The organism is Paragemmobacter amnigenus, from assembly GCF_009908265.2.
GTDB lineage: Bacteria > Pseudomonadota > Alphaproteobacteria > Rhodobacterales > Rhodobacteraceae > Paragemmobacter > Paragemmobacter amnigenus.
Genome location: NZ_JAAATX020000003.1, coordinates 281,657 through 337,620 on the forward strand (window position 1 = coordinate 281,657; position 55,964 = coordinate 337,620).

Genomic DNA, 55,964 nt, shown 5'->3' on the forward strand with positions numbered 1-55,964 from the left:
GATCCGAACGCGATTGCCCGTTCCGAAGGCAAGGCGAAGCGGGTGGTGGACAACCGCCCCAAAGGCTGACCGTCCGGTCGGTGACAAATTCGCCTGTTTGCGCTAAAGGGGGCAGCAATGCCCCCTTTTCGCGGGGCACCCAACGGGAAGAATGCCATGGCTCGGACACGGGCAGCAGATTTCGAAGAAAAGCAGCGCGTCATCCTCGACCACGCCGCACAGGTCTTTGCCGATCAGGGGATGGAGAAGGCCTCCATGTCCCAGATCGCGACCGTGGCGCAGGTGTCCAAGGCGCTGCTCTACCACTACTACCCCAGCAAGGACGCGCTGATCTTCGCGATCATCATGAGCCATCTGGACGAACTCGACGCGGCCATCGAAGCCGCCGACGACCCCGACCTGCCACCCGAAAAGCGGCTTCGCAAGCTGGTCGGCACGGTGCTGGAAAACTACCGCGGTGCCGACAACCAGCACAAGGTCCAGCTCAACGCCACCGCCGCGCTGTCCGACGATCAGAAGGCCGAGATCACGGCGATGGAACGCCGCATCGTGCGCCGCTTCTCTGCCGTGCTCGACCAGATCAACCCCGACCTGAACACGAAGGACCGCCCGCTGCTGATGCCCGTCACCATGTCGCTCTTCGGCATGATGAACTGGGTCTACATGTGGTTCCGCGACGGTGGCCGCATCAGCCGCGAGGATTACGCCGATGTGGCAACGACCCTGATCCTCGAAGGGATCAAGGCGGTCAGGTGACGGCGGCACGGCGGCCAATGGGCGCGGCCCGGACAGGACCGCCAAACCCTCACCCGCCAAACCCTCACCCGTCGGACCGCGCCAGCCCCGCCAGCACCTTGGGATCATAATCCGGCGCGACCGCCCGCCTGCGGTCCGGCTCCACCGCCGCCAGCGGCTCCACCGCGCGCAGCTTCCCCCGCGCCTCCAGCGCCAGCCGCTGGTAGACCGCCGTGCCCCGCGATTTCCACGCGATCTCCTCCGCCGACAGTTCCCGCAGCACCCGCGCGGGCGATCCTACGGCCAGCGAACCGGCGGGGATCACCGCCCCCGCCTTCACGAAGGCCAGCGCGCCGATGATGCTGTCCTCGCCCACCACCGCCTCGTCCATCACCACGGCATTCATGCCGACCATGGCATTGCGCCCGATCCGGCAGCCATGCAGCACCGCGCCGTGGCCCACATGCCCCGCCTCCGCGATCACCACGTCACGGCCCGGAAAGGCATGGACCACGCAGGTCTCCTGAAGGTTCGACCCCGTCTCCATCACGATCCGCCCGAAATCCCCGCGCAGAACCGCACCGGGGCCGACGTAACAGGCAGGCCCGATGATCACGTCCCCGATCACCACCGCGTCGGGATGGACAAAGGCCCGCGGATCGACCACCGGCACGATGCCATCCCACGCATAGATGCGGCTCATTCCGCCGCCACCGCCGCCGCCGGCGGCCAGACCTTTGCCACCATGGTCAGCACGTCATATTGCGCCACGACCGCGCCCGTCTGCTTGGTCACCTGGCAATCCCAGCGCACCTCGCCATGCTCGGCATTGGCGCGCGGGTTGATCTCCTTGCAGGTCAGCCGCACCTGCAGACTGTCCCCGAAATAGACCGGCGTCAGGAAGCGCAGGTTGTCGACGCCGTAATTCGCCAGCACCGGACCCGGCGCGGGGTCCACGAACAGCCCCGCCGCGAAAGAGGCGATCAGATAGCCATGCGCCACGCGGTCGTCGAAGAACGGGTTGGCCTTGGCCGCCGCACTGTCCATATGGGCATAGAAGGTATCGCCTGTGAAATGGGCGAAATGCTCCACATCGGCCTCGGTCACCTGCCGCGTGGCGGTCACCAGCTGGTCCCCGATCCGCAACTCGGCCAGCGACTTGCGGAAGGGATGCACACCCCCCTGCGCCGCGGCCCCCTCGATCCACCGCCCCGTCACCGCAGACAGCAGGCGCGGGCTGCCCTGCACGGCGGTGCGCTGCATGTAATGCTTCACCCCGCGCATGCCCCCCATCTCCTCGCCGCCGCCCGCACGGCCCGGCCCGCCATGCACCAGCGGCGCAAGGGGCGACCCGTGGCCGGTGGACGACTTCGCCGTCTCGCGATTGCCCAACAGCACCCGCCCGTGATGCGGCGCAAGCCCCGTCACCACGGCCGCCGCCACCGCCGGATCGTCCGTAAAGACCGACGCCACCAGCGATCCCTTGCCCTTCGCGGCCAGCACCACCGCCTCCTCGACATCGTCATAGGGCATCACGGTCGACACCGGACCGAAGGCTTCCACGTCATGCACCGCACCCGCCGCGAAAGGCCGGTCGCAATACATCAGCACGGGGTTCAGGAAGGCCCCCGCCGCCGCATCGCCCGACACGACGCGCACCGCATCGGGATCGCCCGCCACAATCTCGGCATCGGCCTGCAACTCGCGGATGCGCGCCCGCACCTCGTCACGCTGGTCAAGGCTCGCCAGCGGACCCATCCGCACCGCCTCGTCCCCCGGCAGGCCCAGCGGCACCTTGCCCAGCCGCTCGCCCAGCGCGGCGACCACCGCCTGCACCTGCGCGCGGGGGACAAAGACCCGCCGGATCGCGGTGCATTTCTGCCCCGCCTTCGCCGTCATCTCGCGCGCGACCTCGCGCACGAACAGATCGAACTCCGCCGTCCCCGCCACCGCATCGGGGCCAAGGACCGACGCGTTCAGACTGTCCGCCTCCATCGTGAAACGGGTGGAATTCTCCACCACCGCCGGATGCGATTTCAGCTTCCGCCCTGTCCATGCCGACCCCGTGAAGGTCACCGCATCCTGTCCCGTCACATGGTCCAGCAGATCCCCCACCGACCCCGACACCAGTTGCAGCGCCCCCTCGGGCAGGATGCCGGTCTCCACGATCCGCCGCACCACCAGTTCGGTCAGATAGGCCGTCTGGCTGGCGGGTTTCACGATACAGGGCACCCCCGCGATCAGCGTGGGCGCGATCTTCTCCAGCATCCCCCAGACCGGAAAGTTGAAGGCGTTGATATGCACCGCCACCCCTTGCAGGGGCGAGAAGACATGCTGCGCCACGAAGGACCCGTCCTTGGACAGCACCTCCACCTCGCCATCGGTCAGCACGCGCGTATTGGGCAATTCCCGCCGCGCCTTGGACGCGAAGGTCAGCATCGTGCCGATGCCCCCCTCGATGTCGATCCAGCCATCCGCCCGCGTCGCGCCCGTATGCAGGCTCTCGGCGTAGAACTCTTCCTTCATCTCCATCAGGCGCAGGCCCAGCGCCTTCAGCATCCCCGCACGGTCATGGAAGGACATGGCGCGCAGCCGCGTCCCCCCCACCTCGCGCCCGTAGGCCAGCGCACCGGCAAAATCGACGCCGGTCGAATCGATCGTTGCCACCACCTGACCGGTGGCAGCATCGCAAAGCGGCTGGCCGTCGCGGGCGCCGGGCGTCCAGCGGCCGGAGACAAAGCTTTCCAGACGGCGCGGGGTGCGGGCCGGGGTGGTCATGGGCATCATCCTTGGATTCGTTCGCGCAAGTGACAGGCGGGGCACGACCGCGCCCCGCCCCGTGATCTCAGTTCAGTCCGGCAGGACCCAGCGTTTCGGCCACCATGGCCTGCCACCGCGCCAGCAATTCCGCATTGGTGGCATGGCGCAGGCCGAAGCGGGCCAGCATCCCGTGCCGCGCCGATCCCGCAACCCCGAAGGTCGCGGCGACGCGGGGCCGCCAATAGGCCACGGCCGCCACCGCCGCGGCACGCCCCGCCTGATCCGCGACCAGACGCTCCAGCCCCTCGACACCCAGCGCGGCATGGCGCGCCTCGCGCGGGGCGATCCCGCGGAAAACCTCGGCCAGCGGCGCATAGGACAGCCGCGTCAGCTCGGTCATCTGCACACCCGTCGCCAGCCCCATCAGCACGTTCATCACCACCGCATCGGCCCAGCCGTCGATCGGGTAATGGAACACCGACAGGCGCATGTCCCCGCCCGTCCGCACCGCGCCCAGATCGGCATCGCGGGCCACACGCGCGGCCCAGTCATGCTGGCGCTGGTAGCGCGCCGTATCCGTGCCGAACTCGGCCATCACGGCCAGCACGCGTTCCGCGTGATCGGCCTTCTCCAGCGTGATCCGGCTGGCCGCGATCCGCTCCTTGATCCCCGGCGCGAAATTGATCGACGCCGCAAACCCCGCCGATGCCGCCAGCTCGCTGTCCACAAAGGACGCCATCAGCCGCAACAGCTCGCCCCGATAGCGCGCCGGCACATTGGCGGGCGAGGTCAGGACGCCCCCCTGCGCCAGATAATCCTCGATATCCATCGCTCCGGCCAAGGCCCCCTCACTCATCGAAGGTCACCACAACCTTGTCGGTCAGCGGGAAGCTCTGGCAGGACAGGACATAGCCCGCGCGCACCTCGTAATCCTCCAGCGCGTGGTTGGTCAGCATCTCCACCTCGCCCTCGATCACCTTGCAGCGGCAGGTCGAACAGACGCCCGCCTTGCAGGAATAGGGCGCGTCCAGCGCATTGCCGATCACGGCATCAAGGATGCTCTGCCCCTGACGCGGCATGGCAAAGCTGCGGGTCGTCCCGTCCAGCGTCACCGTCGCCGTGGTGGCATCGCCCGCCGCCAGATCGGCCTTCGACACCGGCTTGGCCTTGGCCCGCCCGGGCTGGCCACTTGCAAACAGCTCGAACTTGATCTGCCCCTCGGACAGCCCGTGCTCGCGCAAGCTCGCGGCAATGGCCAGCATCATCGGCTCGGGCCCGCAGATAAAGGCGGTATCCACCGACTTGGGATCGATCCAGCCCGCAAACAGCGCCTTCATCTTCGCCGCATCCACCCGCCCCGTGAACAGGTCGATCTCCTGCGCCTCGGTCTCCAGCACATGGATGACCGAAAACCGGCCCAGATAGGTATTCTTCAGATCCTCCAGCTCCTCGCGGAACATGATCGTGCCCACCGCGCGGTTGGCATAGACCAGCGTGAAGCGCGAGGCAGGCTCGTCCGCCAGAACGGTCTTGATGATCGACAGCACCGGCGTGATCCCCGACCCGCCCGCAAAGCCAAGGTAATGCTTCTCGGCCGCCGGATCGACGGGGGTGAAGAACTTGCCCATCGGCGGCATCGCCTCGATCTCGTCGCCGGGCGCAAGGTTCTCGTTCGCCCAGGTGGAAAAGGCCCCGCCCTCCACCCGCTTGATCCCGACCTTCAGCACGCCCTCGTGCCGGCCCGCGCAGATCGAATAGGACCGGCGCAACTCCTCGCCGTCAAAGGCGCGGCGGAAGGTCAGGTACTGGCCCTGCATGAAATCGAACAGCGCGCGGTCCTCCTCGCGCGGGGCCAGCGTCACCACCACGGCGTCGCGGGTTTCGCGGCGGACCTCGGTGACCTTCAGCGGATGAAAGCGAGACATGGGTTCCTCCCGGATATTCTGTCCATCGGGCGCATCCTCAGATGCATTTGAAATAGTCGAAGGGTTCCAGACAGTCGGTGCAGCGGTAGCTGGCCTTGCAGGGGGTCGATCCGAACTGGCTCACCTTTTCGGTTGCCGCCGATCCGCAGCGCGGGCAGGCGATCACCAGATTGGACGTCCCCGCCAGCCGCGAGATGCGCCCCGCCAGCCGCCCGTCGGCGGCGGTGCCGTCCACGGGGGGCGCGATGCCATAGGCGCGCAGCTTCGCGCGCCCCTCGGCGCTGATCCAGTCGGTGGTCCATGGCGGCGACAGACGGCGCTCCAGCCGGACCTTCGCCACCCCCCGCGCGCGCAGGGCGGTCTCGATGTCCAGATTGATCACCCCTGTCGCGGGGCAGCCCGAATAGGTGGGCGTCACCGTCACGACCAGCGTGTCATCCTGCCATGCGACATCGCGGACGATGCCCAGATCGGTCAGGCTGATCACCGGAATCTCCGGATCGGGCACAAGGCTCAGCCAGTGCCACACCGTGTCCGGATCGGGACGCACCACCCCGTCCATGGCTTACCACACACCGCCCGGATAGGCGCGCTGCAGGAACTGCATGTCGGCAAGGATGAAGCCCAGCGCCTCGGTATGCCGCCCCGCCTTGCCGCCCTTGTGCTGGAAGGGCGCGGTCGGAACCGTCAGCGTCGCCTCGGCCATCACCTCGGCCACCAGCGTGGTCCAGCCCGCCTTCAGGCTGGCCGGATCGGGGGCGATCCCCGCCGCCGCCACGGCCTGATCGACCGCATCGCCCATGAACAGCTCGCCCGTATAGGGCCAGAGCAGGTCCAGCGCCTTCTGCATCCGGCGGTGGCTTTCCTCGGTCCCGTCGCCCAGACGGATCACCAGATCGGCCGACCGTTCCAGATGGTAGGCCACCTCTTTCGCCGCCTTCGCCGCGATCTCGGCCACCCGCGCATCGCTCGATCCCTGCAACGCGCGCAGCATCTCCATATGCCATGCGTCGAACAGGAACTGCCGCATCAGCGTATTGCCGAAATCGCCGTTCGGCCGCTCCACCAGCAGCACGTTGCGGAATTGCGCCGCGTCACGGTGATAGGCCAGACGGTCCGCATCGCGCCCCGCCCCCTCGACCTCGCCCGCCAGACCCAGCCACAGCTGCGTCTGCCCGATCAGGTCCAGCGCCGTGTTCGCCAGCGCGATATCCTCTTCCAGCACGGGGCTGTGCCCGCACCATTCCGACACGCGATGGCCAAGGATCAGGCAGTTGTCGCCCATCCGGCACAGCCAGTCGAACAGCGCCTTCTGCTCCACGCCCGACATCACATATGCCCCACTTCGGCGGGGATGTCGAAGAAGGTCGGGTGACGGTAGACCTTGGAATTCGACGGCTCGAACAGCGGGCCCTTTTCCGACGGGGCCGAGGCGGTGATGTCATTCGACTTCACGACCCAGATCGACACGCCCTCGTTGCGGCGGGTATAGACGTCGCGCGCATTGCAGATCGCCATTTCGGCATCCGGCGCGTGCAGGCTGCCGACATGGCGGTGGTTCAGGCCATGCTGGCCGCGGATGAAGACTTCCCACAGGGGCCATTCGCTGGACATCGGTATTTCCTCCCGTCTCGGGTCAAAGGGAAAGGGCGGGCGCGGCGGCCCGCCCGGTGTTTCACTCGGCCGCCATGCGCGCGCTGGCGCGGCGGGCTTCCTGCTTCTTCGCATGGGCCATCAGCCCGTCGCGGAACCACGCGCCGTCCTCCCATGCGGTGACACGCGCCTCCATGCGCTCGGCATTGCAGGGGCCGTTGCCGTTGATCACCTCGAAGAACTCGTCCCAGTCCGGCTCGCTGAAATCGTAGCCGCCCTTCTCCTCGTTCCACTTCAGGTTCGCATCGGGGATCGTCAGGCCAAGATATTCCGCCTGCGGCACCGTCTGGTCGACGAATTTCTGCCGCAGCTCGTCATTGGTGTTGATCTTGATCTTCCACTGCATCGACTGCGCGGAATGGACGCTGTCCTTGTCAGACGGCCCGAACATCATCAGCGCGGGATACCAGAAGCGGTTCATGGCATCCTGTGCCATCTCCTTCTGCTCGGCCGTCCCCTGCAGGCACATCTTCAGAAGTATGTCGTAGCCCTGCCGCTGGTGGAAGCTTTCCTCCTTGCAGATGCGGATCATCGCGCGGCTGTAGGGCCCGTAGGACGTCTTCTGCAACTGCACCTGGTTCATGATGGCCGCACCATCGACCAGCCAGCCCACGGTGCCGATATCGGCCCAGTTCAGCGTGGGATAGTTGAAGATCGAGGAATACTTCATCTTGCCGTTGTGCAGCAGCTCCAGCAGCTCGTCGCGGCTGACGCCCAGCGTCTCGGCGGCGGAATAGAGGTAAAGGCCATGCCCCGCCTCGTCCTGCACCTTGGCCAGCAGGATCGCCTTGCGCTCCAGCGTCGGCGCGCGGGTGATCCAGTTGCCCTCGGGCAATTGCCCCACGATTTCCGAATGGGCGTGCTGCCCGATCTGGCGGATCAGCGTCTTGCGATAGCCCTCGGGCATCCATTCCTTCGGCTCGATCTTCTCGCCACGGTCGATACGGTCCTGAAAGGCACGCTCCTGCTCGGACATCTCCTCGCGGGACTTGGCGCCCTCGGCCTTCACCAGCTGTGCATACATGGATCGATCCTCCCTCAGACTTTCTCGATGATGATGGCGATGCCCTGCCCCACGCCGATGCACATGGTGCACAGCGCATAGCGCCCGCCCGTGCGGTGCAGCTGGTACATGGCCGTGGTGACCAGACGCGCCCCCGACATGCCCAGCGGATGGCCAAGCGCGATGGCCCCCCCGTTCGGGTTCACATGCGGCGCGTCATCCGGCAGCCCCAGATCGCGCAGCGTGGCCAGCGCCTGCGAGGCGAAGGCCTCGTTCAGCTCGATCACATCCATCTGCCCGATGGTCAGCCCCGCCCGCGCCAGCACCTTCTTGGCCGCCGGAGCAGGCCCGATCCCCATGATCCGCGGCTCCACACCCGCCGCCGCCATGGCCACGATCCGCGCGCGCGGGATCAGCCCCTGCGCCGCCGCCGCCTGTTCCGACAGGATCGCCAGCGCCGCCGCCCCGTCATTCACGCCCGAGGCATTGCCCGCCGTGACCGAAAGCTCCGGCCCGTTCACACCCTTCAGCTTCGCCAGCTGCTCGACCGTCGTGCCGGGGCGCGGATGCTCGTCCGTATCCACGACCAGCGCGTCGCCCTTCTTCTGCGGGATGGTCACCGCCGCGATCTCGTCGCGGAACAGCCCCGCCGCCTGCGCCGCGGCCCAGCGCGCCTGCGAGCGTGCGGCAAAGGCATCCTGATCCGCGCGGCTGATGCCGAAATCCGCCGCCACGTTATCCGCCGTCTGCGGCATGGAATCGACGCCGAAGGCCGCCTTCATCTTCGGGTTCACGAAACGCCAGCCGATCGTCGTGTCATAGACCGCATTGGCCCGCGAAAAGGCGCTTTCCGCCTTGGGCATGACAAAGGGGGCGCGGCTCATGCTTTCCACCCCGCCCGCGATGACGAAATCGCAGTCACCGGCCTTGATCGACCGCGCCGCCAGCCCGACCGCATCCATCCCCGACCCGCACAGCCGGTTGACCGTCGTGCCCGGCACGCCCACGGGCATCCCCGCCAGCAGCACCGCCATACGGCCCACGTTTCGGTTGTCCTCGCCCGCCTGATTGGCGCAGCCATAGATCAGATCGTCGACCGCCGACCAATCCACACCCGGATTGCGCGCCATCAGCGCCTTCAGCGGTTCCGCCGCCAGATCGTCGGCCCGCACCTGCGCCAAGGCCCCGCCATAGCGCCCCACCGGCGTCCTGACCGCATCGCATATGAAGGCGTCGCGCATCCTTCCCCCTCGCTCTGTCCGTGGATGGAGACCGGCGATTCCCTATTCGCCGACCGCTCGGTCAATCTTATACACCGCGAAACATCACACGAAAAGTGGGAATTTTGATTCTTCTGTGATGTTTTGTGCCGTGCGGAAATACTCAAATTCAGTCAGAGACTTACTCCGTCAGGAATTCCCCAGAAGCCCCGCGCGCCGCGCCTCGGTCGCTGCCGTTTCGGCGGGCAGCAGACCGTCCACCCCCTCGCAACAGGCCGCCACATGGCGATGCGCGGCGGGCGTCAGCGCCTCGTAAAGCCGCCGGAACAGCGCCCGCGCCTCGGCCCCGTTCCAGTCCGGCGGCAGATGCTCCTCGGGCAGGCGCGGGTCGCGCAGCAGCACGAAACGATAGGCATGGACCAGAAGCAGCCGCGCCACCAAAGCCTCGGCATCGCCCATCCCGCGCGCATCCACCCCGCGGAACAGCGACAGGAACCGCTCATACCCCTCCTGCAAGGCGCGCAGGTCCCAGAACCCCGCGACAGACCCCGCCGAACTGACCCGCCCGGCATGGAACACCGTCGCCCCCTCGGGCGCGGGCTGGCCACGGTCGGGACGGATGAACACCGGCCCGCCCATATGCCCGATCCGCCGCCGCCGCGCCTCGTCCGGCCGCAGCGTCGCATCATGGATGATCTGCCAGCCCTGTGCCGGACGGTCGGTCCCGTAAAGCAGGTCCGCCGCTTCCAGAAAGGCCGCCTGCGCGCTTTGCCGCAACCGGTAATAGCTGCGCCGCCCGATCCGCTCGCCAGCCAGCTGCTCGGCCGCGACCAGCCGCGACACGGCGGTCCGGACCAGCGACTCGTTGATCCCCACCTCGGCGCAAAGCGCGATCAGCGTGCCGGTCCACAGGATCCCCCCGCGCGGCACCACCACATCGCCATAGATCGTGACGATGAACGCAGCCGCATTCAGCCGCAGCTCGCGCAGCGTCTCATCCCTCCACGAAGGCGATTGTCCGACCAAGTCCCATCCCCTGCGCCACCGGCGAAGCAAGGCCATTAGCGCAAGCCGCGAAACCTGTCACCCCTCACGACCGCGCGCAACAGACCGCCCCGGTCCCGAGCGCGTCAAACCGTCAGATGAAGGAAGATGGTGGCGAGGGGGGGACTCGAACCCCCGACCCTGCGATTATGAGTCGCATGCTCTAACCAACTGAGCTACCTAGCCACTGGCGCGCTGCCTACAGACTCCCCCCGATGGCGTCAAGACACGATAAGCAGCGATCGTGATCAGGAATGCGCCACCCTCGGCCGCCCCGAAGCCGTGGCGCTGACCGTGGCCTCGATGAACATGGCGCGCCCCTCCACCTCGGCCTCGCGGATGTCGCGCGCCACGCGGACCTGCACCTCCTCGGCCCCTGCCGCGCGGGCCCGCGCGTCCGCCTCGGCCACCAGCGCGGCCTCCAGCGCCGCCAGCGCCGCGTCGCGGTCGGCAAAGGTGCTGACGCCCCCCGCCAGATGCACCACGAACCGCCCCTCGGCGGGCGAGGTCACGGTCCCCGTCACCCTCTGGCTGACCTGACCCACCACCGCGCCGATGGCATTGGCCACGCCCGCATGCTCGGGCAGCACCATGCGGCAGCCCAGCCGTTCGCCCACCGCCCCGTAATAGGACGGCGCGCTTGCCCCCAGACCGATCACCGGCACGCCCAGCCGCGCCGTGATCTCCACGATCCCGCGATGCCCCGACAGCCCCGCCGCCACCAGCGGATGCCGCGCCAGCGCCTCGGGCACCTCGCCCGCGAAACCGCCATCCTCGGCAAAGGCGGCCTCCAGCAGGCAATCCACCGTCTGCCGCGTCAACTGGTCCACGATCGCCTGCGCCAGCGTCTCGGCATCCGGCGCGAACCGCTCACCCCGCCCGTTGCGCCGCCGCGCCAGCAGCCGCACCGCCTTTTCCGCAGCCAGCCCGTCCCATGCGGACAGCCGCCCCAGAACATGGCTCGCATCCGATGGCGTGACGCCCGCCACCATCACCAGCCCCCGCGCCACCAGCCGCTCCAGCGCCGCCACCTCGAGACGCGATGTCAGCGCCGCCCCCACCGGCATCGGCTCCGTCACCCGCTCCAGCACCGCCCGGTCGCGCGGGCCAAGCCCGCCCGCATTGCCGCCCATCGGGATGACGAAACGCCCGTCATGTTCGCCCACCGCATCGGCCGACAGCCAGCGGTCCAGCGCCGCATGCACCATCGCCGCATGCTTGCCGCCATGATCCGCCGCCAAGAGAGACACCGGCACCAGCCGCCGCGGACCCAGCCGCAACCCGCCCTCCAGCCCCTCGGTGACCAGATGCACCTCGCTGTCGCCGCCAAGGCCCGTGGTCCGCATCGCCACCGCCTCGACCATGGTGCGGAACCCGCCCACCCGCGCGCCCAGCGGGTCGATCTCGGGCAAACCGTCGCGCAAGAGCGCGACATCCGTCGTCGTCCCCCCGATGTCCGACACCAGCGCGTCCTTCTCGCCCGTCAGCCAGCGCGCCCCCACGATACTTGCCGCAGGCCCGCTCAGGATCGTCTCGATCGGCCGCTCGCGCACCATCGCGGCGGAAATCAGCGCGCCATCCCCGCGCACCACCATCAGCGGCGCGTCGATCCCCACCGCGGCCAGATGCCGTTCACAGGCCGCGACCAGCCGGTCGATCATCCCGATCAGCCGCGCGTTCAGGACCGCCGTCAACGCCCGTTTCGGCCCGTTCAGATTGGCTGATAGCTCGTGCGAACAGGTCACCGGCCGCCCCGTCACCCGCCGGATCAGATCGCGCGCCGCCACCTCATGCGCGGGATTGCGCGTGGCAAAACTCGCCGCCACCGCGAAACCCATCACCTGATCGCCCAGCGCCGCCACCTCGGCCTCCAGCCGCGCAAGGTCCAGCGCCGCCACCTCGGTGCCCGCATGGCTATGCCCGCCCGCCAGCCGGATCACCGGATCGCCCTTCAGCGCCTCGACCAGCCCGCCCCGCTCCAGATCCGCCTCGGAAAATCCGATGAAGACCAGCGCCACGCGGCCCCCCTGCCCTTCGACCAGCGCATTGGTGGCCAGCGTGGTCGACAGCGACACCAGCGACACCTCGCGCGGCGCAACCCCCGCCTGCGCCAGCGCGGCATCCACCGCCCGCCCCACGCCCAGCGCCAGATCGCCCCGCGTGGTCAGCGACTTGGCGCTGCCGATCACCCGCGTCGCGGCCTCGTCCACGATCACCGCATCGGTATAGGTCCCGCCGGTGTCCACACCCAGAAAATACGCCATCACCCGCGCCCGTCGCTGTTTCCTGCCCCGCACCTAATGCGCCACGGCGAAAAGATCAGCCCCGAAGGCGACGTTTGCGCGTCGCCCGCCGCCGCCCGCCGCCTTTCCGCTGGATTGCCGCGCGGTTTCACGCCAGACTTCGGCCTGTAACAAGTGTTCCGGTTCCCCATGTCCATCCCGGCCCTGATCGCCCTTGCCTGTCTGGCCCTTGCCGCCCTCCTGCGCGGTCCGCTGCGGATCATCCCGCTCGTAGTGGCCGTGCCCCTCCTGCTGGCGCTCACGGGCAGTTTCCTGCGCACCGAATTCGGCCTGTCCATCGCGGCGGCGCTGCTCGGCTCGGCCCTGCTCCTGATGATCCTTCTCGGCCTGCCCGCGCTGGCGGTCCGCATCCTCCGCCGCAAGACCCGCGCCGCGACCGAGCAGCGCAACCGCCGCCTCGCCGCGATCCGCCGCTCACAGGGCTGACCGGCCCCGCGCCCCCGCCCCCTCGCGCGCCGGACCGCGCGACCGCCGCCTGTGGGCGGGCGGAATCCCCAGCATCGCGCGGTATTTCGCCACCGTGCGCCGCGCCACCACCACACCCTCGGCCCCAAGCGCCGCGACCAGCGCCTCGTCCGACAAGGGCCGCGCCCTGTCCTCGCGCGCCACCATCGCCGCCAGCCGCGCCCGCAATGCCGCCGCCGACGGCCCCTCCTCGCCCACCGCCCCCGAAAACAGCGCCCGCAGCCACAGCGTGCCATGCGGCGTGTCCACGCTCGTGCCCGCCACGATCCGGCTGACCGTGCTCTGGTGCAGGCCCACCGCCTCGGCCACCGACGCCATCGTCATCGGCACCAGCCGCGCCATGCCCCCTGCCAGCACCGCCTCCTGCCGCCGCAGCACCTCGCGCCCCACCTCCAGCAGGGTCGAATTCCGCGCCTCCACCAGCCGGATCAGCGCCCGCGCCGCCCCCTGCCCCTCGCCCCGCCCCGCGCGCACCGACAGCGACGGCAGCGCCGACCGGTTCAGCGACACCATCCACCCCGTCTCGCCCGGCCGCGCGATCAGGTCCGGCTCGCGCACGGGGGCGGCAAAGGCATCGAACTGCGCCCCGGGCTTGGGGTCCAGTCCGCGCAACTGCCGCACCGCCTCCTCAACCTCCGCCTCGGCCACGCCAAGCCGCCGCGCGATCCGCCCCGTCTCGCCCGCCGCCACCGCCGCCAGATCCCCGATCACGCCCAGCATCACCGGCCCCGCGATCCCCTCCGCCTCGGCCTGAAGCCGCAGACACTCTGCCAGCGACCGCGCGAACAGCCCCGCAGGTTCCAGCCGCTGCAACCGTGCCAGCACCGCCGCGACCGCCGCCTCCGTCGCCCCCGCCTCGGCCGCCACCGCCGCCACCGTCACCCCCAGCCAGCCCGACGGCTCCAGCCCCTCGACCAACCGCTCCGCGATCCGCGCCTCGGCAGGCGCCAGCCGCAGCGCCGCGATCCGCTCGGCCAGATGCGCCATCAGGCTCGGCCCCGCGCCCGCCACCCGTTCCGCCACGCCCCCGTCGCGCAGCACCCCGTCCCAGCGCGGCAGCCAATCCCCCACAGGCGGCGGCCCCAGTTGCAGCGCCGGATTCTCCGCCGCCTGCTCCTCCAGATAGCGCGTCAGCCCCACCGCATCCGCCTTCAGCACGCGGATCGACGCCTGCAAGGCCAGCGTCAGGTTCAGACGCTGCGTGGTGGTGACATTGATCCTCTGGCGCGACGGCATGGCCGGACCCTAGGCCCGCTGCCGCCACCGACGCAACAGGCGACATCCCGCCCCCTCGCCATTCCCCGCGCCAGCGCCTAGTGTCCGGCGCGGAAACAGGACAGACGCAGGCCATGCAAGACCCCCTTCCCCTCGTGCAGGACATCGTCCTCGTCGGCGGCGGCCACGCCCACGCCCTCGTCCTGCGTATGTGGGCGATGGACCCGCTGCCCGGCATCCGCCTGACCGTCATCAACCCCGCCCCCGCCGCCCCCTATACCGGCATGCTCCCCGGCCTGATCGCAGGGCATTACCGGCAGGACGAGATCATGATCGACCTCGTCCGCCTCGCCCGTTTCGCAGGGGCCCGCGTAATCCTCGACTGCGCCACCGGCCTCGATCCGGCCGCGAAACGCATCCACCTCGCGCAGCGCCCGCCCCTGCGCTACGACCTCGCCTCCATCGACATCGGCATCGGCTCGGGCCTTCCCGACATCGCGGGCTTCTCCGCCCACGCCACGGCGGCGAAACCGCTGGGCGACTATGCCCGCCGGTGGGAGAGCTTCCTCGCCACCGCCCCGCAAGCGCCCCGCATCACCATCATCGGCGCAGGCATCGGCGGGGTGGAACTCGCCCTCGCCTCGGCCCACCGCCTGCGCGCCACGGGACGCGACCCGCAGGTCACGCTGCTCGACCTTGCCCCCGAAGCCCTGCCCAATATCGGCCCCCGCGCCCGCGCCACCCTGCTGGACCGCCTCGCCCGCGACGGCATCCGCCTGCTCACCGGCACCACGGCGACAGCGATCGGCGCGACCGACATCACCCTCTCCGACGGCACCACCCTGCCCTCCGACTTCACCCTCTCCACCGCCGGCACCCGCCCGCAGACATGGCTCGCGGAAACCGGTCTCGCGCTCCATGACGGCTTCCTCGCCGTCACCGAAGCGCTGCAAACCTCCGACCCCGCCATCTTCGCCGCGGGCGACTGCGCCCACCTCACCCACGCCCCCCGCCCCAAGGCCGGCGTCTACGCCGTCCGCGCCGCGCCGGTCCTGCTGCACAACCTGCGCGCCGCCGCCACCGGCCGCCCCCTGCAACCCTTCCACCCCCAGCGCGACTACCTCAAACTCGTCTCGCTGGGCCGGCGCGAAGCCGTGGCCGACAAGTTCGGCCTCCGCTCCGGCGGTGCATGGCTCTGGCGGCTGAAGGACCGGATCGACCGCAAGTTCATGGCGAAGTTCGAAGACTACCCCGCCATGCCCCGCCCCCTCCCCTCCCCCGCCCCCACCGGACTGGCCGAGGCGCTGGGCACCAAACCCCTCTGCGGCGGCTGCGGTGCCAAGGTCGGCCCCGCCGCCCTGTCACAGGCGCTGGGCACCCTCACCCGCCCCGCCCGACCCGATGTCATCGCAGGCGCGGGCGACGACGCCGCCATCCTGTGCCACGGTCAGGGCCTGCAGGTCATCACCACCGACCACCTGCGCGCCACCTGCGCCGACCCGCGCCTCATGTCCCGCATCACCGCCATCCACGCGCTGGGCGACATCTGGGCCATGGGCGCCGCCCCGCAGGCGGCTCTGGCCCAGATCACCCTCCCCCGCCTCTCGCCCGCCCTGCAATCCGACATGCTGGCCGAGATCATGGAGGAAGCCGCCGCCATCTTCCGCGCCGAAGGGGCCGATATCGTGGGCGGCCACACCACCATGGGCGCCGAACTCACCATCGGCTTCACCCTCACCGGCCTGACCGACCGCGCCATCACCAAGGCGGGCGCCCGCGCGGGCGACGCCCTGATCCTGACCAAACCGCTCGGCTCCGGCACGATCATGGCCGCCGACATGGCACTTGCCCGCCCGCCCGAAGGGCTGCTCGGCGACCACGTCGCCGCCGCCTATGCCAGCATGTCCCGCCCGCAGGGCAACGCCGCCCGCCTCCTCGCCCGCCACGCCACGGCCATGACGGATGTCACGGGCTTCGGCCTCGCAGGCCACCTGCTCGAAATGCTCGAAGCCTCCGGCTGCGCCGCCACCCTCGACCTTTCCGCCCTCCCCCTCCTCCCGGGGGCCGAGGCTCTGGCGCGCATGGGCATCGCCTCCTCCATCGCCCCCGCCAACCGCGCCGCGGTGGACTGGCGCCTCACCGCCCCCGCCACCCCGCGCGCGGCCCTCCTCTTCGACCCCCAGACCGCAGGCCCCCTTCTGGCCGCGATCCCCGCAGATCAGGCCGAAAAGACCCTCGCCGCCCTCCATGCCACGGGCGAACCCGCCACGATCATCGGCCACGTCACCGCAGGCCCCCCGCACCTGACCGCGCGCTGATCCCCGCCGCCAGCGGGGGCCAGCCCCCGCACCCCCGGGATATTTGGGAACGGATGAAATCAGGGCGCGACAAAGCCCGCTCCTTCACCTGTTCCGAAATATCCCACGGGGGCGCGGGGGTGTGAAACCCCCGCCGCCGAGCCAAGCGGCAATCCGCCGCGCAGGCGAGACGAAAGAAACGCGCCGCGCCTGCGCGGCGCTCCGCTTCACTGACCGGAAACCAGCCCCGCGATCCGGTCGGCCAGCGCGCCCAGATCGTCCAGCCCCTCGACCGCCACCTCGGTAAAGGGCACCTCCATCCGCGCGCGGTGCTTGCCATAGCGCGGGTCGTAATGGTGCTCCATCAACCCGTCGGCCAGCGCGGCGAACTCCCCCGCCGCGGCCATCGCGCGCCACTCCGCGATCCGCTCGCGCGGATGGGCCAGCGCAAGCTGCGCCACGACCGCATCCAGCCGCGCCACATCCGCCACCAGATCGGCATAGGCCCGCACCAGATACCCCGCCCGTGCCGCCCGCGGGGCCGCGATCGCCACGCGGGGCGCGGCCACCATCGCCCGCCACAGCTTGGGCGGCAGGCGGCAATCGCCGACCTTGGCGCTCTCCGCCTCCACCACCACCGGCCGCGCCGGATCAAGCCGCGCCAGCGCCAGCGCCAGCCGCCCTTCAAAGGCCTTCTGGCTCGGCTGTTCGCCCATCGACCCGAAGAGCGACCCGCGATGGTTCGCCAGCCCCTCCAGATCGATGACCTGCACCCCCCGCGCGGGCAAAAGGTTCAGCACCTCGGTCTTGGCCGACCCCGTATTCCCGTCCAGCACGACCAGCCGATGCGCGAAGGGCTGGTTGTAGAGCGCATCCACCACCAGCCGCCGCCAGGTCTTGTAGCCGCCCGCGACCACCTCCACCCGCCAGCCGATCTGGCTCAGGATCGACGCGAAACTCCCCGACCGCTGCCCCCCGCGCCAGCAATAGACCAAGGGCCGCCACCCGCCGGGCTTGTCGGCCAAGGGCCCCTCCAGATGCCGCGCCGCGTTCTTGGCCACCAGCGCCGCCCCGATCTTGCGCGCCGAAAAGGGGCTGACCTGCTTGTAGATCGTGCCCACCCGCGCCCGTTCCTCGTCATCCAGAACGGGCAGGGATATCGCGCCGGGCACATGATCCTCGGCCCATTCGGCAGGCGCGCGCACGTCGATGATATCGTCGAAATCCAGCGCCAGCACATCCGCCAGCGAATTGAGTACCACCGCCATCAGAACCCCGCCTCGCAGCGCGCGACCAGCGCCGCCAGCATCGCCTCGCACCGCGCCATCTGCTCGACCGTGACGAACTCGTCCGGCTTGTGCCCCTGCGCCATAGACCCCGGCCCGCAGATCACCGTGGGCACCCCCAGCCGCGCATCGAACAGACCCCCTTCCGTGCCGAAGGCCACCTTGATCGTGCCATTCGCCCCCGTCAGCCCCTTCACGAAATTCACCACATCCGCATCCGACGGCGTGCCCAGCCCGGGATAATCCCACAACCGCTCGATCCGGATCTCCGCCTCGGGGAATTCCGCCCGCAGCGGCGCGACAACCGCCTCGCAACCCGCGCGGACCTCCTCGATCAGCCCCGCCACATCCTCGCCCGCCAGCGACCGGATCTCCCAATCCGCCACCGCGCCGTTGGGCACGATGTTCACCTGCACCCCGCCCGACATCTTGCCCACATGCAACGTCGTATAGGGCACGTCATAATCCCCATCCCGCAGCCCCTCTGCCGCCACCCGCGCCTGAACGCCGCGCAGCACCCCCACGAAATCCGCCGCCAGATGCAGCGCGTTCAGCGCAAGGGGCGCCAGCGCCGAATGCCCCTCGCGCCCCACGCAGGTCGCGCGCAACGCGACCTTCCCCTTGTGCCCAGTCGCCACCGCCATCCCCGTGGGTTCCCCCACGATGCACATCCGCGGCCGGACCGGCGCCGCTTCCAGCATCTCGATCATCGACCGCACGCCCATGCAGCCGATCTCCTCGTCATAGGACAGCGCCAGATGCAGCGGCACCCGCAACGGCCGCTTCGCCGCGTCCAGAACGGCGGCAATGGCACAGGCGACAAAGCCCTTCATGTCCGCCGTCCCGCGCCCGTAATAGCGCCCCTCCGCCTCGGTCAGTTCAAAGGGCGGATGCGTCCAGGCCTGCCCCTCCACCGGCACCACGTCGGTATGCCCCGACAGCATCACCCCACCCGCGCCCGCAGGCCCGACCGTCGCGTAAAGATTGGCCTTCCCGCCCCCCGCATCGGGGATCAGCACCGCCTCCACCCCGGCCCCGGCCAGCAAACCCGCCACCCAGTCCATCAGCGCCCTGTTCGGGCGATGGCTCACCGTGTCAAAGGCGATCAGCCGTTCCAGTATCGCGCGCGCATCCATGCCGGGGTCCTTCCGTATCGGCCCCCACCTAACCGCAAACCCGCGTGAAGCGGAACCCCCGCCCCTTCCCCATCGGCCCGTCCCGATGCAAAGGTCACATCCGCACATACGAAAGCGAATCCCATGCGCCCCCTGCCTGCCGCCCTCCTGCTCCTCCTCGCCGCTGCGCCCGCCGCCGCGCAGGAAGAGACCCCGCCCAGCCCGCGCGACGGCGGCGCGGTCGCGCAACTGCTGCACGCCCATACGCTCTTCGACCTCGCGCTGGCGCGGAAAGACCCGCTCGCCACGCTCTCCGCCGCCCGCCTTGCCGCGGGCATCACCGCCACCGACGACGACCGCGCCCCCGTGCCTGCCGGCGAACCCGTCCCCGCCACCTATCCCACGGCGGATGTGATGTTCACCGCCGCCAAGGCACTGGCGCAGGAAGACGATCTCGTCACCGACCTTGCCGCCCGCACCATGGCGGAAACCACCCGCACCCCCACCCTCACCGTGATCCGCAGCACGCGCGGCATCGCGGCGGGCGAAGCACAGGTCTGGCAGATCGCCTTCTTTGCCGGCACCAGCGCCGAAGTCGGGCTTCTGGGCGACGGCAAATCGAACCTCGACCTCTCGGTCACGCTGGGCGAAACGCCGCTCTGCCTCGACACGGCCCCCGCCGACCGCGCGCTCTGCACCTTCGCGCTGGTCGAGAATGCGACCGTCACCATCACCGTGACAAACCGCAGCGAAACCGCCGCGACCTACAGCCTGCTCACCAACTAACCCCCTGATCCGGAACATTTGCTGCGCAGCGAAAACCGCGGCACGCCCGAAAGAAAACGCCGCGCGAAACGCGCGGCGCACAGGGCGGGGTTCACCCCGCCAACCCGCAATGCCTCACATCACCTCGGACAGCTTCACCACACGCCCCTCGGCCACCGACTTCACCGCAGCATCGGCCAGCGCCAGCGCGATCAGCCCGTCCTCACCCGAAGGCTCCGCCGCGCCCTTGCCGCCCAGCGCCGCGATGAAGGTCGCGATCTCGGCCGCATAGGCCTCGGTATAGCGCGTCATGAAGAAATCGTGCAGCGGCGGCCGCGTATAGCCCGCACCCGTGGCGACCTCGATGGACACGGGGCGCTGGTTTTCCGCCGAAACCGCCCCCTTGGCCCCGTGCACCTCGATCCGCTGGTCATAGCCATAGGTCGCGCGGCGGCTGTTCGAAATCATCGCCTGCCTGCCCGACGCGGTCTTCAGCAGCACCTGCACGGAATCGAAATCCCCCGCCGTCCCGATGGCCGGATCGACCAGCACGGCGGCGGTTGCCACGACCTCGGTAATCTCTTCGCCCAGTAGGAAGCGCGCCATGTCGAAATCATGGATCGTCATGTCGCGGAAGATGCCGCCCGACCGCTTGATATACTCGACCGGCGGCGCGCCGGGGTCGCGGCTGGTGATCACCACCATCTCCACCTCGCCCACGGTGCCCTTGTCGATCTCGGCCCGCACCGCGCGGAAATGCGGGTCGAAGCGGCGGTTGAAACCCACCATCAGCGTCCCTTTGTGCGCCCGCACCACCTCGAGGCACTGCTTCACCCGCGCCAGCGACAGGTCGATCGGCTTTTCGCAGAACACCGCCTTGCCCGCCTTCACGAAGCGTTCGATCAGGTCGGCATGGGTATCGGTCGGCGTGCAGATCACCACCGCGTCGATATCCTTGGCCGACTCGATCGCCTCGATCGTGCGCACGTCGCAGCCATACTGGTCCGCAATCGCCTGCGCCGCGGCGGGCATGGCATCCGCCACCGCCACCAGCCTTGCATTCGCGTCGCCCGTCACCGCCTTTGCATGAACCTTGCCGATGCGCCCCGCGCCCAGCAGCCCGAACCTGATCGCCATTTGCCTCACTCCTTGTCTCTCCGGCCCGCAGGGGATCACTCCCCGTAGGCACCATTCACATTCTGGTCGAAATCCACCATCGCGCCGGTCATCACGCCGGACTCCTCGGACAGCAGATAGGACACCAGCCCCGCCACATGCGCGGGCTTCACCAGCATCCCGAAAGGTTGTGCCGCCTCGGCCTTGGCCAGCCAGTCATCCCCCGCGCCGTGGAACTGCCGCTGGATCGCGTCCTCGCCGGGCGTGTCCATCCAGCCCACATTCACCCCGTTCACGCGGATCCTGTGCGACCGCAGCGCATTGGCGCTGTTCTTGGTGATATTGGCCAGCGCCGCCTTGCTGGCCGCATAACCGGCAAGGAAGGACTGCCCGCAATGGCTGCTCATCGTCACGATATTCACGGCCGATGCCGGATGCCCCGCCGCCACCGCCGCCTGCGCGAAACGCTGCAGCGCAAAGAAGGGCCCCTTGGCATTGGTATCCATCAACTCGTCCCACCCGTCCGGCGTGGTATCAAGGATCGATCCCCGCACCGTGGACGCCGCCGCATTGACCAGCGCATTGACCGGCCCGAACCGCATCAGCGCCCGCTCGACCAGTTCCACCGCCTCGCCCGCATCCTTCATGTCGGCGGGCAGGAAGCGCACATCCGCCCCGCTTGCGCGCAAGCCTTCCGCCGCCGCCTCGCCCTTGGTGACATTGCGCCCCGAAATCACCAGCTTGCGGCACCCCTCCGCCACCAGCCGACGGGCAATTTCCAGCCCCAGACCCTGCGCCCCGCCAGTCACGACGGCCACGGTTTGCGAATGATCCGGCATGACTCCCCCCATGGAACACCCAAGCCACCAAACGGAACTTCTATTCCATTTCCAAACAGCTTCAACCCGAATGTTCCACCCTGACGAGTTTCGTCACGCCCGTCAGACCAAGCCAAGCTCCGCGTCCGACGCGACGCGGTCATATTTGTCCTTCGGCGGCATCGGACGCCCCCGCCAATGCGGTTCGAAAACAAAGGAAGACCGCGCCCGCCCCTCGGGCAGCGCCCCGTTCCCCTTGCCAATGGCATAGTCGTAATAAAGCTTCACGATCTCTTCCGCCGTGACCTGCTGCGCGGCGGGATGGGCCAGACAGGCCGCCTTCCACCGTGCCACGCGGGCAAAGGCCGGATCGTCAGGCAAGGCAAACCCCTCATAATAGTCCAGAAACCAGAACCGCATCATCAGCGGCGTATAGACCGCCTCGGCCCAGCCGAACCGGTCGAACAGGAATACCCCGTCGGGATTGTGATGCCGCAGCATGTCATCCAGCCATGCATATTGGTCCAGAAGCGCCTGCCGCTTCGCCCCCGCCTGCGCGCGGTCGCGGTTCATCACGAAAGCATAGCCCGCGTTCCCGAATGGCCCCTCGCGCGAAATGAACAACCGCTCCACTGCCCGCTCGTAAGGATCGGCCCGCGCCACCGGCACCTCCGGAAAGCGCTCCTCGAAATAGCGCATCAGGACAAGGCTCTCCTTCAGGATGCGCCCATCCTCCAGCTCCAGCACCGGCAGCGCGGTCGTCCCCCGCGTCTTGGCCAGCAGTGCCGGATCGCGCGGCGTCGTGATGTCCACCACCCGGAACTCCACCGCATCGCGCAGATCTTTCAGCGCCAGCAGGATTTCCACCCGCTGGGAAAAGGGGCAGACGGGGATGTGGTGGATGATGGGCTTGGTCATGGCGTCCTCCGTGGCGGGGACATCATGCCCACCGCCTGCAACGATTTTCTAGCGAAAATCGTTGAAACGAAGATTCTGGCGAAGCTTCCGCCCGCCCCACCCGCACGCCCCGATCCTTCGCCAGAAGGATCGCCCCCAAAATTCTTCGCAGAAGAATTTTGCCCTATTCCTGCGCCCGCAACACCTGCGCGGGCCTTGCCGCCAGCGGCCGCAGCGCGAACAAGAGCCCCGCCGCCATCGTGGCAAACACCCCCCCCGCCACGATCGCCACGGCCGAGACGGGTTCGAAGAAATACGTCCCCTCCATCACCAGCACCATCACCGCCCATCCGGCCAGACCGCCCGCGACGATCGCCACGCCCCCCGCCGCCGCGCCCATCAGGGCAGAGCGCAAGGCAAAGCTGGCAAGGATCCGCCCCCGCGTCGCCCCCAGCGTCTTCATCACCGCCGCCTCGTAGACCCGCGCCCGCTCGCCCGCCGCCGCCGCGCCCACCAGCACGACAAACCCCGTCACCAGCGTCGCCGCCGCCGCCCAGGCCGTCGCCGTCGCAATCGCCTCCAAGGCCTCGGTCACCCGCCCGATGGCATCGCGGATGCGGATCGCCGTCACATTGGGATAGGCCCGCGACACATCCCGCAGGATCGCCGCCTCTGCCTCCTCCTCGGCATAGACGGTGGAGATGAACGTATGCGGCGCGCCCTGCAGCGCGGCAGGGTTCATCGTCATCACAAACCCCATCCCCGCGCTGGAAAAATCCACCTGCCGGAAGGAGGTGATCGTCGCCGGAATGTCCCGCCCCAGCACATTGACCACCAGCGCGTCCCCCAGCTTCAGCCCGATCTCCTCGGCCTCCTCGGCGGCAAAGGACACCTGCGCCTCACCCGCGTAATCCTTGGGCCACCACTCCCCTGCCACCACCTTTGCATTGGGCTGCGGTTCCTCGGAATAGGTGATGCCCCGATCCCCGCGCACCACCCAATGCTCGCCCGCCACCTCCTTCGCGGGCCGCCCGTTGATCTCGGTCAGCACGCCCCGCAACATCGGCGCGCTTTCCACCTTGGACACCTTAGGATCACCCTCCACCCGCGCCAGAAACCCTTCGATCTGGTCCGGCTGGATATCGACAAAGAAATAACTCGGCGCCCGCTCCGGCAAATCCGTCGCAATCGCCGCCCGCAGGTTGGCATCGATCTGCCCCACCGCCGCCAGCACCGACAGCCCCAGCCCCAGCGACAGCACCACCGCCCCCGCCTCTTCCCGCGGCCCCCCGATCGACGCCAGCGCCAACCGCAACGCCACCCGCCCGCGCGCCAGCCCCGCCCGCGCCGCCGCCCGCGCCGCCCGCCGCAAACCCCATGCCGCCAGCGCCAGCACCGCCAGCGCCGCCACCACGCCCCCCGCCGATCCCAGCGTCAATTGCCACGTCCCCGAAAACCACACCGCGCCCCCGATCAGCAGCACCGCCAGCCCCGCAATCGCCACCAGATGCCGCGCCGCAGGCAAGCCCCCGCGCCCCGCCCCGCGATAGAGTGCCGCCGCCCGCACCCCTTCCGTCCGCGCCAAGGGCCAGAGCGTGAACAGGAACGCCGTCACCACCCCGTAAAACGCCGCCTCGACCAAGGGCATCGGATATACCCCCACCTCCGCCGGAAAGGGCAAGGCCGCCTCGATCACCCCGCCAAACAGCACCGGCACCGCCGCGCCCAGCACAAGGCCCAGCGCCACACCCACCCCCGCCAGAACCGCAATCTGCAAAAGGTAGATGCGGAAAATCAGCCGCCCCTCCGCCCCCAGCGTCTTAAGCGTGGCAATCGTCGCAACCTTCCCCTCAAGATAGGCCCGCACCGCCGCCTGCACGCCCACGCCCCCCACGGCCAGACCCGCAATCCCCACGAGGATCAGGAAAGACCCGATCCGGTCCACGAACCGCTCCACCCCCGGCGCGGCGCGGCGGCTGTCCTGCCAGCGCATCCCCTTGTCGGCAAACTCCGCCTCGGCCCGCGCCTCCATAGCGGCAAGGTCCGTCCCCGCGGGCAGCACCAGCCGATACTCCGTCTCATAAAGCGACCCCGGCTCCAGCAGCCCCGACCCCGCCAGATCGGCCGTCCGAACGATGGTCCGCGGGCCCAGCGAAAAGCCGCCATTCGCACTGTCCGGCTCGCGCAGCAGCACCCCGCCCAGCCGGAATTCCTTCACCCCCATCCGGAACCGGTCACCCGGCGACAGCCCCAGCCGGTCCACCAGAACCTTGTCCATCACGGCACCGGGCACACCCCCCTCCGCCGCCAAAGCCCCCGGCAGATCGCCGCTTTCCAGAACCACCGACCCCAGCAGGGGATAGGCATCATCCACCCCCTTCACCTGCGTCAGCGCCGTCTCATCCCCCAGCACGACCATCGACCGGAAATCGACAACCTCGGAGAGACGTTCCGAAACCCCCTCCATCCACGCCCGCTCCGCCTCATCGGCAAAGCGATAGGTGAATTCCATCTGCGCATCCCCACCCAGCAGCACCGCGCCCTGATCGCTCAACCCCTGCTGGATCGACGCCCGCACCAACCCCACCGCGGCAATCGCCGCCACGCCCAGCGCAAGGCAGGCCAGAAACACCCGGAACCCGCGAAGCCCGCCCCGCAACTCCCGCCGCGCGATGCGCCATGCCAGACTCACGCCGCCACCTCCGGCGCGATCCGCCCATCCGCCAGCCGCACCACCCGGTCACAGCGCGCTGCCAGCTCCGGCGCATGGGTCACCAGAACCAGCGTCGCCCCGTGCCGGTCGCGCAAGCCGAACAGCAGCTCCATGATCGCCGCCCCGTTCACCCCGTCCAAATTCCCAGTAGGCTCATCCGCCAGCAGGATCGCAGGCCGCGGCGCCGCCGCCCGCGCCAGCGCCACGCGCTGCTGCTCGCCCCCCGACATCTGGCTCGGGTAATGCCCCATCCGCGCGCCCAGACCCACGGCCACCAACTCCGCCTCTGCCCGCGCGAAAGCATCCGGCACCCCCATCAACTCCAAGGGCACCGCCACATTCTCCAAAGCCGTCATCGTGGGCATCAGATGAAAGGACTGGAACACCACCCCCATCTTCCCGCGCCGGAAGCGCGCCAGCCCGTCCTCGTCCATCGCCGTCAGGTCGTGGCCCAAGGCGCGCACCTCGCCCCCCGTGGCCCGCTCCAAGCCCCCCATCAGCATCAGAAGCGACGACTTCCCCGATCCCGACGGCCCCACCAGCCCCACCGTCTCGCCCGCATGAACTTCCAGTGATATGCCTTTCAGGATATCGACCGGCCCCGCATTTCCAGCCAAAGTCAACCGCACATCCTTCAGCGCCAGAACCGTATCCGCCATGAAAATCGCCTTCCAACTGTCCAAAGCCAGATATGGCGCGCGCCGCAGGCTGCGCAACATCACATTGGCGTTGGCCCTCTGCCTCCCCGCCGCCGCGCAGGCAGAAACCACCATCGTGGCGCTGGGCGACAGCCTCACCGCAGGCTACGGCCTGCCCGAAGGTGACGGCCTCGTTCCCCAGATGCAAGCTTGGCTCACCGCCCAAGGGTCAGACATCACCCTCATCAATGCAGGCGTCTCCGGCGACACCTCGGCGGGCGGCCTCTCCCGCCTCGACTGGTCGCTGACCCCCGAAACCGACGCCCTCATCGTCACCTTGGGCGGCAACGACCTCCTGCGCGGCATCCAGCCATCCGAAACCCGCAGCAACATCGACAGTATCGTGAAACAGGCGACCGAGCGCGGCCTGAAAGTCCTGATCGTCCCGATGGAGGCGCCCGGCAATTTCGGCCCCGACTACAAGGCCGACTTCGACGCCCTCTACCCCGCCATCGCCACCACCCACGGCGCGGCCATCACCCAACCCTTCTTCCGCCTCCTCGCCCCCGACGCCACCGACCCGGGCCAGATCGCGGCCTTCATGCAACCCGACGGCCTGCACCCCAACAAGGACGGCGTGGCCGAAATCGTCGCCCGCCTCGGCCCCGCCGTGCTGGACCTCGCCAAGCCCACCCCCTGAACGCCGGGCAAGCCCCCCGGCTTCATCTCGGCCCAAATGCCCCGGGGGTCCGGGGGCAGCGCCCCCGGCGGCCTCCACCCGCCCCCCCCCCCCACAACCCCCTTGCAACTCCCCCGCCCGCGTCCGATGACTCGGCGCACGACCGGAGCGCGCCCATGTCCCTCATCCCCGCCCTGAAAACCCTGCTCGGTGACGCACACGTCCTCACCGGCCCCGACACCGCGCGCTACGCCCGTGACTGGATGGGCACCTACGAAGGCATCCCCCTCGCCGTCGCCCGCCCCGCCAACACCGCCGAAGTGGCCGCCACCGTCAAACTCGCCGCCGACCACGGCATCCCCGTCATCCCCGTCTCCGGCAACACGGGCCTCACGGGGGCCACCTACACCGAAGGTGGCCTGCTGCTGTCCACCGAACGCCTGAACCGTATCCGCGAGATCCGCCCCGCCTCGCGCATCGCCATCGTCGAGGCAGGCGTCATCCTCTCCACCCTCCACGACGCCGCAGAAACCCACGGCCTCTACTTCCCGCTCTGGTTCGGCGCGCGCGGCTCCGCCATGATCGGCGGCGTGCTCTCCACCAATGCAGGCGGCTCCAACGTCCTGCGCTACGGCTCCACCCGCGCGCTCTGTCTGGGGCTCGAAGTCGTCCTCCCCGACGGCCGCATCCTCGACCTCATGTCGGAACTCCACAAGGACAACTCCGGCTACGACCTGAAAAACCTTTTCATCGGTGCCGAGGGCACGCTCGGCATCATAACCGCCGCCGTGATGAAACTCGTCCCCGCCCCCCTTGCCCATGCCACCGCCACGCTGGCCGTCCGCTCTCTCCCCGACGCGCTCACGCTCCTCAACCGCCTTCAGGCCGCGACCGGAGGGTTGGTGGAAGCCTTCGAATACATGCCCGCCGATTACATGCGCCGCCTCGTCGCCATCCGCCCCGACATCGGCCGCCCCTTCGCCACCCCCCATGACACGACGATCCTCGTCGAACTCGCCGCCACCGCGCCCGCCCTTGCCACCCCCGCGCCCGACGGCACCGTCCCGCTGGCCGACCTGCTCGAATCCACCCTTGCCGACCTCATGGAAGACGGCCTCGTCCTCGACGCCACCATCGCCCGCTCCACCGCCCAGCGCAGCGCCATGTGGGCGCGGCGCGAGGCGGCGGCAGAAATCGGCGCCGCCGTCAAACCCATGATCGACAGCGACATCGCCGTCCCGCTGGACAAGGTTGCCACCTTCCTCGACCGCATCACCCCCCGCCTCGCCACCATCGCTCCGGGGGCCGATACCGTGACCGTGGCCCATCTGGGCGACGGCAACCTTCATTTCTCGGTCTATCCGGGCGACCCGTCGAAAGACCTCTACGACCGCGTCATCACCGCGATCGAGGATATCGTGCAGGACCTCGGCGGCTCCTTCTCGGCCGAACACGGGGTGGGTCTGTCCAAGCTCAACTCCATGTCCCGCCGCAAGGACCCCGTCGCGCTCGACCTCATGCGGACGATCAAATCCGCCATCGACCCCGCAGGCCTGATGAACCCCGGCAAGGTGATCCCCCCGAAAGACGCCAGAAAATGACCACCCTCGCCGTGCTGCGCGACCCGACCCTGCGGCTCATCGCATGGGCGCTCCTGCTGATGGGGGCGCTCAATGCCTCGGTCTATCCCTACCAGTCGCTGGTGGGGATCGAACGCATCGGCCTGTCCGAACCCGCCTTCGCGCTCATCCTCGTCGCGGCCTCTGCCGTCTCGGTCAGCGCCTCGGTCCTTCTGGGCATCCTGTCGGATCAGAAGGCAAACCGCCGCCGCATCGCGCTGTTCACCGCCACCTCGGGCGCCACGGGCGTGGGGCTCATGCTGGTCGCCCCCTCGCCTCTCACCTTCACGCTCTGCCACGGGCTGCTCTTCCCCGTCGCCTCCTCGCTCTACGGACAGCTCTTCGCGCTGGCCCGCCTCGCCCGTTCCGACGACGGCGCTGCGCGCGACGCGATCCTGTCCACCATCCGCGCGGCCATGTCGGTCAGCTTCCTTGCCATGCTGGTCTTCTGGACCTTCGCCTTCGGCCGGGGTCTGGATGTCACCGCCGTCTACCTCTCGGCCACCCTCGCCGCCGTGGCTCTGACCACGCTGCTCGCACTGAAATGGCCCAAGGACGGCACGACCGCATGGGACGACCGCCCCTCCGGCCTCAACTTCACCCGCGCCATGGCCGAGATCGCCTCGCCCCCGATCCTCATCCGCCTCCTCCTGCTCGGGGCCATCGCCTCGGCAGGGAACCTCTACATGATCCTCACCTCGCTGGTGTTCGAGGCCTCGCCCACCCGCGATTCCGGCACCACCGCGCTCTATATCGGCCTCGTCGCGGGGTGGGAGGTGCCCTTCATGCTCCTCCTTCCCCTCATCACCCACCGCTTGCGCCGCTCCACCCTGATCGCGGGCGGAACGCTGCTCTATGTCGCCCACCTCGCCCTGATGCCCGTGCTGACCGAAAGCGCGTGGCTCTGGCTCCTCCCCCTGCTCGCGGGGCTCGGCGGTACGGCGATCCTGACCCTGCCCATCGCCTATTATCAGGACCTGCTTGCCGGACGCCCCGGCACGGCGGGGGCGATGCTGGCGCTGCAACGGCTGGTGTCGGAACTGCTGGCCGCCTTCGCCTTCGCGGCGGGCAGCTTCTTCGGCAGCTACACCGCCACGGCCTTCCTCGGTGCAGGCGTGGCGGTCACGGGCGCGCTGGCGCTGCTGTGGATCGACCGCAACCGCACCTGACCGGACCGCGATTTTTCTGGCGAAAAATCCCGCCCCCGAATGTTCTGGCGAACATTCCCCAACCCTTGCGCCCCGAATTTTCGCCAGAAAATTCGCCCGCAAAATTCTTCGCAGATGAATTTTGCCCTATCGCCAGCTGAAGAACCCCGCAGGCGCGCGTCCCAGCAGCTCCTCCGCCAGATCGCGCCCCAGCGCCGCCGCATCCGCGACCCCGCCCCGCCGCTCGCCCGTGATGGACTCGCTGCCATCGGGCCGCAGGATTTCCCCCCGCAGCCAAAGCCCGTTCCCCTCGATCACCGCAAGCCCCGCAATCGGCGTCTCGCAGGATCCATCCAGCCGCGCCAGCATGCCCCGCTCGGCGGCCAGCCGCACACCCGTCGGCCCGTCATGGATCGCCGCCAGCATCCATTCCACCCGCGCATCCGCCGCGCGCCGCTCCACCCCGATCGCGCCTTGGGCGACCGCAGGCAGCATCTCTTCCGGGGCAATGGCCCCCCGCGCCACATGCGCCATGCCCAGCCGGTTCAAGCCCGCCATGGCAAGGAAGGTGGCCACCGCCACCCCGTCCTCCAGCTTCCTCATCCGCGTCTGCACATTGCCGCGGAACTCCACCAGCCGCAGGTCCGGCCGCCGCAGTGCCAGTTGCGCCCGCCGCCGCAAGCTTGACGACCCCACCACCGCCCCCTGCGGCAGATCGGCCAGCGAGGCGACCGTGGGCGACACGAACCCGTCGCGCACATCCTCGCGCGGCAGAAAGCAGTCGAGGATCAACCCGTCCGGCTGCACCGTCGGCATGTCCTTCATCGAATGGACGGCAATATCGATGCCGCCGTCGATCAGCGCCTCCTCGATCTCGCGCGTGAACAGCCCCTTGCCGCCGATCTCCTTCAACGGCTTGTCCAGAATCTGGTCGCCCGTCACCTTGATCACCACGATCTCGAACGCATCCTCGGGCAGCGCGAAAGCCGCCATCAGGCAACGCCGCACCTCATGCGCCTGCCAGAGCGCAAGGGGCGAACCACGGGTTCCGATCTTCAACGGCTGGGCGGGATGGGGAAGCGGATATGTCATAGGGGAAGGCATACAACTGTCACGCAAACCTGACAACTCTTGACAAGACCCCGCCACAAGCGGACGCATGGGGCATGACGCAAGTCCACTTCATCCTCGCGCAACGGCAGGTTCCGGCCCGTGGCCCAAGCCACGGGCCGCGCACGACCCGCCCCCTCGGGTCGTGCGCCACAGTCGCCCGCCCCGGCGGATCATGCGCGGCCCTACCGGCGGGACTGCGAAACGCTCCACAGGAGCCTTTCGCAGCCCCTCGCACATCAACCCCGCTATCCTGCACCGCCTCGCGCTCCCTGCTCCCCACGAAAGCCACCCCATGACCCAGCCCGAAAAGACCATCCTGCGCGCCCTTGCAGGCGAAACCCTGCCCACGCCCCCGATCTGGATGATGCGTCAGGCGGGCCGCTACCTGCCCGAATACCGCGCCACCCGCGCGCAGGCGGGGGATTTCCTGTCGCTCTGCTACAATCCCGACCTCGCCGCCGAAGTCACCTTGCAACCGATCCGCCGCTACGGCTTCGACGCGGCGATCCTCTTCGCCGACATCCTGCTCTTGCCGCAGGCGCTGGGTCCGGAACTCTGGTTCGAAACCGGCGAAGGCCCGCGCATGCAGACCACCACCACGATGGATCAGGTGCGCGCCCTGAAACCGACCCACGCCATCCACGACACCCTCTCGCCCGTCTACGAAACCGTCCGCATCCTGTCGCGCGAACTCCCGCGCGAGACAACGCTCATCGGCTTTGCGGGTGCCCCCTGGACCGTCGCCACCTACATGATCGCGGGCCGCGGCAGCAAAGACCAGGGCGCCGCCCACGCGCTGAAAAACACCGACCGCGCCACCTTCACCGCCCTCATCGACCGCATTACCGAGGCCACCGTCGAATACCTCTCGGCGCAGGTCGAGGCCGGGGCCGAAGTCGTCAAACTCTTCGACTCATGGGCCGGATCGCTCAAAGGTCAGGATTTCGAGGATTTCGCCGTCGCCCCCGCCGCGAAGATCATCGCCGCGATGAAGGCCCGCCACCCCGGCCTGCCCGTCATCGCCTTCCCGCGCGAGGCTGGCGCGGGCTACATCGGCTTCGCCGCCAAGACGGGCGCCGATTGCGTGGCGCTCGACAATTCCATCACCCCCGAATGGGGCGCGGCCAATGTCCAGACCACGGGCTGCGTGCAAGGCAACCTCGCCCCCGAACACATGGTCACAGGGGGCGAGGCGCTGGTGCGCGAAACCCGCCGCGTGGTCGAAGCCTTCCGCAAGGGGCCGCATATCTTCAACCTCGGCCACGGCATCACGCCCGATGCCAACCCCGACAACGTACAACTGATGATCGACACAGTGCGCGGGGCCTGACCCCGCCACCTTGCCGCCCGACGGCCCAAGGCATAGGCTGGACCCGAAGGGAACAGCCATGCCACCCCCCGCCATCCTCGAAACCGTGCTCTACGCCGCAGACCCCGATGCCTGCGCGGATTTCTACATCCGCCTCTTCGGCTTTGCCGACCAGCGCCGGGTCAAGGGCCGCTTCGCCTTCCTGCGCGGGGAAACCCAGATGCTGCTGATCTTCAACCCCGGCCCCTCCTCCGACCCCGCCCGGCAATCGGGCATCCCCGCCCACGGCGCGCATGGCCCCGGCCATATCTGCTTCCGCGCCGAAGGTCCCGGCGACCTCGCCCGCTGGCGCGCCCGGCTGACATCGCTCGCCATCCCCCTCGAACACGAACACGACTGGCCGGGCGGCGGCCGGTCGCTCTACCTCCGCGACCCCGCAGGCAACTCCGTCGAAATCGCCGAGGCCCGCATCTGGGGGCTGGAATGACGCTTCCCCTCTGGGTCTGGGCCACGCTCATGGGTGCCATCGCCCAGACCGGCCGCAACGCCACGCAGGCGGGGCTGACCGCGGCCATCGGCACCGCAGGCGCGACGCAGGTCCGCTTCCTCTTCGGCCTGCCCTTCGCGCTGCTCTTCCTTGCCGGACACAGCGCATGGACCGGCAGCACCCCTGCCCTGCCCGGCCCCGCCACGCTGGGCTGGACCCTGCTCGGGGCATGGGCGCAGATCGCGGGAACCGCACTGATGCTCCTCCTGATGAAGGACCAGTCCTTCGGCGTCGCCACCGCATGGCTCAAGACCGAACCCGTCCTCGTGGCCCTGCTGGGTGCGGCGCTGCTGGGCGACGCGCTCACCCCCGGCATTCTTGCCGCCATCGCCATCGCCACGGCGGGCGTGCTGATCCTGTCGGTGAGACCCGGCCCTGCGATCGGCAGCCTCTTCCAGTCGCGCCCCGCCGCGCTTGGCCTCTTGTCAGGGCTGGGCTACGGCCTTGCCGCCATCGGCTTCCGGGGCGGAATCACCACCCTGCCGGCTGGCAGCTTCCTGACCCGCGCGCTCACGACCCTCGCGCTGGCACTGGCGATCCAGACCGCCACGCTGCTCCTCTGGCTTGCCCTCTTCGACCGTGCCGCGCTCAGGGGCTCGTTCCGCGTCTGGCGCACGTCGCTTGCCGCGGGCTTTCTCGGCGCCTTCGCCTCGGCCTGCTGGTTCACCGGCTTCTCGCTGACCACCGCCGCCAATGTCCGCACGCTGGCCCTGGTCGAGGTGCCGCTGGCCCAGCTCGTCGCCCGCCTGCATTTCCGCCAAGGCACAACCGCGCGCCAATATGTCGGCATGGCGACGATCCTCGCAGGCGTCGCGGCCCTGCTCTGGCAACAGGGGTGACCCGCAGGCCGGGCAATACCCGACCTACGCCGCAACCAACCCCCGCAGCACGGCCAACGCCGCCTGCCCGTCCGCATCATCGCCCGCGACAAAGACCGCGACCGTGCCGACCATCCCCAGCTTCGCCTGCATCGCGGGACGGATCGTCAGGACGAAGCCTTCGGCGGTGAACTCCACCCTCTCCACCGCATCCTTCGCGGCAAAGATGTCATCCGACACCTCCAGATACAGCCCTTTGCGATCCCCGGGACGCCCCTCGAAGATCACATAGCCATCCTCGGGGTCCTCGCTCGCGGCAAAGCCCACGGCGTGATCGCCGCCCTCGGTGTCGGTCCAGAAGGCCCGCGCCCTGATCTCGATATCCGCCGCCATTCCCGCGTCCCTTCCAAAACCCCGCGCCCCTCTACAGGCGCGCGCGGGTCAAGTCCACTTGGCAATCGGCGGCAGGCTCATCAGCACGGCATTGGCATCGTGCCCCGTCTCCAGCCCGAACTTCGTGCCGCGGTCGTAGACAAGGTTGTATTCCGCATAAAGCCCGCGATGGACCAGCTGCGCCTCGCGGTCGGCCTCGGTCCATGCCGAGCCCACGCGCCGCTCGGTCACCGGAACGAAGGCGGGCAGGAAATGCCGCCCCACCTCCTGCGTAAAGGCGAAATCCGCCTCCCAGCTATCGCCCCCCGCGCCGCCGGTGTTCAGGTCGTCATAGAAGATGCCGCCCACCCCCCGCGCCCGTCCGCGATGGGGGACAAAGAAATACTCGTCCGCCCAGGCCTTGAACTTCGGGTAATAGCCCGCATCGTGCAGGTCGCAGGCCGCCTGCATCTGCCCGTGAAAATGCGCCGTATCCTCGGCATATTCGATCGCCGGATTCAGGTCCGCCCCGCCCCCGAACCACCAGGCATGCGGCGTCCAGAACATCCGCGTGTTCATATGCACCGCCGGACAATGCGGGTTGACCATATGCGCCACCAGCGAAATCCCCGACGCCCAGAAGCGCGGATCGCGGTCCATCCCCGGCACGCCCCGCGCCGCCATGGCCTTCTGAGCCCGCTCGCCCAGCGTGCCATGCACCTCTGAGACGTTGACGCCCACCTTCTCGAACACGCGGCCCCCGCGCATCACGCTCATCAACCCGCCGCCGCCATCCGCGCGCACCGTCGGCGTCACCTCGAACCGGCCCGGCATGCCCTGACCGTGGCGGTCCTCCAACCCCTCGAAGGCCGCGACGATCTGGTCGCGCAACTCTCGGAACCAGGCGGCGGCACGCGCCTTGCGGGCATCGAACAGGTCGGTCATCTGTCTCTCCAGGTTTACACTTTCCCTGCCTAGCACCTTGGAACCCGTCTCGCCAACATGGCATTTGGCATCACCCCGCCCCCGCGCTATCACGGGGCATTGCCGTTGACCGAGGTTCCCATGCGCCGCCTTCTCTTCGCCCCGCTCCTGATCCTGACCGCCTGCGGCACCCCGCAGGAGCAGTGCATCAACCGCAACACCCGCGACCTGCGCACGATCCAGAAACTGGTGGACGAGACGCAGGGAAACATCGCCCGCGGCTACGCGATCGAGGAATATACCGTCTACGTCCCCGTCTGGCAGGTCTGCGAGGTGCAGCAACCCGTCACCGCAGGCCAACCCGCCCCGCCCCCGCGCTATTGCTTCGAGCCTGAACCCCAGACCAAAACCCGCCCCAAGGCCATCGACCTGCGCGCCGAAGGGGCCAAGCTCGACAGCCTGCTGGAACGCCGCGACCAGCTTGCCCGCGCGGCAGAAGGCGTCATCGCCCAGTGCAAGGCGCAATACCCTGAGTGATTGCCCCCTGATCTCCGGCTCCGACGGGCAGGGCACCGCACCGCGCTCTGCCCGACCAACCCTTGCGGCCTGTCAGAACGTCGGCGCCGATACCACATCCAGCAGCCCCCGCCCGCCATCCAGCGTCAGGACCTGCCCCGTCATGAACCCCGACGCGTCCGAGCACAGGAAATGCGCCGCCTCCGCCACCTCGTCCGCACTGGCGATGCGGCCCAGCGGCGTGCCCGCCTCCACCACGTCGCGCCAGTCGGGATTCTCGCGCAGCGCGCCCTGCAACGACGCGCTCATGACAGATGCAAAGGACACCGCATTGACCCGGATCCCCTTGGGCGCCAGCGCCACCGCCAGCGACCGCGTCATCTGCTCCACCGCGGCCGAACTGATGGAATAGCCCAAGAGTGTCGGCTGCGTCCGCACGGCGGCCAGCGACGACAGGTTGACGATCGACCCGATCATCCCCTCGGCCCCCGTCTTTTCCGCCTTCTGGATCATCCGCTTCGCCGTCATCTGGCTCAGTCTCAGGCTGGTCAGCAGGTTCTGCTCCAGCAACTGCTCCACCGCATCCGCCTCGGGGTCCAGCGCATCGGACAGCGCGCATTGGCGGCTGGCATTCACAAGGATGTCGATCCGGTCAAAGGCATCCACCGTGGCCGACAGCAGATTGGCGATGGTCAGCTTCTGCCGCAGATCGCCCGCGAACATCCTGACCGGCCCCTCGGCGCGCGATTCCTCGCCCACCTCGTCCTCCAGCCGCGCCTCGTCGATATCGGCGAACATCACATTCGCCCCCTTGTCCACAAAGTGCCGCGCAATGGCCAGTCCGATGCCATTGGCCGCCCCCGTGACGATGGCCGTCTTGCCCGAAATCGAAAACGACATGGATATCCCCCTCAGCGCGTCCGCACCGGATAGGCGGCCCGCGTGACCCGAAAGGCGGCATCGCCGCCAATCTCCTGAACCTCGCGGAACAGCGTCCCCAAGGCGCGATCATAAGGCAGGTGGCGGTTCGCGACCATCCACAACACGCCATCCGGCGCAAGTCCGCGCGCCGCCGCCGCGATGAAGGCCAGACCCAGCGCAGGGTCCGCATCGCGGCCCTGATGGAAGGGCGGGTTCATCACCACATGCTCCATCAGCTTGGGCAGCCGGAACGTCGTCGCATCGGCCCAGTGGAACTGCGCCCGCGCATCCGCCACATTGTCCCGCGCACAATCCAGCGCATCCGCCTCCGCCTCGACCAGATGGCATTCCTTCACACCGTCCCGCGCCAGCACGGCCCGCGCCAGATAGCCCCAGCCCGCACCCAGATCGGCCACCTTGCCCTTCATCTCGGCCGGCAACGCAGCGGCCAGCAGGGCCGATCCGCGATCCACCCCGTCCGCGCTGAACACCCCCGCCACGGTGCGGAACCCCTCGACCTCGACCGGCGCCGCGGCCCAACCCGCCAGCCCCGCGCCCGCCGGAAAGACCGCGATCTTGCCATGCGCCTTGGACAGCGCCTCGGACAGCGCCACGCGCCCGCGCAACTCCTTCAGCACCGCGTCCACCCCGTCGGTCTTCTGCCCGTCCACCGCGACAGGCCCCCCCGCCACGACCAGCCCCGCCGCCTGCGCGATCAGCCCCCGCGCCTGCTCGCGCGACCGCGGCAGACAGACCACCGCCGCCGCATAATCCCCCTCCGCCGCCCGCACGGTGCGGAACCCCCGCCCCGCGAACCAGTCGAAATCGGGCCGGAACCCCGTCACCACCTCGACACGGTCCTTCGGCAACCCCGCCAGATCATCGCCAAGGCGCGGACGCAGGACGGCAACCCGCCCCTCGGCCGGAACGGGCAGCAATCCCCCCTCCAGCGCCATCTCCAATCGGGCAGACCGCATCGCTTCATCCCTTCGCAAACCGGCGCGCACCATAGGCGGGGCAAGGGCAAAGGCCAAGTCAGGGCGAAATCTGACGCAGATTTCGCGCCGTTTCCTGACGCAGGAAACGGCGCCCACCGCCAAACTCCGGAATTTGCGCCGCAGTCCGCCGCGTTCTCTGCGCCAGAAATCGCCCGCGCGACAAAGTAACTCCCGTCACTTCTGACGCAGGAAACGGCCCCCACCGCCAAAGCCCGGAATTTGCGCCAAATTCCGCCGCGATTTCTGCGTCAGAAATCGCCCGCGCGCCGAAGTGACCCCGTCACTCCTTCTCCATCGTGCATTGCAGCGGATGCTGGTGCCGGCGCGAGAAATCCATGACCTGCGCCACCTTCGTCTCGGCCACCTCGAAGGAAAAGACGCCCACCACCGCCAGCCCCTTCTTGTGGACCGTCAGCATGATGTCGAAGGCCTGCGCATGGCTCAGCCCGAAGAACCGCTCCAGCACATGCACCACGAATTCCATGGGCGTGTAATCGTCGTTCAGCAGCATTACCTTGTACATCGGCGGACGCTGCGTCTTGGCCTTGGTCTTGGTCAGCACGCCCGACTCGTTCCCCGGCCCGCGGGGCGTGTCGCTCATCATGATCGGCGTCAGGCTCACGGGATACGGGCTCCGCTGGTCGGTTGGGGATTCGGGATTGTCACCACGGCCAAGAATATAATCCAAACCGCCCCCGCGAAAAGGGGCATGGCGCAACCGCCCCCAACCACCTTGCGCCCCGCCCCCACGCAGGGCAAGCATCCGGCAGGGAGAAGCGACATGACCATCACCACCATCGGCTTCGACGCCGACGACACGCTCTGGCAGAACGAAGCCTTCTTCCGCCTCACGCAGGACCGCTTCACCGCCCTTCTGGCCGACCACGCCGAACCCGACCACCTGCACGACCGCCTCCTCGCCGCCGAGCGGCGCAACCTCGGCCATTACGGCTTCGGCGTCAAAGGCTTCACCCTCTCGATGATCGAAACCGCCATCGAAGTGACCGAAGGCCGCGTCCCCGCCGCCGTGATCGCCGAGATCATGGCCGCAGGGCGCGAGATGCTGGAACATCCCATCGAGCTGCTCCCCCATGCGCGCGAGGCGGTCGAACGGCTCGCCGACACCCACCGCGTGCTGCTGATCACAAAGGGCGACCTTCTGGATCAGGAACGCAAGCTTGCCCAGTCCGGCCTCGGCGACCTGTTCCACGGGGTGGAAATCGTGTCCAACAAGACCGCCCCCGTCTATGCCGCGATCTTCGCCCGCCACGGCGACGGGCCGGACCGCGCCCTGATGGTGGGCAACTCGCTCAAGTCCGATGTCATCCCCGTGATCGAGGCGGGCGGCTGGGGCGTCCACATCCCCCATGGCCTGACATGGGCGCTCGAACACGCCGATCCGCCGCAGGATCACCCCCGCTTCTGCGCGCTGGACCATCTGGGCGACCTGCCCGATCTTGTGTCGCGCCTTCGTTAACACACAATACCTAGCGCGCCCCCTTTGCGCGACCCATACCAAAGCATCACCACAGCAACACCCCGAAAGTCATTGAAATTCAGGGGTTTTCCGGTGCACCCCCCTGTGCTAGTCTCTGCACCAATCAAATAAGCCCCACAAAAAAACGGGGCGATCCTGAGGCAGGAACAAGGAACTGGCGACGTGGCATCGCTTTCGGGGCATATCGCCCGCCTTTTCACATTCTGGCTTGTCGCGGCCTTCGCTGCCGTCCTCGCCGCATCCCCCCTTCTGGCCGCACCCTATGCCGCCATCGTGATCGACGCCCGCTCGGGCGAGGTGTTCTATTCCGAAAACGCCGACACCCGCCTGCACCCTGCCTCGCTGACCAAGATGATGACGCTCTACATCGCCTTCGAGGAGATCGAGCGCGGCAACATCTCGCTCGATTCCATGGTCACGATCACCAAACACGCCGCAGCCCAGCCGCCCTCGCGCCTTGGCCTGCGGGCAGGCCAGAAGATCGCCCTGCGCTTCCTGATCCGCGCCGCCGCCATCAAATCTGCCAATGACGCCGCCACCGCCATCGGCGAATTCATCAGCGGGGACGAAGCCGCCTTCGCCAAGCGCATGACCCGCACCGCCAAGGCGCTCGGGATGGGCAACACCACGTTCAAGAACGCCAATGGCCTCACCGCACAGGGCCACCTGTCCACCGCCCGCGACATGACGATCCTCGGGCGGCACCTGTTCTACGACTTCCCGCAATACTACAACCTCTTCTCCCGCCGCTCGGTCGATGCGGGCATGGCGACGGTGAACAACACCAACCGCCGCTTCCTCGATGCCTACGAAGGCGCCGACGGCATCAAGACCGGCTACACGGTGCCTGCGGGCTTCAACCTGACGGCCTCGGCCGAACGCGGCGGCAAGCGTCTGATCGCCACGATCTTCGGCGGCAAATCGACCGCCGACCGTAACGCCAAGATGATGAAACTCCTCGACCTCGGCTTCGGCAAGGCCCCGCGCAACGCCCCCGTCAACCCGCCGCAACCGCCCGCCTATCAGGGCGGGGACGAGATGCTGGTGGCCGATGCCGACCTGCCCGAAGTTTCCGACGGCGCGGGCAAGACCGTCCGCGCCTCGATGGAGATCACCACCTCGCCCCGCCCCGCCGCCCGTCCGGGCAGCGCGGCACCCGCCGCCGCCGCGCCGGAAGAAACCGTCGTCGCCGCGGCCGAGGCGGTGGATGCCATGCAATCGGGCATCGAAGGCGCGCTTGCCGCCGCGCTGGGGGCCGAAGCCCCCACCGCTCCCGCGACCGATCCCGCGCTTGACGCACAGGCCACCGAACTGGCCGCAGCCGCCGCCCCCGCCGCCGCTCTGGCCGTCGAAGGGGTGGAACTCGCCTCTGCCGCAACCCTGCCCGCAGGCGAAACCCTGCCTGATCAAGAGGCGCTGGCCGCCGCCCTCACCCAGGACCTGCCCCCGGCTGACGCGCCCGAGATCATCCCCTTCCAGGTCGTCTCTGCCGCCGGCACCGCCTCGCGCCCGCAAAAGCGCAACGCCCCGATCTATGACGATGCCGCCGCCCCCGCCGAAGGCGACGCCGAACCCGAAGTGGTGATTTCCGTCTCCACCTCCGGCGACCGGCACTGGGGCATCAATCTGGGCAGCTATGGCAGCAGCTACGATGCCGAACGGGCATTGCTGAAGCTGCAACTGGTGGAAAGCGCCACGCTGAACGGCTCGCTGCGCAAGGTCATGCCGCGCTCGGGCGGCTTCGACGCCACCTTCGTGGGGCTGACGCAGGATCAGGCCGACCTCGCCTGCCGCCGCCTGCAAGCCCGCGCCATCTCCTGCTTCACGATGGGCCCGTAGGGCGGGGTTCACCCCGCCACCGCGAAACGGCACCTGTCGCGCGCCCTCGCACCTGCGTAGGGCGGGGTTCACCCCGCCACCGCGCACCAACAAATTCCGGCCCATGCCCCAAGCACGCCCCGCGCGCGCCCTCGAACCTGCGTAGGGCGGGGTTCACCCCGCCGACCCCCGCCCCGCCGTCCGGACCTCCCGCCCCTCACGGCTTGGGCCGGTCGTCCCAATCCTTCGTCAGGATCCGGTTCGCATCCCCCTCGGGGTCGTCGAACTGCCGGTTCCGCATCGCCCAGAAGAACGCCGCCAACCCGATCCCGCCCAGAAACAGCGACACGGGGATCAGAAAGCCCAGAATCTCCATCCCCGCCCCCTATTTCAGCCGCAGCGCATTCAGCGATACCGTGATCGACGACAGCGACATCGCCGCCGCCGCTGCCAGCGGTGTCGCCATCCCGACCAGCGCCAGCGGAACCGCCACCACGTTATAGGCCGCCGACACCCCGAAATTCTCGACGATCCGGCGCGACGCCTGCCGCGCGATCCGCAGCGCATCCCCGATGGGCGCCATGTCCTGCCCCAGCAGAACGATGTCCGACGCCACCCGCGCCGCATCCAGCGCGCTTGCCGGCGATACCGACACATGCGCCGCCGCCAGCGCCGCCGTATCGTTCAACCCGTCCCCCACCATCAGGACGCGGCAGCCGTCGCGCGTCATGGCCGCGACCTCTGCCGCCTTCTCGGCGGGCAAGGCCCCCGCGCGCCATTCCGCAATCCCCAGCCGCTCTGCCAGCCCCGCCACGGCCCCCCGCGCATCGCCCGAGATCAACACAACCCGCAGCCCCTGCGCGCGCAGGCTCGCCACCGCCGCCTCGGCCCCCGGACGCAGGCTGTCGGCAAAGGTGAAGGCCCGCGCCGCCCCCTCGCCCGTGCACAGATAGGTCGCGGTCGCATCGACCGGTTCCGAACCGCACCATTCCGCCCGCCCCAGACGCACGCGACGGCCCTTCCAGACCCCCTCGACGCCATAGCCCGGAACCTCGCGCAACTCCTCCACCCGCGCAGGCCCGATCCCCGCAGCCCGCGCCCCGGCCACCAGCGCCAGCGCCAGCGGATGCGACGATGCACCCGCCAACGCCGCCGCCACCTCCACCGCCACGCGCGGATGGTCGGCAAGGTTCGTCACCTCCGGCGCGCCCATGGTCAGCGTGCCGGTCTTGTCGAAAACGACCGTATCCACCTCGGCCAGCCGCTCCAGCGCCGTGCCATGTTTGATAAGAAGACCCTTGCGGAACAGTTTTCCGCTCGCCGCCGTCACCACCGCAGGCACCGCCAGGCCCAGCGCACAGGGACAGGTGATGATCAGCACGGCGGCCGAGATATTGACGGCAAAGCGCAGATCGCCCCCCGTCTTCCACATCCAGAACCCGAAGGCGCTGAAGGACAGGATATGCACCAGCGGCGAATACCACTTCGCCGCCCGCTCGGCCAAGGACGTGTAGCGCGTCTTCGCACTCTCCGCGACGGCCACCAGATCGGCCATCCGGTGCAAGGACGACTCCCGCCCCGCCGCCGTGACCCGCACGACCAGCGGCCCCGTCAGGTTCACCTCCCCCGCCGAAACCACCGTATCGACACCGGCGAAGACCGGCAGGCTCTCCCCCGTCAGCAGCGACCGGTCCAGTTCCGACTGCCCCTCGACCACCACGCCATCCACCGGCATCCGCCCACCGGGCCGGACGCGGACCAGATCGCCTGCCACAACCTCGGCAATCGGCAGCACGACCTCCACGCCCAGGCGCAGCACACTCGCCCGCGGCACCTCCAGCGCCGCCAGCTCCTCTGCCGCCGACCGCGCCACGGCGCGCGTGCGATGGTCCAGATATCGCCCCGCCAGCAGGAAGAAGGACAGCATCACCGCCGCATCGAAATAGGCGTGATGCCCGCTGTTCCACGTCTCGAACAACGAAATCGACGACGCAAGGATCAGCGCCAGCGAAATCGGCACATCCATCCCCAGCCGCCCCACGCGCAAGGATGCCCATGCGCTCTTGAAAAACGGCTGCCCCGCGAAAATGACCGTGGGCAGCGCGATGGCCGCCGAAATCCAGTGAAACAGGTCGCGTGTCGCATCCTCGGCCCCCGACCAGACGGCAACCGACAGCAGCATCACGTTCATCATCGAAAAGAACGCCACGCCCAGCCGCATCAGCAGGTCGCGCCCCTGCCGGTCCGTCTCGGTCGCGCTCAGAAGGCCGGGGTCCAGCTCATGCGCCTCATACCCCACGCCCTTCAGCACCCCGATCAGCGCATCCGCCGTCACGCCCGCATCGGCATCGACCGACACCCGCCGCAGCGTCAGGTTCACCCGCGCACTCTTCACCCCCGGCACCGCCTGAACCGCCTGCTCCACCGTGGAAATGCAGGCCGCGCAATGCGCCGTGGGCAGGGACAGCATCAGCCGCGCATCCCGCGCCGACGACGCCGCCGCGATGCTCTCCGCACTCGGCGCCGCCACGCAGGCCGGACAGGCCGAAGCGGTGACATGCTCGTTCAACAGCGGCGCCGACAGCGACATGGCCTACCCCTGCACCTGATCCATCACGAACAGCTCCAGCCGCTGGCGGAACTTCGTCCCGTCTGGTGCCTCGGCCTCGACCTTCAGCATCCACTTGCCCCGCGCCAGCGCGACATCCGCCTCCCACACCCCCGCCACACGGGCGAAATCGGGCAGCATGTCATCCTTCGTCTCGGTCGCGCGCCCGACCAGAACATCCATCCGCCGCACCGCCGCGGGCAGCCCCTCGGCATCCGTCACCGACAGCGTCAGCTTGCCCCCGCGATACTCCGGCGTGACGGTCCAGCCCAGCGCCTCCTGCGCCTTGCGCTCGGCATCGAAGGTCTGGCTGGCGATATAGCCATTCGCCACCTCGAGCCCCGGAAAGGTCCGCACCGCCTGCACCGCCAGCACCAGATTCACCCCGATGATGATGGAAAACGCCCCGACCGTGATGGCCAGCACATGACGCCCCTTCAGCTCTGCCATCTCACTCACCCTTTCCGTTGAAGACCGTGTCATGATGCACGCGGTCCTTGCCTTCGGTATCGGCCACCCACAGCCGCAACTCGGTCCGGTCCGCAAGCGCCGCCTGCGATCCCGGCGCGGCCTCGACATAGACCCGCTGCTGCAGGGTCTCGTTCGCAGGCACCCGCACCAGCGCGTCGGGCGTGCCCTCCAGCTTCAGCACAAGCCCCGCCTCCGACGTGGCCGATATGCTGAACCACGCGTCATCCCCCGTCTTGTTGCGCAACCGCAGGTCATAGGTGTTGCGGATCGTGCCATCCGACAGCGTCACAAAGGTCGGGTTCCGCACCGGCGTCACGTTCACGTCGATATCCGACCGCAGGAACAGCGCCACGACCAGCGCGATCCCCACCCCGCCCCACAGCACCGTGTAGATGACCGTCCGCAGGCGGAACACATGGCTCCACACGCTTTTGGGCGCCTTGCCCTCGCGTTCCCGCACCTCGTCGGTCAGGGCAAGATAGCCGATCAGGTCGCGCGGCTTGCCGATCTTGTCCATCATGTCGTTGCAGGCATCGATGCACAGCCCGCAGGTGATGCAGGCCAGTTGCTGGCCGTTCCGGATGTCGATCCCCATCGGGCAGACGTTCACGCAGGCCTTGCAGTCGATGCAGTCGCCATTGCCCGCCACATCCTGCTTGCCCCGCGGCTCGCCCCGCCATTCGCGATAGGCGATCGTGATCGTATCCTCGTCCATCATCGCCGCCTGGATGCGCGGCCAGGGGCAGGCATAGATGCACATCTGCTCCCGCGCGAACCCGCCAAAGGCAAAGGTCGTGGCCGTCAGGATCAGCATCGTCGTATAGGCGATGGGATGGGCCTGCCCCGTCACCAGATCGACCGCCAGCGTCGGCGCATCGGTGAAATAGAAGATCCACGCCCCGCCCGTCGCCAGCCCGATCAGGAACCAGATCGCCCATTTGGCCAGCCGCTTCCTGATCTTCTCGCCATCCCAGCGCTGCCGGTGCAGGCGGATGCGCGCGTTACGGTCCCCCTCGACCCAGCGTTCGACAAGGATGAACAGGTCCGTCCACACGGTCTGCGGGCAGGCATAGCCGCACCAGACCCGCCCCGCGGCGGATGTGAACAGGAACAGCCCCAGCCCCGCCATGATCAGAAGGCCGGCCACGAAATAGAATTCATGCGGCCAGATCTCGATCATGAAGAAAAAGAACCGCCGGTTCGCCATGTCGATCAGCACCGCCTGATCCGGCAGGTTCGGCCCCCGGTCCCAGCGCAGCCACGGCGTCAGGTAGTAGATGCCCAGCGTCACCGCCATGATCCACCACTTCATCGTGCGGAAACTGCCCTTCACGCGGCGCGGAAAGATCGGCTCGCGCGCGGCATAAAGGCTCTGCGGTTCGGTATCGGGACTGCTCACGGAAAGGCTCCAGGGATTCGGATCGCCCCACCTATCCGCCGCGGGGGCCGCCGCCACCTTGACATGCATCAAACCGGCATCCGCGATGCAGCTTTGTCGCACCCGCAGGACGGGCAATAGTGCCCATCCTGCCCGGCTACTCGCCCAACGCAGCCACGACCAGATCCGGATGGCGTGCGATGACCGCCACATAGGCCATGGCGAAATCCGGCGGTGTCGCCCGCGCCTGTTCCCAGTCGCGCAATGTTCCCGGCGGGACCTTGAACCGCCGCGCAAATTCCACCTGCGACAGCCCCAACCCCTCACGCGTCCGCCGGATCAACCGCGCACGCAGCGCCCGCTCCATCGCTCGCGCCGAAACCTCGAAATCCTCCGCGTCCGAAGGATCAGGGTCCAGAATGATAGGCTCGGTCTTCACCCGCATTGCTCCTTCGTACCGAAATGAACCTCGGCTTTCCGTTCCGCCAGACGAAGACCGCCGTGAACAGACGCCGCTCGACAAGGCCAATGATCTTGAACCGCTCCTCGCCATCCACGTCCCGGATCGAGGGGATGATCAGGTGGTCAGGATCGCCGAAGACCCGCGCACCGAATGCAAGCGACAGACCGTGCTTTTCACGGTTCACCGCATCTTTCACAGGATCGAAATCACTGGTCACGATCTCTATATACGGAAATCCCGTATATGGATCAACCACCCCGCAAAAACAAAAGCGGGGCCTCTCGACCCCGCAGTCGGCAATCCGGACACCGGCACCCCCAGGAAACGCGCGAACAGGTGGGGTGCCGGTGCCCTTCCCGGCGGCGGACCGCCGGGAATTCCGCTTTACTCGCCACCCCCGCGGGAATGGACATAGGCCGCGACCGCACGGATCTCGTCCTCGGTCAGGCGTCCGGCCCATGCGGGCATCACGCCAAAGCGCGCATAGGCGACCGATTCCTTCACCTTCTCGCGCGACCCGCCATAAAGCCAGATCGCGTCCGTCAGGTTCGGCGCGCCCTGCGTGCGGTCGCCGGTCCCTGCGTCGCCATGGCAGGCGGCGCAGTTGTCGGCAAAGAGCGTGGCCCCCTCGGTGGCCAGCGCGGCATCATGCTCCTGACCGGAAATGGCCAGCACATGTTCCACCACCGCGCCGATCTGGGCATCGTCCAGCAGGCCATCCGCGCCGAATTTCGGCATCTCGGAATAGCGCGCGTCCGCATCGGTCGTGTTGCGGATGCCGTGGGTGATCGTCAGGTGGATATCCTCGATCGTGCCACCCCACAGCCAGTCGTCATCCAGCAGGCTGGGATAGCCCTTGCCCTCGACCCCTGCCGCGCCCGACCCGTGGCACTGGGCGCAATAGGTCTTGAACACCGCGCCCCCCGCCGGTTCGGCAAAGGCCATCAGCGCCTGATCCGACGGGATGGACGCCAGCGGCGCCGCGACCAGCTGCGCCTTGATGTCGGCATTGGCCGCATCGAACCGCTCGATCTCGGCGGCCACATCGGCCCGCGTGCTGGCCCCCAGAACGCCCGGAGTCGCCCCGGAAATCAGTGGCCATGCCGGATAGGCGACCGTATAGCCGATGCCCCAGACGATGGTGGCGTAGAACACCCAGACCCACCAGCGCGGCAGCGGGTTGTTCAGCTCCTCGATCCCGTCCCAGCTATGGCCGGTCGTGCCGACCTGCTCGCCGGGCTTTTTCGTGACTTGCTTGGCGCACATCTCACGCCTCCTTCTGGCCGCGGGCAGGGGCGCGGGACAGCCCGCGCCCGGCATCGCCAGCCGGTTTCGTGTCGTTACGGAAAATCGACTTCGCGGCATCCTCGTGCAGGCGCGTGCTGCCGGGCCGCCAGGCCCAGAACACCACCCCCAGGAAGATCAGCGTTAGCGCCACCAGCGCCCAGCTGTCCGCGAATTCCCTCAGCAGACCATAGGTATCCATCTGCGCCCCCTTACCGGCTCGCATCCGGCGTGAAGGTCGAGAAGTCGACCATCGTGCCCAGCACCTGCAGATAGGCGATCAGCGCGTCCATCTCGGTCAACTGCGGCTGCCCGTCAAAGTTCGACACATTGGCCTTGGCATACCGCTCCTGCAGCCCCGCATAATCGCTGTTCGGGTCCGCCTGCGCCGTGAAGTCCGCCACCGCGTTCTCCATCATCGCGTCGTCATAGGGCACGCCGACGATGCGGTGGGTTCCCATGACGTCCTGGATGTAGCGCCCGTCGATCTCGGCATTCATCAGATAGCCATACTTCGGCATCACCGATTCCGGCACGACCGACTGCGGGTCCGTCAGGTGGTCCACATGCCACGCGTCCGAATACCGCCCGCCGACCCGCGCCAGATCCGGCCCCGTCCGCTTCGACCCCCACTGGAACGGGTGGTCATACTGCGACTCGGCCGCCAGCGAGTAATGGCCATAGCGTTCGACCTCGTCCCGCATCGGGCGGATCATCTGGCTGTGGCAGACATAGCAGCCCTCGCGGATATAGATGTCCCGCCCCGCCAGCTCCAGCGGCGTGTAGGGGCGCACCCCTTCCACGTCCTCGATCGTGTTCTCCAGATAGAAGAGCGGCACGATCTGCACGATCCCCCCGATGGTGACGACCAGAAGGCTCAGCACCATCAGAAGCGTCGCGTGGGTTTCGATTGCCTTGTGCTTGTCAAGAAAAGCCATTTGCCCTGCCTCCGGTCATTCAGCAGGGACGGCCGATCCGGCACCGGCCCGGGCGGGCTGGGCGCGGACGGTCATCCACAGGTTGTAGCACATGATGATCGCACCGGCGAGGAACATGACCCCGCCCAGCCCGCGCACCACATACATCGGGAACTTCGCGGCCACCGTGTCGGCAAAGGCGTTCACGAGGAACCCGTTCGCATCCACTTCGCGCCACATCAGGCCTTCCATGATCCCCGTGACCCACATGGCCGAGGCGTAAAGGACGATCCCGATCGTCGCGAGCCAGAAGTGCCAGGAGACAAGGCTCAGGCTATACAGCCGCTCGCGGTTCCACAGACGCGGAACAAGGAAATACAGCGCCCCGAAGGTGATCATCCCGTTCCAGCCCAGCGCGCCCGAATGCACGTGCCCGATGGTCCAGTCCGTATAGTGGCTCAGCGAGTTCACCGCCTTGATGGACATCATCGGTCCCTCGAAGGTCGACATGCCGTAGAAACCGACCGACACCACCATCATCCGGATGATCGGGTCCGTCCGCAGCTTGTCCCATGCGCCCGACAGCGTCATCAGCCCGTTGATCATGCCACCCCAGGACGGCATCCACAGGATGACCGAGAACACCATGCCCAGCGTCGATGCCCAGTCCGGCAGCGCCGTGTAATGCAGGTGGTGCGGACCGGCCCAGATATACAGGAAGATCAGCGCCCAGAAGTGGATGATCGACAACTTGTAGGAAAAGACGGGACGCTCGGCCTGCTTGGGCACGAAGTAGTACATCATCCCCAGAAAGCCCGCGGTCAGGAAGAAGCCCACGGCGTTATGGCCGTACCACCACTGCACCATCGCATCCTGCACGCCCGAGAACAGCGGCACCGACTGCGACGAGAAGACCGACACCGGAATCTGCAGGTTGTTCCCGATATGCAGCATCGCCACCGTCAGGATCATCGACAGCAGGAACCAGTTGGCCACGTAGATGTGGGGCTCCTTGCGCTTGAACAGCGTGCCCATGAACACGGCCAGGAAACCGACCCAGACGACCACGATCCACCAGTCGATGTACCAGACCGTCTCGGCATATTCCTTGCCCTGCGTGCCGCCCAGAACATAGCTCGTGGCCGCCAGCACGATCATCACCTGCCAGCCCCAGAACACGAACCACGCCAGATTGCCACCCCACAGCCGCACCGCGCTGGTGCGCTGCACGATGTAGAAGGCCGACATGATCAGCGCGTTGCCGCCAAAGGCGAAGATCACCGCGCTGGTATGCAGCGGGCGCAGGCGGCCAAAGTTCAGAATGCCCTGCGACCACTCGAAATTCAGCGCCGGAAAGGCCAGTTGGAAGGCGATGACCACCCCCACCAGAAAGCCCACCACACCCCAGAAGGCGGTGGCGATCACCCCCGCGCGGACGACACCGTCCATGTATTCACCGGCGTTCGCCGTCTTCGGCTCGCCCATCGTCCTCAGCGTCCACAGGAACGTCAGACCGGCGGCAAGCATGACGACGATCGCGTTGACCTGATACGCAAGATCGTGCGCGTAGTTCGAGGCGATGGCGGCAAACACCGCCACGACCCCCAGCACGATCAGTTTCAAATAATCCCACATTTTGCGTCCCTTCGTCTCTTGGCCCCCTCCGGCCCGGACGAATCCGGTCCACGCAGGGCACTTTGCGACTGGTCCGCTTTTGCAAGGCGACGGGTCCAGCCGCCTTGATCCATGTCAACAGCCGGTGATGGCTGCCTTGACCTCGGTCAAAGAAATGTCCCGCGCATCGGATTAACGCTTGGCCATGCATGAAAAGGAGGCACCGATGGCCTACAAGACCCTGTTGACCGTGGCTGTGAGTGCGACCCGTACCGACGCGGCAATCACCGGCGCGGCGGCACTTGCCGCCGCCCATGACGCCCATCTCGACATCCTCGCGCTCGGCGTGGACCGCACGCAGATCGGCTATTCCTATGTCGGCACCGGCGCCGTGGTGCTGCAAGCCGCCCTCGACCGCGCCGAACAGGACGCGAAAGAGATCGAATCCGCCGCGCGCAAGGCCATCGCGGGCCAGTCCCCCGCCCTGCGCTACACGATCGAGGCCGCAATGACCCAGCTCGGCGCGCTCACCGACCTCGTTGCACAGCGGGCGCGATTCGCCGACCTCGTCATCCTGTCCCGCCCCTATGGCGACGGTCAGGGCCCCGAGGCCGAGGCCGTAACCGAAGCCGCCCTGTTCGAGGGTCGCGCGCCGGTCCTGATCCTGCCCGACTCGGGCGCAGGCCGCGCCGCCGCCCCCCGCCGCGCCGTGATCGCATGGAACCAGTCGGCCGAGGCGATGACCGCCGTCCGCAAGGCGCTGCCGCTCCTGAAACAGGCCGATCTGGTGAACATCGCCGTGATCGACCCGCCCCAGCACGGCCCCGAACGCTCCGACCCCGGCGGGATGCTCTGCCAGATGCTCGTCCGCCACGGCGTCCGGGCCGAGGTTTCGGTCCTCGCCCGCACCCTGCCGCGCATCTCGGACGTTCTGGCCCGCCACGTCCGCGACCAGAACGCCGACCTGCTCGTCATGGGCGCCTACGGCCATTCCCGCTTCCGCGAGGCGATTCTCGGCGGCGCGACCCGCAACATGCTGGAACAGGCCGAAGTGCCGGTGTTCATGGCGCATTGACGCAGGCCACCACCCCGCCAACCCCATCCGTCCAAAGCGCTCCCCTCCCCCTCGCGGGGCGGGGAGCGGGTGGGGGAGACGGGATCAGGCTCTTGTGCACCCACGCACGCTTAACCACGTTCCGCCCCGCGACTCTGCCGGAGTTTGTATGTACACCTGTCTGCACAACCGTCTGCACAGCCAGCGGTACGGCGCAAACTCTCGATCTGCCGGAATTCCCCAGCAAATCCCGCCGGTTAACCCTTCGCCCCGTCAGGGCATCAACTGCCCGCCATTCACCTCGATCACCTGCCCGACGACATAGCCGGACAGGCTCGCACAGGCCAGAAACAGGAAGGCCCCGACACAATCCTCCGCGACGCCCAACCGCCCCGCAGGGATGGTGGCAAGCTGCGCCTGCAACTGCGCCTCGGTCGAATAGCGCTCGTGGAACGGCGTCGTGATGACCCCCGGCGCCACGGCGTTCACCCTGATTCCAAAGGGAATAAGCTCCTTCGCCATCCCCCGCGTGACGTTGTGGACAAAGGCCTTGGACGACCCGTACAGCCCCGCCCCGCCGCTCGCCCCGTTGCGCGCCGCGACGGATGTGGTGTTGATGATGAACCCGCCCCCCGCCGCCTTCATCGGCCCGATGGCGGCCTGCGAGGCCACCACGACCGACCGCGCGTTCAAGTCCATGATCTCGTCATAATCCCGTTCGGAAACATCGGCATAAGCCACCCGCCGCACCATCCCGCCCGCATTGTTCACCAACCCGTCCAGCCGCCCGAAAGCCGCAACCGCCTGCTCCACCGCCGACCGCGCCCCCGCCCCGTCCGACACGTCCGCACGGATCAGGACGCACTCGCCCCCCGCCGCGCCGATCTCGTAAGCCACTGCTTTCGCAGCATCTTCGCTGGCATTGTAATGCAACCCCACCCGCGCGCCCTGCGCCGCGAAGGCCCGCGCCACCGCCGCCCCGATGCCCGTTGACGCCCCCGTCACCAGCACCGCCTTGCCCTGCAACTCCGGCAACCGCAAACCCGTCATCCCCGCCCCTCCATCCGTGCCGCGACCACCGCGATGGCCCGCGCCACGGCCTCCTCCACGCCCATCGCGCTGGTATCCAGCACCACCGCATCCTCCGCCGCCCGCAGCGGCGCATCCGCCCGCCCCATGTCCCGCGCATCCCGCTCGCGCACCTCGGCCAGCACCCGCGCCTCGTCCCCGCCAACCTCCAGCCAGCGCCGGTGCGCCCGCACCTCGGCACTGGCCGTGACGTAAAGCTTCACCTCCGCCTCGGGACAGATCACCGTGCCGATATCCCGCCCGTCCAGCACCGCGCCGCCCTCGGCCCGCGCGAACCGCCGCTGGAATTCCACAAGCGCCGCACGCACTTGCGGGATCGCCGCCACCTTCGACGCCGCCTGCCCCGCCTCCAGCGACCGCAGGTCGCCCCGCTCCAGATCGGCCGGAACCAGCCCCTCTGCCGCCGCCACCGGATCGCCGCCCTTGGCCCCGACCGCGCGATAAAGCAGCCCCGTATCCAGATGCGCGAACCCGAACCGCGCCGCCACGGCCCGCCCGATGGTCCCCTTGCCCGCCGCCGCCGGCCCGTCGATGGCAACCGTGAAAATCACCGCAAGCCCCTTCATCCGTTCACAAATATCCTCGGGGGGTGAAGGCCCGGCACGGGCCGAGGGGGGCAGACAGCCCCCCTGATTTTTCGCCAGAAAAATCGTCACCCGCGCGCGAGCGTCGCCCCCAGCCCCGTCATCAGCCCCTCGAAGATCGGAAAGGACGTCAGGATGGGCGAGGCATCGTCCACCGACACATCCTTCTTCGCCGCCATCCCGCAAACAAGGAAACTCATCGCGATCCGGTGGTCCAGATGCGTCTTTGCCGTAGCCCCGCCCGGCACCCCGCCCGCCCCCAGACCGTGGACGATCAGCGTATCCTCATCCTCCTCGACCCGCACACCGCAGGCCTCCAGCCCGCGCGCCATGGCGTCGATCCGGTCGCTTTCCTTGACCCGCAACTCCTTGACGCCGCGCATCACCGTCTTGCCCTCGGCAAAGGCCGCCACGACCGACAGGATCGGATACTCGTCGATCATGGACGGCGCTCGCTCCTCGGGCACTTCGATCCCCTTGAGATCGGGCGAAAACTTCACCCGCAGATCCGCCACCGGCTCGCCCCCCTCCTCGCGGGGGTTCATGAACTCGATCTGCGCGCCCATCTCGACCAGCGTCAGGTAAAGCCCGTTTCGCGTCAGGTTCTGGCTGACGCCGGGAACGGTGATGTCGGACCCCTCCACGATCAGCGCCGCGCAGGTCGGAAAGGCCGCGCTGGACGGATCGCGCGGCACCGCCACGGTCTGCGCCCGCAATTCCGGCCGCCCCGTCAGGGTGATGACATTCCCCTCCGCAGTCGTCTCGACCGTCAGCGCCGCGCCAAAGCCCAGCAACATCCGTTCCGAATGGTCGCGCGTCGGCTCCTTCTCGATCACCACCGTCTGGCCGGGCGCGTTCAGGCCCGCCAGCAGCACCGCCGACTTCACCTGCGCACTGGCCACCGGCAGTGCATAGCGCACGGGCACCGGATCCGCCGCGCCCACCACCGTCATCGGCAGCCGCCCGCCCTGCCGCCCATAGGCCCGCGCCCCGAACAGCGACAGCGGATCCGTCACCCGCCCCATGGGCCGCTTGCGCAGCGACGCATCGCCCGTGAAGGTCGCGGTGATGGGCGATGTCGCCATCGTCCCCATGATCAGCCGCACGCCCGTTCCGGAATTCCCGCAGTCGATGACATCCGCAGGCTCGCGGAACCCGCCCACGCCCACGCCATGGACCGACCATTCGCCCAGCCCGTGCCGCGTCACCTCGGCCCCGAAGGCCCGCATCGCCTTGGCCGTGTCCAGCACGTCCTGCCCTTCCAGCAGCCCCGTCACCCGCGTCTCGCCCACGGCCATCGCCCCGAAGATCAGCGCGCGGTGGCTGATCGACTTGTCCCCCGGCACCTCGGCCACGCCCCGCAGGGGGCCGGACTTGCGGGCGGTCATGGGTTGCGCGTCACCGTGGCCGGACATCTTCATCTCCCTGTCATTCCGGCCCGCCTGATAGCGCAACCGCCCCGTCCGGTCCATGCCCACATCACGCCACGCGGAGCGCCGCTTGAAACCACAACCACGACGCGCATATCCCTGACCATGAACCGCCGCCGCCTCCTCGCCCTTCTCGCCGCCGGTGCCACCGCCACCGCCACCGCAACCGGAGCTTTCGCCCTGTCGCCCCGCAACCGCTATTACTCCGGCCCGCCCGCCCACAATTTCGACGGCACGCGCTTCTTCAACCCCGGCGGCGCGGCGCCCAGGGGGTTCGGCGACCTGCTGAAATGGCAGACCGGCGGAAACCGCGCGACATGGCCCGAGGGCATCGCCATCAGACCGGTAAAACCCGCGCCCCGCGTGGACGACCTCACCATCACCATGGTCGGCCATGCCACGCTCCTGATCCAGGTGGCGGGCCTCAACCTGCTGACCGATCCCGTCTGGTCCCTGCGCGCCTCCCCCTTCTCCTTCGCGGGCCCCAGACGCGCCACCGCCCCCGGCATCCGCTTCGAACACCTGCCAAAGATCGACGCGGTCCTGCTGACGCATAACCATTACGACCACCTCGACACCGGAACGCTGCAACGCCTGCACGGCACCCACGACCCGCTGGTCATCACGCCGCTGGGCAATGACACCATCGTCCGCGACGCCGTCCCGCAAATGCGCGTGCAGACCGGCAACTGGGGCGACACACTCGCCCTCGCCAATGCCACGGTCCATTTCGAACCCTGCCACCACTGGTCCGCGCGGGGCACGCGCGACCGGTCCATGGCGCTCTGGTCCGCCTTCGTGATCGACACGCCCGCAGGCCGCATCCATCACATCGGCGACACGGGCTTCGACCAGGGCCGCCCCTACCGCCACCTGCCCGACAAGCACGGCCCCATCCGCGCCGCCATCCTCCCCGTAGGCGCCTATGAACCCCGCTGGTTCATGCGCGACCAGCACCAGAACCCGGCCGAGGCGGTGGAAGGCTTCCTCCTCTCCGGCGCGCGCCACGCCGTGGGCCACCACTGGGGCACCTTCCAGTTGACGGACGAAGCCCGCGACGCCCCCCTCACCGCCCTCTCCGACGCGCTGCGGTCCAAGGGCATAGACGCCGCCCGCTTCCGCCCCCTCGCCCCCGGCGAGGCATGGGAAATCCCCGCCTAACCCTTCCGCCGGAAGGTCAGGTAATGCGGCTCGCGCCCCTCGCGCAGCGCCTTCTGCTCATAGCGGGTGGAAATCCAGTCCTCCCACGCGGCCCCCGCCCCCGACTGCGACACAAGGTCAAAGCCCGCCACCGGCACCTCTTCCAGCGTCTGGCGCACGTAATCGGGAATGTCGGTCGCCACGCGGAACTCCGCCCCCGGCATCATCACCCGCGCCAGCGCCGACAGATATCCCTGCGTCACGAACCGCCGCCGGTGATGGCGCGCCTTGGGCCACGGGTCGGGATAGTTCAGAAAGCACTTCGCCACGCACGCATCCGGCAGCACGTCGAACAGGTCGCGCACATCGCCCGGATGGATGCGCAAATTCTCCACCCCCGCCGACCGGATCTTGCCCAGAAGCATCGCCACGCCATTCACGAAAGGCTCGCAGCCGATGATCCCGACACCGGGATAGCGCGCCGCCATATGCACCAGATGCTCGCCCCCGCCGAACCCGACCTCCAGCCACAGGGGACGCCCGCCGAACAGCGCCACGGGGTCCAGCATGGTGCGCGACGGGTTCTCCTCCACCGTCACGCCCTCCAGCCGGACCTTGCCCAGATCCTCGGCCAGATACTGCTTCTGGCTGGCGCGCAGCGTCTTGCCATGCACCCGCCCGTAGAAGTTCCGCCGCTCCGGCACGGCAGGAATCTCGTCACGCGTCGTCTCGCTCATGGCAGGCCCCATTGGTTGCAGCGCGCGCCCTAGTCCGCCCGCGCCCCATGGTCAAGCCAAAGCCGACCCCGCCCTTCATCTCGGCTCAAATACTCTCAGGGGGAGTCCCCGCCCCTGCGGGGACGGGGGCAGAATGCCCCCCGCGCCTTGGCCCGCGCGCCCCGCGCGGGACAAGGCTTCCGGCTTGCGGGCGGCACCGCCCGCTCCGCCAGATCAGCGCCGCAAAATGGAAACGGCGCGCAGGTCGCCCCCGCGCGCCGCCAGACCGCCAGAAAAGGCGAAATTACTTCACGGCCTTCTTCAGCGCCTCGACCAGATCGGTCCGCTCCCAGCTGAAGCCGCCATCCGCCGTCGCCTCGCGCCCGAAATGGCCATAGGCCGAGGTGCGGGCATAGATCGGACGGTTCAGCCCCAGCTTCTCGCGGATGCCGCGCGGCGTCAGGTCCATGCATTCGGCCACCGCGCGTTCGATGGCCGAAGCCTCGACCGCGCCCGTGCCATGGGTGTCGACATAGATCGACAGGGGCTTGGCCACCCCGATCGCATAGGACACCTGCAGCGTACAGCGATCCGCCAGCCCCGCCGCCACCACGTTCTTGGCCAGATAGCGCGCGGCATAGGCGGCCGAACGGTCCACCTTGGTCGGGTCCTTGCCCGAGAAGGCCCCGCCACCATGCGGGGCCGCGCCGCCATAGGTATCCACGATGATCTTGCGCCCCGTCAGGCCCGCATCGCCATCAGGCCCGCCGATCACGAACTTGCCCGTCGGGTTCACCCACCATTCGGTCTTGGCGGTGATCCAGCCCGCAGGCAGGATCTCGCGGATATAGGGCTCCACGATGGCGCGGATGTCGTCCGAGGTCTGCGCCTCGTCCAGATGCTGGGTCGACAGCACGATCGACGTCACCTCGACCGGCTTGCCATCCTCATAGCGCAGGGAAAGCTGC

The 55,964-nt window shown here is 68.5% G+C and carries 56 protein-coding genes and 1 tRNA gene (2 of these 57 running past the window's edge); 16 read left to right on the forward strand and 41 right to left on the reverse strand.

Features of this window, described 5'->3' with window-relative positions:
* Together paaK and GU927_RS05680 are read left to right on the forward strand one after the other, a co-directional pair.
* Positions 1-69, forward strand: partial view of a phenylacetate--CoA ligase PaaK gene (paaK, locus tag GU927_RS05675; protein ID WP_161761370.1) — the 3' portion only. 1,242 nt of this gene lie to the left of the window's left edge; the window shows 69 of its 1,311 coding nt (coding positions 1,243-1,311); the start codon falls outside the window, past its left edge; it ends in the stop codon at positions 67-69.
* An 87-nt stretch (positions 70-156) separates the two neighbouring features.
* A complete protein-coding gene (locus GU927_RS05680) occupies positions 157-756 on the forward strand; it encodes a TetR/AcrR family transcriptional regulator (RefSeq protein ID WP_161761371.1) in 600 nt (199 codons plus the stop codon).
* A 64-nt stretch (positions 757-820) separates the two neighbouring features.
* Here the strand turns inward: GU927_RS05680 and GU927_RS05685 are convergent, their stop codons facing one another.
* The 12 genes from GU927_RS05685 to GU927_RS05740 all read right to left on the reverse strand — a co-directional run bounded on the left by GU927_RS05685 (position 821) and on the right by GU927_RS05740 (position 12,604).
* The gene (locus GU927_RS05685; protein WP_161761372.1) at positions 821-1,438 is read right to left on the reverse strand and encodes a transferase hexapeptide repeat family protein; all 618 of its coding nucleotides are present in this window, start codon (positions 1,436-1,438) and stop codon (positions 821-823) included.
* Positions 1,435-3,513 (reverse strand): phenylacetic acid degradation bifunctional protein PaaZ, encoded by a 2,079-nt coding sequence (gene paaZ / locus GU927_RS05690; protein WP_161761373.1) that lies wholly within the window; start codon positions 3,511-3,513, stop codon positions 1,435-1,437. The genes GU927_RS05685 and paaZ overlap by 4 nt, the downstream gene beginning before the upstream one ends.
* 67 nt (positions 3,514-3,580) lie before the next feature.
* Positions 3,581-4,351: a Phenylacetic acid catabolic protein gene (locus GU927_RS05695; protein ID WP_232489132.1), complete on the reverse strand. Its 771-nt coding sequence runs from the start codon at positions 4,349-4,351 to the stop codon at positions 3,581-3,583.
* A complete protein-coding gene (paaE, locus tag GU927_RS05700) occupies positions 4,344-5,420 on the reverse strand; it encodes a 1,2-phenylacetyl-CoA epoxidase subunit PaaE (protein WP_161761374.1) in 1,077 nt (358 codons plus the stop codon). Before paaE ends, GU927_RS05695 begins: the two co-directional genes overlap by 8 nt.
* Positions 5,421-5,457: 37 nt before the next feature.
* Entirely contained in the window at positions 5,458-5,982 is a 525-nt protein-coding gene (paaD, locus tag GU927_RS05705; protein WP_161761375.1) for a 1,2-phenylacetyl-CoA epoxidase subunit PaaD, read from the reverse strand.
* Between the two features lie 3 nt (positions 5,983-5,985).
* Positions 5,986-6,750 carry a 1,2-phenylacetyl-CoA epoxidase subunit PaaC gene (gene paaC, locus GU927_RS05710; RefSeq protein ID WP_161761376.1) on the reverse strand — a complete coding sequence of 255 codons (765 nt, stop codon included), beginning with the start codon at positions 6,748-6,750 and terminating at the stop codon, positions 5,986-5,988.
* Positions 6,750-7,034 carry a 1,2-phenylacetyl-CoA epoxidase subunit PaaB gene (paaB, locus tag GU927_RS05715; RefSeq protein WP_161761377.1) on the reverse strand — a complete coding sequence of 95 codons (285 nt, stop codon included), beginning with the start codon at positions 7,032-7,034 and terminating at the stop codon, positions 6,750-6,752. Before paaB ends, paaC begins: the two co-directional genes overlap by 1 nt.
* A gap of 61 nt (positions 7,035-7,095) precedes the next feature.
* Complete coding sequence (gene paaA, locus GU927_RS05720) at positions 7,096-8,097, reverse strand: 1,2-phenylacetyl-CoA epoxidase subunit PaaA (RefSeq protein WP_161761378.1); 1,002 nt, start codon at positions 8,095-8,097, stop codon at positions 7,096-7,098.
* 14 nt (positions 8,098-8,111) lie between these two features.
* Positions 8,112-9,317 carry a 3-oxoadipyl-CoA thiolase gene (pcaF, locus tag GU927_RS05725; protein WP_161761379.1) on the reverse strand — a complete coding sequence of 402 codons (1,206 nt, stop codon included), beginning with the start codon at positions 9,315-9,317 and terminating at the stop codon, positions 8,112-8,114.
* A 168-nt stretch (positions 9,318-9,485) separates the two neighbouring features.
* Positions 9,486-10,322, reverse strand: a complete 837-nt coding sequence (locus GU927_RS05730) for a PaaX family transcriptional regulator C-terminal domain-containing protein (RefSeq protein ID WP_232489133.1) — start codon at positions 10,320-10,322, stop codon at positions 9,486-9,488.
* A gap of 127 nt (positions 10,323-10,449) precedes the next feature.
* Positions 10,450-10,526, reverse strand: a tRNA-Met gene (locus GU927_RS05735).
* Between the two features lie 62 nt (positions 10,527-10,588).
* Positions 10,589-12,604, reverse strand: coding sequence for a hydantoinase/oxoprolinase family protein (locus GU927_RS05740; RefSeq protein WP_161761381.1), 2,016 nt, complete (start codon positions 12,602-12,604; stop codon positions 10,589-10,591).
* 168 nt (positions 12,605-12,772) lie between these two features.
* Between GU927_RS05740 and GU927_RS05745 the strand changes: the two genes are divergently transcribed.
* Positions 12,773-13,069, forward strand: coding sequence for a hypothetical protein (locus tag GU927_RS05745; RefSeq protein WP_161761382.1), 297 nt, complete (start codon positions 12,773-12,775; stop codon positions 13,067-13,069).
* Here GU927_RS05745 and rpoN read toward each other — a convergent pair.
* Positions 13,058-14,344: an RNA polymerase factor sigma-54 gene (gene rpoN / locus GU927_RS05750; RefSeq protein WP_161761383.1), complete on the reverse strand. Its 1,287-nt coding sequence runs from the start codon at positions 14,342-14,344 to the stop codon at positions 13,058-13,060. The genes GU927_RS05745 and rpoN overlap by 12 nt on opposite strands.
* A gap of 113 nt (positions 14,345-14,457) precedes the next feature.
* Between rpoN and selD the strand changes: the two genes are divergently transcribed.
* Complete coding sequence (selD, locus tag GU927_RS05755) at positions 14,458-16,641, forward strand: selenide, water dikinase SelD (RefSeq protein ID WP_161761384.1); 2,184 nt, start codon at positions 14,458-14,460, stop codon at positions 16,639-16,641.
* 206 nt (positions 16,642-16,847) lie between these two features.
* Here selD and mnmH read toward each other — a convergent pair whose 3' ends face one another.
* Together mnmH and argE are read right to left on the reverse strand one after the other, a co-directional pair.
* The gene (gene mnmH, locus GU927_RS05760; protein ID WP_161761385.1) at positions 16,848-17,888 is read right to left on the reverse strand and encodes a tRNA 2-selenouridine(34) synthase MnmH; all 1,041 of its coding nucleotides are present in this window, start codon (positions 17,886-17,888) and stop codon (positions 16,848-16,850) included.
* On the reverse strand, positions 17,888-19,042 hold the full coding sequence (argE, locus tag GU927_RS05765) for an acetylornithine deacetylase (RefSeq protein WP_161761386.1): 1,155 nt from the start codon (positions 19,040-19,042) through the stop codon (positions 17,888-17,890). The genes mnmH and argE overlap by 1 nt, the downstream gene beginning before the upstream one ends.
* A gap of 123 nt (positions 19,043-19,165) precedes the next feature.
* On the opposite strand from argE, the gene GU927_RS05770 reads away from it, so the two are divergent.
* Positions 19,166-19,807 carry a hypothetical protein gene (locus GU927_RS05770; protein WP_161761387.1) on the forward strand — a complete coding sequence of 214 codons (642 nt, stop codon included), beginning with the start codon at positions 19,166-19,168 and terminating at the stop codon, positions 19,805-19,807.
* 114 nt (positions 19,808-19,921) lie between these two features.
* Here the strand turns inward: GU927_RS05770 and iolG are convergent, their stop codons facing one another.
* The 5 genes from iolG to GU927_RS05795 all read right to left on the reverse strand — a co-directional run bounded on the left by iolG (position 19,922) and on the right by GU927_RS05795 (position 25,989).
* Complete coding sequence (gene iolG, locus GU927_RS05775; protein ID WP_161761388.1) at positions 19,922-20,923, reverse strand: inositol 2-dehydrogenase; 1,002 nt, start codon at positions 20,921-20,923, stop codon at positions 19,922-19,924.
* A gap of 35 nt (positions 20,924-20,958) precedes the next feature.
* Positions 20,959-21,741, reverse strand: coding sequence for an SDR family oxidoreductase (locus GU927_RS05780; RefSeq protein WP_161761389.1), 783 nt, complete (start codon positions 21,739-21,741; stop codon positions 20,959-20,961).
* Positions 21,742-21,843: 102 nt separating this feature from the next.
* Positions 21,844-22,638 (reverse strand): glutathione S-transferase family protein, encoded by a 795-nt coding sequence (locus GU927_RS05785; protein ID WP_161761390.1) that lies wholly within the window; start codon positions 22,636-22,638, stop codon positions 21,844-21,846.
* A 163-nt stretch (positions 22,639-22,801) separates the two neighbouring features.
* Positions 22,802-25,309: an ABC transporter permease gene (locus tag GU927_RS05790; protein ID WP_161761391.1), complete on the reverse strand. Its 2,508-nt coding sequence runs from the start codon at positions 25,307-25,309 to the stop codon at positions 22,802-22,804.
* Positions 25,306-25,989 carry an ABC transporter ATP-binding protein gene (locus tag GU927_RS05795; RefSeq protein ID WP_161761392.1) on the reverse strand — a complete coding sequence of 228 codons (684 nt, stop codon included), beginning with the start codon at positions 25,987-25,989 and terminating at the stop codon, positions 25,306-25,308. Before GU927_RS05795 ends, GU927_RS05790 begins: the two co-directional genes overlap by 4 nt.
* Here GU927_RS05795 and GU927_RS05800 point away from each other — a divergent pair.
* From GU927_RS05800 to GU927_RS05810, 3 genes are all read left to right on the forward strand, one after another.
* Entirely contained in the window at positions 25,988-26,668 is a 681-nt protein-coding gene (locus GU927_RS05800) for an arylesterase (protein ID WP_161761393.1), read from the forward strand. The genes GU927_RS05795 and GU927_RS05800 overlap by 2 nt on opposite strands.
* Positions 26,669-26,823: 155 nt before the next feature.
* On the forward strand, positions 26,824-28,248 hold the full coding sequence (locus GU927_RS05805) for an FAD-binding oxidoreductase (RefSeq protein ID WP_161761394.1): 1,425 nt from the start codon (positions 26,824-26,826) through the stop codon (positions 28,246-28,248).
* Positions 28,245-29,435, forward strand: coding sequence for a hypothetical protein (locus tag GU927_RS05810; protein WP_161761395.1), 1,191 nt, complete (start codon positions 28,245-28,247; stop codon positions 29,433-29,435). Before GU927_RS05805 ends, GU927_RS05810 begins: the two co-directional genes overlap by 4 nt.
* A 126-nt stretch (positions 29,436-29,561) precedes the next feature.
* Here the strand turns inward: GU927_RS05810 and hemC are convergent, their stop codons facing one another.
* Complete coding sequence (gene hemC / locus GU927_RS05815) at positions 29,562-30,506, reverse strand: hydroxymethylbilane synthase (protein WP_161761396.1); 945 nt, start codon at positions 30,504-30,506, stop codon at positions 29,562-29,564.
* A gap of 313 nt (positions 30,507-30,819) precedes the next feature.
* Here hemC and hemE point away from each other — a divergent pair, with 313 nt between their 5' ends.
* From hemE to GU927_RS05830, 3 genes are read left to right on the forward strand one after another with little or no spacing between them, the layout of a single operon-like run.
* Positions 30,820-31,857 carry a uroporphyrinogen decarboxylase gene (gene hemE, locus GU927_RS05820; protein ID WP_161761397.1) on the forward strand — a complete coding sequence of 346 codons (1,038 nt, stop codon included), beginning with the start codon at positions 30,820-30,822 and terminating at the stop codon, positions 31,855-31,857.
* A gap of 58 nt (positions 31,858-31,915) precedes the next feature.
* The gene (locus GU927_RS05825) at positions 31,916-32,323 is read left to right on the forward strand and encodes a VOC family protein (protein WP_161761398.1); all 408 of its coding nucleotides are present in this window, start codon (positions 31,916-31,918) and stop codon (positions 32,321-32,323) included.
* On the forward strand, positions 32,320-33,222 hold the full coding sequence (locus GU927_RS05830) for an EamA/RhaT family transporter (protein WP_161761399.1): 903 nt from the start codon (positions 32,320-32,322) through the stop codon (positions 33,220-33,222). The genes GU927_RS05825 and GU927_RS05830 overlap by 4 nt, the downstream gene beginning before the upstream one ends.
* A 24-nt stretch (positions 33,223-33,246) precedes the next feature.
* On the opposite strand, the gene GU927_RS05835 is transcribed toward GU927_RS05830, so the two are convergent.
* Together GU927_RS05835 and hemF are read right to left on the reverse strand one after the other, a co-directional pair.
* On the reverse strand, positions 33,247-33,594 hold the full coding sequence (locus GU927_RS05835) for a hypothetical protein (protein WP_161761400.1): 348 nt from the start codon (positions 33,592-33,594) through the stop codon (positions 33,247-33,249).
* A gap of 48 nt (positions 33,595-33,642) precedes the next feature.
* Positions 33,643-34,518 (reverse strand): oxygen-dependent coproporphyrinogen oxidase, encoded by an 876-nt coding sequence (gene hemF, locus GU927_RS05840; protein WP_161761401.1) that lies wholly within the window; start codon positions 34,516-34,518, stop codon positions 33,643-33,645.
* A 57-nt stretch (positions 34,519-34,575) separates the two neighbouring features.
* On the opposite strand from hemF, the gene GU927_RS05845 reads away from it, so the two are divergent.
* Positions 34,576-35,034 (forward strand): hypothetical protein, encoded by a 459-nt coding sequence (locus tag GU927_RS05845; protein ID WP_217765538.1) that lies wholly within the window; start codon positions 34,576-34,578, stop codon positions 35,032-35,034.
* Positions 35,035-35,106: 72 nt separating this feature from the next.
* On the opposite strand, the gene GU927_RS05850 is transcribed toward GU927_RS05845, so the two are convergent.
* From GU927_RS05850 to clpS, 3 genes are all read right to left on the reverse strand, one after another.
* Entirely contained in the window at positions 35,107-35,913 is an 807-nt protein-coding gene (locus tag GU927_RS05850) for an SDR family NAD(P)-dependent oxidoreductase (RefSeq protein WP_161761403.1), read from the reverse strand.
* A gap of 11 nt (positions 35,914-35,924) precedes the next feature.
* Positions 35,925-36,911 carry a class I SAM-dependent methyltransferase gene (locus GU927_RS05855; protein ID WP_161761404.1) on the reverse strand — a complete coding sequence of 329 codons (987 nt, stop codon included), beginning with the start codon at positions 36,909-36,911 and terminating at the stop codon, positions 35,925-35,927.
* Between the two features lie 301 nt (positions 36,912-37,212).
* On the reverse strand, positions 37,213-37,533 hold the full coding sequence (gene clpS, locus GU927_RS05860) for an ATP-dependent Clp protease adapter ClpS (RefSeq protein ID WP_217765547.1): 321 nt from the start codon (positions 37,531-37,533) through the stop codon (positions 37,213-37,215).
* Between the two features lie 180 nt (positions 37,534-37,713).
* Here clpS and GU927_RS05865 point away from each other — a divergent pair, with 180 nt between their 5' ends.
* Together GU927_RS05865 and GU927_RS05870 are read left to right on the forward strand one after the other, a co-directional pair.
* Complete coding sequence (locus tag GU927_RS05865) at positions 37,714-38,409, forward strand: HAD family hydrolase (protein WP_161761406.1); 696 nt, start codon at positions 37,714-37,716, stop codon at positions 38,407-38,409.
* Between the two features lie 183 nt (positions 38,410-38,592).
* Positions 38,593-40,269 carry a serine hydrolase gene (locus tag GU927_RS05870; protein ID WP_232489134.1) on the forward strand — a complete coding sequence of 559 codons (1,677 nt, stop codon included), beginning with the start codon at positions 38,593-38,595 and terminating at the stop codon, positions 40,267-40,269.
* 196 nt (positions 40,270-40,465) lie between these two features.
* Here the strand turns inward: GU927_RS05870 and ccoS are convergent, their stop codons facing one another.
* The 10 genes from ccoS to ccoN all read right to left on the reverse strand — a co-directional run bounded on the left by ccoS (position 40,466) and on the right by ccoN (position 49,004).
* A complete protein-coding gene (gene ccoS, locus GU927_RS05875) occupies positions 40,466-40,624 on the reverse strand; it encodes a cbb3-type cytochrome oxidase assembly protein CcoS (protein ID WP_023663712.1) in 159 nt (52 codons plus the stop codon).
* Between the two features lie 9 nt (positions 40,625-40,633).
* Positions 40,634-42,838 carry a heavy metal translocating P-type ATPase gene (locus GU927_RS05880; protein ID WP_161761407.1) on the reverse strand — a complete coding sequence of 735 codons (2,205 nt, stop codon included), beginning with the start codon at positions 42,836-42,838 and terminating at the stop codon, positions 40,634-40,636.
* A 3-nt stretch (positions 42,839-42,841) separates the two neighbouring features.
* Positions 42,842-43,306 carry a FixH family protein gene (locus GU927_RS05885; RefSeq protein WP_161761408.1) on the reverse strand — a complete coding sequence of 155 codons (465 nt, stop codon included), beginning with the start codon at positions 43,304-43,306 and terminating at the stop codon, positions 42,842-42,844.
* A gap of 1 nt (position 43,307) precedes the next feature.
* Entirely contained in the window at positions 43,308-44,726 is a 1,419-nt protein-coding gene (gene ccoG, locus GU927_RS05890; RefSeq protein ID WP_161761409.1) for a cytochrome c oxidase accessory protein CcoG, read from the reverse strand.
* 136 nt (positions 44,727-44,862) lie between these two features.
* On the reverse strand, positions 44,863-45,144 hold the full coding sequence (locus GU927_RS05895; protein WP_161761410.1) for a helix-turn-helix domain-containing protein: 282 nt from the start codon (positions 45,142-45,144) through the stop codon (positions 44,863-44,865).
* A complete protein-coding gene (locus GU927_RS05900; protein ID WP_217765540.1) occupies positions 45,113-45,385 on the reverse strand; it encodes a BrnT family toxin in 273 nt (90 codons plus the stop codon). Before GU927_RS05900 ends, GU927_RS05895 begins: the two co-directional genes overlap by 32 nt.
* Positions 45,386-45,552: 167 nt before the next feature.
* Complete coding sequence (gene ccoP, locus GU927_RS05905; protein WP_161761412.1) at positions 45,553-46,434, reverse strand: cytochrome-c oxidase, cbb3-type subunit III; 882 nt, start codon at positions 46,432-46,434, stop codon at positions 45,553-45,555.
* Position 46,435: 1 nt separating this feature from the next.
* A complete protein-coding gene (locus tag GU927_RS05910; protein WP_161761413.1) occupies positions 46,436-46,654 on the reverse strand; it encodes a cbb3-type cytochrome c oxidase subunit 3 in 219 nt (72 codons plus the stop codon).
* Between the two features lie 10 nt (positions 46,655-46,664).
* Complete coding sequence (gene ccoO / locus GU927_RS05915; RefSeq protein WP_161761414.1) at positions 46,665-47,390, reverse strand: cytochrome-c oxidase, cbb3-type subunit II; 726 nt, start codon at positions 47,388-47,390, stop codon at positions 46,665-46,667.
* Positions 47,391-47,405: 15 nt separating this feature from the next.
* On the reverse strand, positions 47,406-49,004 hold the full coding sequence (ccoN, locus tag GU927_RS05920; protein WP_161761415.1) for a cytochrome-c oxidase, cbb3-type subunit I: 1,599 nt from the start codon (positions 49,002-49,004) through the stop codon (positions 47,406-47,408).
* Positions 49,005-49,209: 205 nt separating this feature from the next.
* Between ccoN and GU927_RS05925 the strand changes: the two genes are divergently transcribed.
* Positions 49,210-50,058 carry a universal stress protein gene (locus GU927_RS05925; RefSeq protein ID WP_161761416.1) on the forward strand — a complete coding sequence of 283 codons (849 nt, stop codon included), beginning with the start codon at positions 49,210-49,212 and terminating at the stop codon, positions 50,056-50,058.
* Positions 50,059-50,310: 252 nt separating this feature from the next.
* On the opposite strand, the gene GU927_RS05930 is transcribed toward GU927_RS05925, so the two are convergent.
* The 3 genes from GU927_RS05930 to aroA all read right to left on the reverse strand — a co-directional run bounded on the left by GU927_RS05930 (position 50,311) and on the right by aroA (position 53,125).
* Entirely contained in the window at positions 50,311-51,087 is a 777-nt protein-coding gene (locus tag GU927_RS05930; RefSeq protein WP_161761417.1) for an SDR family NAD(P)-dependent oxidoreductase, read from the reverse strand.
* A complete protein-coding gene (locus tag GU927_RS05935) occupies positions 51,084-51,677 on the reverse strand; it encodes a (d)CMP kinase (protein ID WP_161761418.1) in 594 nt (197 codons plus the stop codon). Before GU927_RS05935 ends, GU927_RS05930 begins: the two co-directional genes overlap by 4 nt.
* 101 nt (positions 51,678-51,778) lie before the next feature.
* Positions 51,779-53,125, reverse strand: a complete 1,347-nt coding sequence (gene aroA, locus GU927_RS05940; protein ID WP_161761466.1) for a 3-phosphoshikimate 1-carboxyvinyltransferase — start codon at positions 53,123-53,125, stop codon at positions 51,779-51,781.
* Between the two features lie 120 nt (positions 53,126-53,245).
* Here aroA and GU927_RS05945 point away from each other — a divergent pair, with 120 nt between their 5' ends.
* A complete protein-coding gene (locus tag GU927_RS05945; protein ID WP_161761419.1) occupies positions 53,246-54,301 on the forward strand; it encodes an MBL fold metallo-hydrolase in 1,056 nt (351 codons plus the stop codon).
* Here GU927_RS05945 and trmB read toward each other — a convergent pair.
* Positions 54,298-55,017 (reverse strand): tRNA (guanine(46)-N(7))-methyltransferase TrmB, encoded by a 720-nt coding sequence (gene trmB, locus GU927_RS05950; protein WP_217765541.1) that lies wholly within the window; start codon positions 55,015-55,017, stop codon positions 54,298-54,300. The genes GU927_RS05945 and trmB overlap by 4 nt on opposite strands.
* A gap of 283 nt (positions 55,018-55,300) precedes the next feature.
* On the reverse strand, positions 55,301-55,964 hold the 3' portion of the coding sequence (gene metK, locus GU927_RS05955; protein WP_161761421.1) for a methionine adenosyltransferase. The gene runs 506 nt beyond the window's last position; the window shows 664 of its 1,170 coding nt (coding positions 507-1,170); the start codon falls outside the window, past its right edge; it ends in the stop codon at positions 55,301-55,303.

Excerpts from the sequence above, each read along its gene's own strand:
- paaA (WP_161761378.1), bottom strand. The coding sequence starts at position 8,097 with ATGTATGCACAGCTGGTGAAGGCCGAGGGCGCCAAGTCCCGCGAGGAG.
- GU927_RS05800 (WP_161761393.1), top strand. The coding sequence starts at position 25,988 with ATGAAAATCGCCTTCCAACTGTCCAAAGCCAGATATGGCGCGCGCCGC.
- GU927_RS05830 (WP_161761399.1), top strand. The coding sequence starts at position 32,320 with ATGACGCTTCCCCTCTGGGTCTGGGCCACGCTCATGGGTGCCATCGCC.
- GU927_RS05910 (WP_161761413.1), bottom strand. The coding sequence starts at position 46,654 with ATGGATACCTATGGTCTGCTGAGGGAATTCGCGGACAGCTGGGCGCTG.
- GU927_RS05695 (WP_232489132.1), bottom strand. The coding sequence starts at position 4,351 with ATGAGTGAGGGGGCCTTGGCCGGAGCGATGGATATCGAGGATTATCTG.
- iolG (WP_161761388.1), bottom strand. The coding sequence starts at position 20,923 with ATGGCGATCAGGTTCGGGCTGCTGGGCGCGGGGCGCATCGGCAAGGTT.
- argE (WP_161761386.1), bottom strand. The coding sequence starts at position 19,042 with ATGGATGCGCGCGCGATACTGGAACGGCTGATCGCCTTTGACACGGTG.
- GU927_RS05740 (WP_161761381.1), bottom strand. The coding sequence starts at position 12,604 with ATGGCGTATTTTCTGGGTGTGGACACCGGCGGGACCTATACCGATGCG.
- ccoS (WP_023663712.1), bottom strand. The coding sequence starts at position 40,624 with ATGGAGATTCTGGGCTTTCTGATCCCCGTGTCGCTGTTTCTGGGCGGG.
- hemE (WP_161761397.1), top strand. The coding sequence starts at position 30,820 with ATGACCCAGCCCGAAAAGACCATCCTGCGCGCCCTTGCAGGCGAAACC.
- pcaF (WP_161761379.1), bottom strand. The coding sequence starts at position 9,317 with ATGCGCGACGCCTTCATATGCGATGCGGTCAGGACGCCGGTGGGGCGC.
- ccoP (WP_161761412.1), bottom strand. The coding sequence starts at position 46,434 with ATGTGCGCCAAGCAAGTCACGAAAAAGCCCGGCGAGCAGGTCGGCACG.
- GU927_RS05805 (WP_161761394.1), top strand. The coding sequence starts at position 26,824 with ATGTCCCTCATCCCCGCCCTGAAAACCCTGCTCGGTGACGCACACGTC.
- paaC (WP_161761376.1), bottom strand. The coding sequence starts at position 6,750 with ATGTCGGGCGTGGAGCAGAAGGCGCTGTTCGACTGGCTGTGCCGGATG.
- GU927_RS05780 (WP_161761389.1), bottom strand. The coding sequence starts at position 21,741 with ATGCCGGATCATTCGCAAACCGTGGCCGTCGTGACTGGCGGGGCGCAG.
- GU927_RS05945 (WP_161761419.1), top strand. The coding sequence starts at position 53,246 with ATGAACCGCCGCCGCCTCCTCGCCCTTCTCGCCGCCGGTGCCACCGCC.
- ccoO (WP_161761414.1), bottom strand. The coding sequence starts at position 47,390 with ATGGCTTTTCTTGACAAGCACAAGGCAATCGAAACCCACGCGACGCTT.
- GU927_RS05685 (WP_161761372.1), bottom strand. The coding sequence starts at position 1,438 with ATGAGCCGCATCTATGCGTGGGATGGCATCGTGCCGGTGGTCGATCCG.
- GU927_RS05885 (WP_161761408.1), bottom strand. The coding sequence starts at position 43,306 with ATGGCAGAGCTGAAGGGGCGTCATGTGCTGGCCATCACGGTCGGGGCG.
- hemF (WP_161761401.1), bottom strand. The coding sequence starts at position 34,518 with ATGACCGACCTGTTCGATGCCCGCAAGGCGCGTGCCGCCGCCTGGTTC.
- GU927_RS05925 (WP_161761416.1), top strand. The coding sequence starts at position 49,210 with ATGGCCTACAAGACCCTGTTGACCGTGGCTGTGAGTGCGACCCGTACC.
- GU927_RS05680 (WP_161761371.1), top strand. The coding sequence starts at position 157 with ATGGCTCGGACACGGGCAGCAGATTTCGAAGAAAAGCAGCGCGTCATC.
- GU927_RS05795 (WP_161761392.1), bottom strand. The coding sequence starts at position 25,989 with ATGGCGGATACGGTTCTGGCGCTGAAGGATGTGCGGTTGACTTTGGCT.
- GU927_RS05785 (WP_161761390.1), bottom strand. The coding sequence starts at position 22,638 with ATGACCAAGCCCATCATCCACCACATCCCCGTCTGCCCCTTTTCCCAG.
- GU927_RS05835 (WP_161761400.1), bottom strand. The coding sequence starts at position 33,594 with ATGGCGGCGGATATCGAGATCAGGGCGCGGGCCTTCTGGACCGACACC.
- GU927_RS05745 (WP_161761382.1), top strand. The coding sequence starts at position 12,773 with ATGTCCATCCCGGCCCTGATCGCCCTTGCCTGTCTGGCCCTTGCCGCC.
- GU927_RS05825 (WP_161761398.1), top strand. The coding sequence starts at position 31,916 with ATGCCACCCCCCGCCATCCTCGAAACCGTGCTCTACGCCGCAGACCCC.
- hemC (WP_161761396.1), bottom strand. The coding sequence starts at position 30,506 with ATGACATATCCGCTTCCCCATCCCGCCCAGCCGTTGAAGATCGGAACC.
- paaD (WP_161761375.1), bottom strand. The coding sequence starts at position 5,982 with ATGGACGGGGTGGTGCGTCCCGATCCGGACACGGTGTGGCACTGGCTG.
- aroA (WP_161761466.1), bottom strand. The coding sequence starts at position 53,125 with ATGTCCGGCCACGGTGACGCGCAACCCATGACCGCCCGCAAGTCCGGC.
- paaB (WP_161761377.1), bottom strand. The coding sequence starts at position 7,034 with ATGTCCAGCGAATGGCCCCTGTGGGAAGTCTTCATCCGCGGCCAGCAT.
- GU927_RS05810 (WP_161761395.1), top strand. The coding sequence starts at position 28,245 with ATGACCACCCTCGCCGTGCTGCGCGACCCGACCCTGCGGCTCATCGCA.
- selD (WP_161761384.1), top strand. The coding sequence starts at position 14,458 with ATGCAAGACCCCCTTCCCCTCGTGCAGGACATCGTCCTCGTCGGCGGC.
- GU927_RS05845 (WP_217765538.1), top strand. The coding sequence starts at position 34,576 with ATGGCATTTGGCATCACCCCGCCCCCGCGCTATCACGGGGCATTGCCG.
- GU927_RS05850 (WP_161761403.1), bottom strand. The coding sequence starts at position 35,913 with ATGTCGTTTTCGATTTCGGGCAAGACGGCCATCGTCACGGGGGCGGCC.
- trmB (WP_217765541.1), bottom strand. The coding sequence starts at position 55,017 with ATGAGCGAGACGACGCGTGACGAGATTCCTGCCGTGCCGGAGCGGCGG.
- ccoN (WP_161761415.1), bottom strand. The coding sequence starts at position 49,004 with ATGTGGGATTATTTGAAACTGATCGTGCTGGGGGTCGTGGCGGTGTTT.
- mnmH (WP_161761385.1), bottom strand. The coding sequence starts at position 17,888 with ATGGCGGTGGTACTCAATTCGCTGGCGGATGTGCTGGCGCTGGATTTC.
- GU927_RS05855 (WP_161761404.1), bottom strand. The coding sequence starts at position 36,911 with ATGCGGTCTGCCCGATTGGAGATGGCGCTGGAGGGGGGATTGCTGCCC.
- GU927_RS05865 (WP_161761406.1), top strand. The coding sequence starts at position 37,714 with ATGACCATCACCACCATCGGCTTCGACGCCGACGACACGCTCTGGCAG.
- GU927_RS05770 (WP_161761387.1), top strand. The coding sequence starts at position 19,166 with ATGCGCCCCCTGCCTGCCGCCCTCCTGCTCCTCCTCGCCGCTGCGCCC.
- GU927_RS05930 (WP_161761417.1), bottom strand. The coding sequence starts at position 51,087 with ATGACGGGTTTGCGGTTGCCGGAGTTGCAGGGCAAGGCGGTGCTGGTG.
- GU927_RS05880 (WP_161761407.1), bottom strand. The coding sequence starts at position 42,838 with ATGTCGCTGTCGGCGCCGCTGTTGAACGAGCATGTCACCGCTTCGGCC.
- paaZ (WP_161761373.1), bottom strand. The coding sequence starts at position 3,513 with ATGACCACCCCGGCCCGCACCCCGCGCCGTCTGGAAAGCTTTGTCTCC.
- clpS (WP_217765547.1), bottom strand. The coding sequence starts at position 37,533 with ATGAGCGACACGCCCCGCGGGCCGGGGAACGAGTCGGGCGTGCTGACC.
- rpoN (WP_161761383.1), bottom strand. The coding sequence starts at position 14,344 with ATGCCGTCGCGCCAGAGGATCAATGTCACCACCACGCAGCGTCTGAAC.
- paaE (WP_161761374.1), bottom strand. The coding sequence starts at position 5,420 with ATGTCTCGCTTTCATCCGCTGAAGGTCACCGAGGTCCGCCGCGAAACC.